Source organism: Nostoc piscinale CENA21 (assembly GCF_001298445.1).
In the GTDB taxonomy this organism is placed as follows: Bacteria; Cyanobacteriota; Cyanobacteriia; order Cyanobacteriales; family Nostocaceae; genus Nostoc_B; species Nostoc_B piscinale_A.
In genome coordinates this window covers 4,896,215-4,953,885 of record NZ_CP012036.1, presented here as the reverse complement: position 1 = coordinate 4,953,885, position 57,671 = coordinate 4,896,215, and the positions used below count along the sequence as shown (strand labels likewise).

Genomic DNA, 57,671 nt, shown 5'->3' with positions numbered 1-57,671 from the left:
TTAGTTCTGCCCAAATTTGTTGAAGTTCAGCAGAGTTTTGAATAACATGAATGCGTTCTGCTTGCCAATGTTTTAAATCTGTAAAAACTAAGATTTTGCCTTGATGAGCTTGTAATTCTAATAAAACAGAATTAAGACTACGAATTAACTGAATTTCTTGCCATTTTTCTTGTTTTTGGATGATTGCTTGTTGTTGATAGTAATCCCCCAGCATAAATCCTGCTACTGTTCCAATAACAGCCGCCCCTAGAGCAACAGTATAACCCCAAGCAATTTTTTGACTGATACTCAGATTGTTAATTAAGCCAACAATCCAACTGGGATGATTTGACGATTGAGTTACAGACTCTGTTGTAGAGAAAGTTCTAGTCTGATTATCTTTCACAGAAGTATTTTGAACATTGGCAGAGCGCATATATATTTGTTATCCCCACACAAATGGCTTTAGCCTAACTTAAATCTTTAGTGTCAGCCATACTCAGCTAATTAACGTCAGCCGGAAAAATGCAGGAGATGTAACAAAAATATTGATTGCTACATTTTCTGTGATAAATCTCAATTTGTAATTCGTTAAAATACGTAATTTTTATCTCCAAATTCCCTCTGATGGGGAGAAATTATTTGTTACTTGAGGAAACAGAAAACAGTCAAAAATCTGGTAATTTGTACCTAAGAGCTTTAGGTAGGTTTGGTATTTATCTGGGGTAGGTGAAGAAGAATAGCGATCTTTAATCACTCTCACCAAAGGGAAAACATATAATCCTTGCTAAACAAGAGTTTCAGATCAATGACTGATACTTTATTTTATTGCAAGTCTCTAATAACATATTTCTACTTTATTCTCTCACTTTTTTGGCTGTGTTGCTTCTATACATGAAGTGTTGATAAGGACTAAATTATCTGCTGCAAAAACTGTACAAGAATTGATGAATGTTGCTAAGATAGGCTGAGTCTTATTTAACTTAGATATCGCCTGTTCTGCTGCTGGCTGATATTGTTGTAACCAAGAGTTTTTAGCTATATATTCTGGTACAAATGCTGAACGCTCTAATAGCCAAAAACTTATGTGGTATTTTTGAATAAAGCTGTTAATTTGGTTAATATCTTCACTATATTGGGCATCAATTAAATCAAGCATCCGTCTGTGAAATTGAGCGTAATATTTGGTATGTATCGGTAACGCATATTCTTTCCCTACTAAAACTTTTCTTTGAGCAAAGATAGGTATATTATCTGCTTCTTCAGCCGTAGATGCTATGACAATATTTTGTGGTTGCTTTTGCAAGAAACTATATAATTCTGGAACTTTACCTTCTACATAAGGGGTTTTAGGAAAAACTTTCAAGCTACTAGGGTAAGAAACGAGTCCTATAAACAAGATTGCTATGGTACTCAAAATTACCTTTTTTCCGCCTCTTTGTCTCAACCACTGCCACACAGCATCTAAAATTAAGGTGATAAAAATTGCGGCTGCTAGAGCAAGTACCATCTTAAAAGTATGATGGGTATAGCGGCTAGGCCAATGCAGTTTAAAAGCCAATAAATGAGCAGTTAAAAACATAATTAAACTAGCTATTACTACCCTTGGTAAGATTTTGATTCCTGTTTGGATTTGCTGAGTTAGGGGAAAGTAAGACTTAAATTTTAGGATGATTGGTAATAATAAGCCAAGTAATAATTGCGGAGGTGCAATTAAAGCAAAAAAACCGCTATCTCGACCATCAAACCAGTAACTAATAATATTATTACTAAAAAAGCTGACTCTGCCTCCATACCAGTAGTCTGACATAGTTCTGGCAACAGCAGCAGTAATTACTGGGGCAAATTTTGATGATTGAATAGTATAAGGTAAAATTGTGATGCCGACAACTATAGTAGCTGCTAAAAACAATATAAAAGATTGCTGGTTACGAGAAAATTTTATCTGATTATTTTGCCAGTCAAATAATGTCAAGAATACAATTAATAAATCGATAAAGCCTATTATGGGATATATTAAAGCCTGAAGGGCGATCGCAATTAATATACCCGACTTAGAAAACTTGATTAAATAATATAAAAAAGCTAAAAACAAAGGATAAATAAAATCTCTGGGAGTTCCAGAAAATAGGTCATCATGTAAGCAAAGACTTTGATTTAACAATAAAGATGCAATAAATCCCGTCATTGGTATGGGAAATATTTGCATACAAAGCAGAAAACAATAAGTAGTTGTAATTATTCCTAAGAATATGGGGAAAATTTTGCTAAAAAAAACTGGATCGATATTTAAAGCTACAACTATTTTATAAAGCAAACCATATCCAATTGGGGTGATTGATTGAAAATAATCAGCAATTAAATCCCCAGAAAATAAATCTGAGTTAAAGTAACGATATATCCAGGGAATATATTCTCTTGCATCGTCGCTGACTATATATTGACTGCTGAAAGCTTGTCGCACTCCCAGCAGAATATAAATAATAGCAAAAGCTAGGCTTAGGCAATACCAAAATGTGAAAATCAATCTAGATTGATTTTGATTATTGTTTTGGGCAATGGGTGTTGTGAAAATATTTTGTAATTGTGTAATTAGCACGGAGAAAAATTAGTTAACTATGGGTGTGACCATCGGGCATAATCGCTCCTGCTAAATTAGCACCAATCAATTTCACTAACAAGCGATCGCCAGAACGAATTTTTGCACCAGTCAAGTCAGCCCCCCGCAAATCAGCACCACTCAGGTCTGCACCAATTAAGTTAGCGTTACGTAAATTGGCTTCTCTGAGGTCTGCTAACAGAAGGTTAGCTCTAAATAAATTGGCTTCTGATAAATTTGCACCCCGCAAAATTACTTTGTGCATAAAAGTATCGCTGAGGTCTGCGCCAGTTAAATTGGCATAACTTAAGTTTCTTCCAGATAAATCTTTGTTACTTAAATTAGCTCGACTGAAATCTTTACCACTCAAATCTGTATTTTGCTTTGGTGCTTGATGGGAAGGTTGTGGCGATTTTTTTTGGTTGGGGTGACTGATAGTATGATGCAGTATCATGCTTACCATTCGGTTGAGGCGACTGATAGTATGATGCAGTATCATACTTACCATTCGGTTGAGGTGATTGATAGTGCGACCCAGTATCATGCTTACCATTCGGTTGAGGTGATGGGTGGCGTGCAGCATGATGATGCTTCCCATTGGCGGAATTACCGTTAAAAGAGCGCAATTTATCCCGCGCTTCATTAATTGCTTTGAGCTTTTCTTGAGCTTTTTGTTGCAAGCGGATATTATCTTTGGGAAGGCGGTCAGGATGCCAGACAAAGACTAAATCTTTATAAGCCTGGTTAACTTCGTCAAGTGTTGCACCAGGCTCTAATTCTAATATTCGATAATACCGCTCCAACTCGTTCATAGGATGTTGTTGATAGTCGATTGTCAGACAATTTTAGATTTGAGAATTTGGATTAGCGATTAACCCCACGGATACATTTAGAAAGGATGATGTTGGATTTGCGAATGATTCTATAGATAAATCTGGGGCTTGTACCATCCAGTAATTAAGTTATTGTCCCTTTTTATCTGTATCATCGTCATCTTCCTATTTCTCCATTTCGCCATCGATTTATAGCTCTGAAATATGCCGCAACAGGAATTTGATAAACCTCAACAATAATCCACAAAATGATTGATAAATGTGACAAAAAAGTTAATATAGTCCAGATGTATGGTATCCAAGTGAGAGGAGAATCCAGTGATGGGGGAAAATAAAAAGCAACAATACCAATTAAAGTGGTAGGGAAAAAGACAAAAGCGATCGCAGCTAATCCGTAACCCCAACCTAACTCCACACCTTCTAACTGCGCTTCTGTCCAACTCAAACCATTCCATCGCCAAACCAAAGGCGGTTGCCGCGAAGGCATTTTGATTTGTTGTTGCTCTACATTCACAGTAAAAATCTCTTGACAAAAATCACAAGCCATAGTCTCCATTAACGGCATTTGTGATATTTTACCGACTCGACAAACTGGGCAAGGGTAAACTTCATGGGTGTCAAAAGATTTGCTGAAGATTTTGGAACTGGGCATAATCAAACTGAGTTTTCCGCAAAAGTATATATGTTTGTGCAAGTTGAATAACCAAGCTGTTTAGGGTTGGCGAGAGCTGCTTCGCCTCATCTTAATTTCCTAACAGCCCATGTTTCAGTTACCAACTAGCCACAAGCCTCCATTCCCAGAGTTGTAATGAGTCTATCGCTTTTTGATGTCTTGTGGTGCTTGACGCGAGCGATCGCTTTTGTTATCTTGAAGCTCAAGGAAGCTTTATATTCAATTTTGTATCTCAGGCCAGCGTATATGTTCAGCAGCAATTACTACTTTTATTTTTGGCATAAGGCGGTTCACCGGGAGTGAGTCACGTTTCCGACTGGAAACCGCCCGATGAACCGCAGAACTGACTTCTGCGGTTTTTTTGTTTTTAGGAGTATTGAGCATGACGACTAATTTCAGCAACTGGTTTTACAGCTTTTACTTTTGGCCTAGAGCAAACTCCGGGTAAATAGCGTCATGCCAATTAGCCAGAACGCGCCCGGAACTCTCAGTTTCCGGGCTTTTTTAATTTCAGACTTCATACTTTCGGAGAAACAAACCATGATTAATGCTAAACTTGCCGCCCAATCTCATCCCAACCACCAAACAATTGTGAAACTTTCCGAGACAGTTGCCTTCGGTGGTGAGGAATTAGTGATTATTGGCGGCCCTTGTACAGTGGAAAGCTTAGAACAAATGGAAACCGTTGCTCAAAAGCTATCATCTGCACCAGTACAAGCCTTACGCGGTGGTGTTTACAAACCCCGCACCTCGCCTTATGCTTTCCAGGGAATGGCAGAAGCTGGGTTAGAAGTTTTAGCGAGAGTGCGATCGCTCTACAATATGCCAGTAGTTACAGAAGTGATGGCAATTTCGCAAATTGAAACTGTCGCCGCCTATGCTGATATGCTGCAAATTGGTAGCCGCAACATGCAAAACTTCGACTTACTCAAAGCCTTGGGACAAGTTGATAAACCAATCTTGCTCAAGCGTGGTTTAGCTGCCACCATAGAAGAATTCGTTATGGCTGCTGAATATATCCTCAGTCATGGAAACCCAAATGTCGTGCTGTGCGAACGTGGTATTCGCAGTTTCGACAATTACACCCGCAACGTCTTAGATTTGGGCGCAGTCGCCGCACTCAAGCAAATCACTCACTTACCTGTGATTGTAGATCCTTCCCACGCCGTCGGTAAACGCGAACTAGTGGCACCTGTCGCCAAAGCTGCTGTAGCTTGTGGTGCAGATGGCTTAATTATTGAGTGTCACCCAGAACCAGAAAAATCCGTTTCCGATGCCCGTCAAGCATTGTCTTTAGAAGATATGCTGAACTTAGTTGATGTTTTAAAGCCCGTAGCAGCAGCCGTTGGACGCAGAATATCAGAAAACAAAGGGGTGGGTTTAAAACCTGCCCCTATTTGTTACGCGGCTTAAGATTTTCAACGAACCACTCCAGACACAGAGAAAAGTTGCGTGCGCGGGTTCCCCGCGTTGAGCAAACTTCGGGAGGACATGGAGAAATAAGGTACTCATCCTCTCTGCGTCTCTGCGCCTCTGCGTGAGATAAATTATTCGTAATTATGCGAGGAAGTCTCAATGGTAAAAACTCCTACTCAACCCATAACGTTAGAGGAATTTCTCAAACTACCAGAAACTAAACCGAGCTTAGAATATATTGATGGTCAAATTATCCAAAAACCAATGCCACAGGGTAAACATAGCGCAATTCAAGGAGAATTTGTCCCTGCCATCAATAATATAGTCAAGCCAAAACGCATTGCTCGCGCCTTTCCTGAATTGCGTTGTACATTTGGCCGACGTTCAATTGTACCTGATATTGTAGTTTTTACTTGGGATAGAATTCCTCGTGATGAAAATGGAGAAATAGCTAATACTTTTGCTCTGGCTCCAAACTGGACAATTGAAATTTTATCTCCTGATCAGAATCAAACAAAAGTCACAAAAAATATTCTTCATTGCTTAAAATATGGAACTCAAATGGGTTGGTTGATTGATCCAGATGAGCAAACAGTATTTGTTTATCAACCCAAGCAAGAAACAACCGTATTTGATGAGCCAGATGCACCTATTTCTGTCCCATCTTTTATCAATGAACTTCAGCTTAATGTGAGAGACTTATTTGCTTGGTTATTGTAGGGGGAACGCAATCTTTTGTAGGTTGCATGAAACGAAGTGAAACCCAACAAATGTAGCAAGTTTTTCAACTACATTCCAATACAACACCGCGATAAATTTCCGCTATTGGTAAATCAACCCCGACTGACTCTAAAGAAATCGAACTCTCTAAACCTTGAAAATCACTCAACAACCAACCTTGAGTTTGCTTGGTATATTTTTCAACAAAAGGCTCATCTTGTTCAACTAATAAATATTCACTAAAACTAGGAATAGAGCGATACATCCGAAATTTATGTTGTCGGTCATAATCTGCGGTGCTAGGCGATAAGACTTCAACAATGACTGTAGGATTCAATACTTCATCTAAGCGTCCTTCATTTAGTTGTGGTTCGCCATCAAAAATCATCACATCTGGATACACACCCCACCGATATTCAGGAATCCACAGGCGTAAATCGCTGTTAATTGGCTCAAATTGAGTATCGCGCAGCAAAAAGCTAAGATAGGTCAAAATGTTTCGACCGATGCGGCTATGTTTGAGCGTTCCTCCTGGCATTGGGACAATTTCTCCATCTCGATATTCGCTGCGTCCTTCGGCTTTTTCTTCAATGGCGCGATATTCATCCAAAGTGTAGCGGTGCTTAATTGTGGAAACCATAGTGCATCGTCTCCAGGACAATAAAACTATTTTGTCACAGAAAAGTTTTGAATTTTTAAAAGAAATCAGCCATCCACGGCGCAGAACTAGTAAAAATTTCTGTCGCGGCTAATAGTGCTGTGTCTGGAGCGTCTAATTTTCCTGCTAATTTTAATGTATGAGGGGTAAATAAACCCGTATACAAAGAAGATAATCCTTGAATATCTATCTGTAATTCTCCTTTACCTCCTTGCCTAACTTCACCTTTTCCATTAGCAACAGAAAGAATAAATTTATTATTATTAGCCGTTAATAAATCATCTTTAACTGCTAAATGTAACTCGGTTTCTACTCCTAATTTATAACCCCGTAATTGTAATGCTTTGCATACATCTACAATCCGCAACATCCAACGTTTTTGATGTTTAATTTTAGCGTTTTGTTCTGGTAATAACAATGTCAGGGAGTCAATAATCGAACTTTGCCAAGTGACTTTTTTGATTGTAGAACGATGGTTAGCCAAAAAAGACCAGAAAGTTTGTGATGCACCATGACTCAAAACTACCCAATCTCGAATTTGAATCACTGTCTCATTTGCCTGAGAATGCTGACTCAAGATAATATAGCCTTCGGGTTGGTCTTGCTTGCCAATTAAATAACCATAAACAGTTTCTTTTTCTTCTGATTGAGTTAATCTTTGCCAAATACTGGAATGTCGGTCTAAATAACCATGAATGAGTTGTGCCTGTTGTTGATATAGTTGATGCAAGATTTCACAATTAAGGTCTGCGATTGGTTGTAAAGATAAAGGTGGCTTGTTTAAGCGGATATCTTGAGTGGAAATTTCCCAAGTGCAATAGTTACCAGCTTGTTCATATCCGGCTTTGCGGTAAAGTTGTTGCGTAGCGGGATAGAGAACGGAAATGGGGGTTTCTTTTGCATAGAGTTCTTGCAGCATATTTTGGATAAGTGCGATCGCAACTCCACCTCCACGATATTCTGGCGCAATTCCCACACCAGCAATCCCCACCATTGGTACAGATTGACCCTCTAACCACATTCCCATAGGTAAAGTCGCTAATCCGCCAGCCACTTTCCCATCTCGACAAATCACTCGTAAGTTCTCAAAACCAACCGATTTCAAGAAACTTTCACTCTCACTAGCAGACGCAATAAAGGCTTGTCCAACAATAACACCCAAATGTTTTACGTCTTCAACATCCACAAGCGTCTTGTATTCCAATAAAGGTGTCATCACTTCCACCACAATTAGCAACAAGTTCTTAATATACTACAAAATTAAGACAACATAATACAAAAGTGGAGATAGCGTAGCTGATACCAATTCACAATTCGCAATTCGCAATTGATAAATCCTGATTTGACAAGGGTTTCTGGGTTTGGATCTGTATCAGTAGTGAATTGATATGACACCAAAGCAGATTAAAAATTTTAGTTTGAGGAACGTGACATTTTCAAGCTGATGCTGGAATTTCAATCACAAACTCCGTACCTTGACCAACAACAGAATAACAACTTAGCTTACCACCATGAATTTCTTCGACAATTTGCTGCGCGATCGCTAAACCTAAACCTGTACCTTTACCCACAGCTTTCGTAGTAAATAAATGGTCAAAGATTTTTTGTTTAACTTCTTCATTCATGCCATTCGCGTTATCAGCGATTGAGATGTGGACATGATTATCTGCAATAAATGTTTTAATGGTAATCATGTTAGGATTGGCAGTAATTTCCTCAAAGCTGCGCCCGTTGTTAGATTCTTCTAAAGCATCAATAGCATTGGAGAGAATATTCATAAATACTTGATTTAATTGTCCAGGGAAACATTGAACTTGAGGTAAATTACCGTAATTAGTAACAACTTCAATTGCTGGATGTTGTTCATTCGCTTTGAGGCGATGTTTGAGAATTAAAATAGTGCTATCAATGCCTTCATGGATATTAAATGGCACTTTATAGTCTTTATCGGCGCGAGAAAAAGTCCGCAGGGAAGTGCTGATATTTTTTAATCTATCGCAGGCCATGATCATTGCATTCATCATCTTCGGCAAATCTTCCAAACTATAATCCAAGTCAATTTCTTCAGCGTGTGATTGAATTTCATCGCCGGGATATGGCAGGGCTGCTTGATACAGTGTAATGTGTTTGCTCAAATCAGAAATTGTTGGTTGAGCTTGTAAGAGAGTTGCTGAAATAAAACCCAAAGGATTATTCATTTCGTGCGCTACACCAGCAACTAAATTACCCAATGCAGACATTTTTTCACTTTGGACAATTTGTAATTGCGCTTGTTGCAAATCTCTTAACGCTTTTTCTAATTCTTGAGATTTTTGCTTAACAGCAGCTTCGGCTTGTTTACGTTCGGTAATATCTAATACCAAGCCATCCCAAATAATTGTCCCATCATCTTGTTTGATAGGACGAGAAACAGCTTGAATCCATTTTAATTTACCAGAAGGTGTAATAATTCTGCCTTGATATTGCCAAGGCTGTAAGGTTTGTGCGGAAATGGCTACAGACTCAGAAAAATAATTGATTTCCTCTGGATGTATCAAAGAAATTAAGTTATTAGCATCAGCCACTGCTGCTTCTGGTAAAATTTCATAAATTCCATAGCATCCAGAACTTACATAGTTAAATGAAGCGATACCATCTACAGAAAGTTGGAATTGATAAATCATCCCTGGTGCATTTTCCGCCAGTCGTAAAAACCGATCTTCACTTGCTTGTAAATTAGTGTAGAGTTGGGCATTTTCTAGAGATATTGCCGCTTGAGTACAAAGTAAATTAATAATTTGTAAACGTTTGGCAGTAAATACCCCGCTTGTCAATTTATTTTCTAGATAAATAATCCCCACTAAATGTCCTTGATGAATAATCGGACTACATAATACACTTTGGGGTTGGTATGACAACATATATTTTCCGATTAAACCAGGAATATCTGTTTGACAATTGTCAATCACAACTGTTTGTTGCGTATTTTTGACATAATGAATAATTTTGACGGGAATATCTGGACAATTTTCTAGTGATTTTGGTTCCAGAATAGTTTTTATTTCTTGATTTTCAATCAAAGTAGTGGCTCGAACTTGCCAATTATCTTCTTCAGTAAGCAGCAGTACAGCTTTTTTCGCGCCAGAGTTTTCGACAATAATCCGAGTGAGGCTAGTGATGAGTGTATTTAAATTCAGAGAGCTAGAAATAGATTGAGCAGCTTTGAGTGCAGAGGTTAAATCTAGGACATCTGAAACACTGGTGCTGTCACTGCTGGAAGTAGCAGTTGATCGAGAAGCAGAATTACGAGAGATTGTGGCGATAGTTTCTAAAGGATTGAGGTTAATTTTTCGCTGTTGCAAAATTAATTGGAGTAATTGGGGATAGCGTTTTTCTAAGTCATCAGTTTTGGCCTTTGCTCCCCAACGAGCGTAACAGTAGTATGCTTCTTGCATATATGTTTGGGCAATTTTCTCTTTACCCCATTCCAGGTAAAATTTAGCAGCGAGTTCGTTTGCTAAGGCTTCATCTTGGATATATTCGTTGGTTTTCGCTCCTGCAATGGCGCGATCATAATGTTCGATCGCATCAGCCTGTTGTCTCAAAATTCGATGGCGCTCGGCTGCGATCAAGTCCCAGCGGTGTTGATGGTTAAACGGAGCCAGAGTTGCCCATCGTTGCAGTTTATCCTGCTGCTGCTGCACACGGGTCAGAATTTGCGATTGTTCTGCTGTCGTAGCCTGCTGATATTGCGCCAGTTGCAACAACGCATCATAAAAGGAATAGAGGGCTAACGAGAAGGTTGCTAACCCACCTCCCATATACTCTTCTACTAAGACAGATGTTTGCGTCGCCTGCTCGTATTGCTCAAACAGATAGAAGAGAAAGGTTTGATTGAAATAAAAGTGGAAGCATTCAACTTGGTCAGGATTGGTTGTTTGGAAAGATAGAGATTGTTCACTATAAGCAGAACCAGATAACTGCCAGGGAACCTCTGTGTCTCCGAGGAGGTTGAGTACCACCTGTTGAGCCATTTCCAAATACTTGATAATCACCACCTGTTTGAGCGGATCAACAACTTGATGGTAGGCTGCCATCTCGTTTGCCAGACCCATTAATTCCTTCCCAGCAAAATAGGAGTAGTAACAGTAGGCATGGGCATTGAAGGCGATACATTCCAGATCACCCGTTTCCAAACCGCTCTGATATGCCTCTCGCAAGGGCTGGAGGAGGTTGTGCAGTGGTTCCTGCCAATGGCTAATGAAAAAGTTAACTATATAGACAGCTCGGCTTTTGCAGGCTTTTGCCTGAAAGCTTTCCATGACACCCAATGCCAGTTGACCAAAGGCATAACCCGACTCTAGATCACCCATGACACTACAGAGCATCAATCCATAGTCACCGTAGGAGCAAGGCGAAGTAGGACAATTGCCCGATTGAATCGACAATTCCACTTGCTTGCAAATTAATAGTGGCAACAGAGGAGGCATCGCCCGAAACGAAGATGGCACTAAAACGGGCATAATTTCCATTGCAGCTAAGTGATTGGGATTGCTCATGGCTGGCAAATCTAGTAAATTCAGGGGCGATCGCCCTTGCCATAATTGACCAGTAGTAGCAAATGCCTGTCCAATATCTGCGGGGGTCGGTTGCTCAGGAAATTCCACGCCGAGGGACTTTAAGACCTGCAAACCAATCTGGAGTGACTCAAGCAGCTGCCCCTGGGCTTTAGCCCCCAGCACACGGGTTTGCTGGACTGGAACAGTATCAAGTAAAGTACGGGCGTGCTGTAAGACGAGGTTTGCCCAATCCTCCATTTGCTCAAAATCAGTGTTGAGATAAGCGGCTTCTGCCAGTGCAGTATGGATCGCTAAGGCGAGATTGTAGCAATTCTCCCAGGCATCGTTGGGCAACAGGGAAATGCTAGTTGCGAGATAGTTTACTGCTGCACTATATGCTGTCGAGGTTTTGGCTTTCCGCCCCGCCAGCAAGTTTAATTCTGCTAATTCTTCCCGTTCTTGTGGTGTTGCCAGGAGAGAACGTCCAATATTTAAATGATTCACAATTTCAAACAGTTGTTCTTCCCGCTCACGGGCAGTTGTCTTGCTTAACAAAAGCTGACCGATGTGCAGATGGGTCGCCTGTCGACGTTCTTCGGCAATGAGCGAGTATGCCGCTTGCTGAATGCGATCATGCAGAAACCGATAGGTGGGATTGATATTATTCTGTGTGTGAATCTGCTCTGATTCCCCTAACTGAAAGAACTTATAAATTTGGCTGGTTGGTAAAATTAAGCCTTCCTGCAAAGCTTTCCACAGGACTGTGGCGATATCTGTAGACGACTGCTCAGAGACGATCGCCAACGTCCCCAAGTCAAACGAGTTACCAATACAAGCCGCCAACTTTAGCGTCTGTTGCGTTTCGATGGGTAATTTCTGCAATTGCAGTGCCATAAACTCCACCACATCATCTGCGATCGTCAGTGCCTCAACTTGGGCAATATCGCATTCCCAATAACGGCGATCGCAGTTAAACGTGATGTAGCCTTCTTCGTGTAACGCTTTGAGAAACTGGGTGGTGAAGAAGGGATTCCCCTTGGTCTTGCGATCGATGAATTTGGTCAGGGGTTGCGCCAGTTGGGGCGCACAATTTAGCGTATCGGCAATGAGGCGATTGGTGCTGTCAAATGTCAGGGGAGCCAGGGTCATTGTCTGGACAAGCGCCTGAGATTTCTTGAGGTCTTCTACCGTCAAAATAAACGGGTGAGCAGGCGATACTTCATTATCCCGGTAAGCTCCCAACACCAGCAGATGGCCATTGTCCTGCATTAATAGTTTCAGCAATTGCAGCGAAGCTAAATCCGCCCACTGTAAGTCATCTAAAAAGATTGTTAATGGGTGATCGACCTTTGTAAAGACGGCAACGAACTTTTGGAACAGCAGATTAAATCGATTTTGAGCTGCATTGCCTTCGAGTTCCAGCACCGGAGGTTGTTTTCCAATCACTTGCTCTAGTTCGGGAATCACCTCAATTAAGACTTGCCCATTCTCCCCCACAGCATTTAGAATCTTGGCTTGCCATTGGGCGAGTTGGTGAGCGGATTCACAGAGCAATTGTCCCATCAAATTACGGAACGCTTGCACAAATGCAGAGAAGGGAATATTGCGATTAAACTGGTCAAACTTACCTTTGATGAAATAGCCGCGCTGTTTAACTATTGGTTTATGTACTTCATTAACTACGGCTGTTTTACCAATTCCTGAAAAACCTGCCACCAGCATTATTTCTGATGCACCCTGACTGACGCGCTCAAACGCTTGCATTAGGGTTTCTACCTGGGCTTCTCTACCATAAAGCTTATCGGGAATAATGAAGCGATCGCACACATCCCTACTACGCAATTTTAAAGTTCTTAGAATTTCACCAACTTCTTTTAGTTGATGTAAACAATTTTCTAAATCAAATCTCAATCCTAATGCACTTTGATAGCGGTCTTCAGCATTTTTCGCCATCAATTTAGCAACTATTTGTGATAGCACATCTGGAATTTGTGGATGAATTTCATGTACTAATCTTGGTGTTTTCGCAATGTGAAAATGTACCAATTCCATTGGATCATTTGATGAAAATGGTAACTCGCCTGTGAGTAATTCATAAAAAGTTACACCCAAAGAATAAAAATCTGTGCGATAGTCAATTGGGCGATTCATTCTCCCGGTTTGTTCGGGAGATATATAAGCCAGTGTCCCTTCTAAAACATTGGGATTAACGAGAGTTGGGTTTCTCTAGGCAGTAAAGATGCTATGCTGAAGTCGATTAATTTAACTTGCTTGGTTTCAGGATTAATTAATATGTTGCTAGGTTTAATATCTTTATGAATAATCCGCTCGTGGTAGAGTATATCTAAGGTGTTACAGAGTGCGATCGCCACTTGTAAAAACTCACTTAGCGAAGCTACACAATTTTTAACAAAATAATCTTTGAGGGAAACTCCCCCAAAGTCTTCCATCACTAAAATATAGCCATTTTGGAATGATTTCAGGCTATAGGTTTGGATGATTCCGGGATTGTTGAGATTTTTAGCAATAGTATACTGATTGCGGAATTGTACAAGTTCTCCAAAGCTCGGATAAGGATTTTTCAGCAGTTTGATTACTACAGGTAAATTGTCAGTTTCTCGAACTGCTCGGTAAACTACAGTTCTCGAACCATCATAGAGTTGTTCGCCGACTACATACCCAGGAATACTGACTTGAGTGCTAATCATACTGCGTTCAAGTTGAAGAATTTCTTCTTAGTATTCCCAGATTTTCCAAGAAATTTGGGTGTTAATTTGTCCTTTTTGTCGGTTACGCTAATCTACCCCCAATACGGTTCGGATAAGAAATTTACTTGTGAATACAAGTAGGGGTGGAGGGGTATTGCAGCATATTTTGGATAAGTGCGATCGCAATTTATATGATATTAAAGCTTGCTAGGGCGGACAAAATGCCCACCCTACAAGAATCATCTCTTGATTAGCAATGCCAAAAAATTAACTGGTATTAAACCCAATCCAAAGTCTTAATCTAAGAAATTTGGACGGGGAGTAGTAATACCGTTACTACCAACAGCAGGTATTTCCACTAGTTGATCTGTAGCAGTAGGAGTTCCATTAGTATTACCACTGGGAGTCACTGAAAATTGATTACCTGGGTGTCCATTGGGGATGAACAATTGTGGATGGTCAAAGGGTGCTTTCTCCAGAAGGACTCGCTGATCAGTAAGTCCGGTTCTCATGAAAGCGACCAAATCAGCTTTTTGCTGGGTGTTTAAGTTCAATGGCGCTACACCAGCCCCACCGTCGTCACCTCGACCACGATTGTAAAAGTCAACAACTTGCTCTAGAGTTGCCATACCACCGTTGTGCATATATGGTGCTGACAAGGCAATGTTACGGAGGCCTGGGATTTTAAATCTTGATGTAGTAAAGTTTCCTGCGCCTGGGTCTTCGGAACCTGGTCTGACACCGTAGTTAGGAATGAAGCCATTAGCAAAATTATTAATCAACGGATTGCCGGAATCAGTTGAAGCTATTCCTGCGGTTCTTCTTACAGAACCCATAGTGAATTCGGGAATCGAATGGCAAACGTTACAATTTGCACCACCAGTAGCCGTACTATTAACAAACAAAGTTAGACCGTTTTTTTCTTGAGTGGTGAGAGCATTAACATCTCCCGCCTGAAATTTATCAAAAGGTGTCTGGTTAGATACAAGAGTAGACATATACTTTTGCATTGCTAATCCAGCAAATAAAGAGAAGTTCCAGTCCCTCAGCGTAAACTGATTTGCCGCTAAAACCACTTTTTCTTCACTATCAGAAGTAGTAGCCAAAGCATTAATACTCGCAGCTGCATCGGTCGTGATAGCCGCATCAGTTGTGATAGCTGCATCAGTAGCAAGAGATTCATCAGTGGTGAGAGACCCGCCAGTATTACTAGCTAACGCTCCGGGGAGGATCGTTATTGTACCATCACTCTCAACTTGAATGATAGACTTTGATCTCCACCATTGCGGCTTAAAGGCTTTCATAATCAGTCTGTCATAAGCTCCGATTGACAGACCTTTATTGGGGAATCGACTAAAAGCTCCTAAAACACTGTCTTGCAGATGTACAATTTGTTTACCCAATGGTCTGAGACGTTTGAGTTTCTGACCTCTTCTTCGCAAAAACTTAGCACCGATTTCCGGTAAAGTCCGGCCATCCGCAGACATCTCAAATGGACTCAATGGTGGCCCAGTTACTAAGGAAGCTATAGATGAATTATTGAGCGAAATGGAAACTTGAGTTAGTTGGGTTAGTCCTGAAGCTATGAAAACTTTAGCATTCAGGTCTGCTGCTCCATTTCCATTTACCCCATTGAAGGTTTCTTTAGCACGACCATCCCAAAACTGGAGTTTGTTGAAGATGGCATTAACTACTGTTGGGGCGTTGCGTGGCTCAACTCGGCGTACATTGATGCCATTGATTTGAAAACCATCTGGATCGGGCGTAGATATAACATTATCAACTGCTTGACCCGGAATAGTTGCTACAAGAACACTATTAAATACGCCTTGGGAAGAAGCAACATCGTTAACATCAGAAAGAACTGTACTAGTTCGATCATTAGGATCTGCAAGTTTGTGGAATGGAAAATCTGCTGCTGTGAGTTGATAGTTTGGGCTACCACCAACCTGGAAAGTTATATCTTTCAGTGATGCCAAAAGGCCAGGACTGATTTGATTCTTTGATCTATTATCTGCTCCGGCATGAAAGTGACAACTAGCACAGGACTGAATGCCATCACTACCAAGCTGCATATCCCAGAATAAGGCTTTTCCTAGCTGGAGTAGGGCTGTGTTGTCTCGAACAAAGTCTCCAAGATTACTTGGTTCAGCTACTGCTGTCAGGAGTGGTGGGTTTGCTGGGGTAGGATCTCCAACTGTAGCTGGTGGAAGACTAGTTATGGCATTTAAGGGAGCCGGGTTTTGGGTTAATTGTGCTGATACGACACCTCCACTAGCGATCGCTAGTGAAACTATGAGGAAAATTGTCAGAGGGCGTGAATATCTTGATAATTTTCTGGATTTAAACGCTAAAAAAATCCAAAAAAGCATCACAAACATCATCAGCAAGATTGCTAATGTGCCACTTGAATGCACCATAAGACCTCATTGTACCTGTAGATACTGTGGGATTGATGTTAACTAAGAGGGCGTTTGAAAAGTAGTTGGCTATAACTTTAGGTACTCACTGATCTTCCTAAGTCTCTTTTTTTAAGGTCGACTTAGGGAGACATGAAAGTGTTTGATACACACTAAGAACTTTTCAAACAACCTCTAAGGAAGACTGCGTAATAAAGTATTCAATTACTAGGTTTTTAATGCCGACATTCCCCGCGTAAAAAAGGATATGATATGAATGGTATTTTGAGTGAAAGATACCATCACTGTCAAAAATAAGGGTACAAGATATTGACCACTAAAGGATAGTGATAAATATTACATTATTTAGCAAATTATGTTTTGTGGGATTTAGATATTATCATTTGATAAATATTGTTGATAATACTTAACATTAATTTGAAAAATGATTGCGACAAATGGATTACTGAAAAGCTCACCAGTAAGCAATTCCCCAATCCAAAATCTAAAATCCAAAATGGTATAACCTATCTTTTTTATTTAAAAATCGTCACACTTATACCATTTCACGAAAAATTTGATACAGATGTAAACCCTAAAAGCTTTGCTGTATCTAAGTTTTTTAATTGCGTTAGCGTAGCGGTAGCGAGCCTGCGAGCGTCATTGCGAATTGCGAATTGTGAATTGGTATTACCTACTGACTTTGCTTCAGTAGCTTTGTCACCCCACCAGACAAATTATTTACCATCTGGATTCAACTCGCCAAACTTCGGACTCCACCAACCTTTGGCGGTACTAAAAAAAGCCACATCTTTATGCTTTTTATCTTGACGAGATGCCGCAGAACAACGCAGCATAGTTTTGTTCTGTCCGTCTTTGGTGTAGTTATACTCTTCTAGTGGTTTCTTGCAAACTGGACAAGGATATGAGCTTAATTTAGCAGGAGTTGGGGAGTGATTTTCTGACTTGGTTTCTTGGGTGCGTGGTGGTTGCCAAGACTTGCTGAAGTCACTCCAAAATAGGACTATGTTTGCACAACCGCTTGTGCATTTGAGGAAATATTTTTTCTTGACTTTGCTACTGGGAATTTTAGCGAGAAAATTATTACATTCAGGACAGCGAGTTTTAGAAGTATCATATTTGCGTTCAGCTACGGAAGATTTTGTAGTTGAAGGACTAATAAAAACAGTTTTGGCTTTGGCTAAAGCTGGAACAAAGTAATTTTTATTCCACGTTGTTAAGTATTGCTGCCAGCCTTGTTTACCTTCTGCGATCGCATCGAGGGCGCTTTCCATTTTGGCGGTGAACTCTGCTTCTAGTAAATCTGGCAAAGCTTTCTGTAAAAAATCATCCACTTCTAACCCCAGCGTTGTCGGTTGCAGATTACCCTTAGTTAACTGCACATAACCCCGCTTCTTTAAGGTCGCAACCGTGGGAGCATAAGTACTAGGACGACCAATGCCTTTACGCTCCATCAGTTGTACTAATTTCGGTTCGCTGTAACGTGGTGGCGGCTGAGTTTGTTTTTTCTCGAAATTGGCATTTTCTAGGGTTAATCCTTGTCCCTGCTGGACAACAGGTAACACAGAATCTTTGCTGAGGTTATTCCAATAGCGAGCGTAACCGTAAAATTCGACTACTTGCCCTCTAGCTTGCCATAACAGTGAATTAGACTGCGTGATAATCTGAGTTTTGCCCAGTTGAGCCGCCCGACATTGAGAGGCGATAGCTCTTTTCCAAATCATCACATACAAGTCAAATTCTTCAGGCGGTAATTCTTGACGTAGCTGGACTGATGGACGAAAAACGTCAGTTGGGCGAATCGCTTCATGGGCTTCCTGGGCTGTTTTGGCGCTACGATGCTTGGCAACTTGCTGTGGTACATTCTGCGGATCATGTTCTTCCAACCACTTACGAGCCGCAGCACAGAACTCAGGACTTAAGATGACTGAATCTGTCCGCATATATGTAATTAACCCAGCCTCATACAGCTTTTGGGCTAAAACCATCGTTTTGTCGGGAGCTAATTTCAGCTTAGAACCAGCTGCTTGTTGCAGAGTGGAAGTAGTAAAGGGTGGCGGTGGTTGACGATAAACAGTTTTACCTTCAACATGAACAACTTGATGCGGATGCTGACGAGCTTCTTCAACTAAGCGTATAGCTTCGGCTTCCGAAAGCACCCGCTTAGACTCTGGTGCTTGGGTGTTATTACTTGCTGCATCGTCGTGGGTTTCCGTTTCTGGTTCCGGTGCATCTGTGGGAGAATTAGCTGTACCTTTATAAAAAGCTCGGAACCCTTCAGCGTAGTCTACCCACACACTCCAATAGTCTTGGGGTACAAAGGTGACAATCTCCCGTTCTCGCTGACATATTAAGTGCAAAGTCGCACTTTGAACTCGGCCGACACTCTTCGCACCATTGTTTAACGCCCAAACCAAGGGGCTACCTTTATAACCAACCAGCTTATCGAGACAGTCACGGCAAAGTCCAGCACCGACCAAGTTAGAATCTAGTTTGCGAGGATTTGCGATCGCACTTCGCACCGCCGATGCAGTAATTTCACTATAAATAACTCGTTTCGGTTCTCGCAGTCCCAACACTTCTTTTAAATGCCAAGCAATTGTTTCACCTTCCCTATCTGGATCTGTGGCGAGAACAACTTCATCAACCTGCTTGCTAACTGCCTTTAGCTGCTGGATAGTTTCTTTAGACCGTTGGTCACGGGGTACATAGTTGCACTTAACGCTACCATCATCAATGACGAAACCTAAAGAATCTTCCCCCGTATTACTCAGTTCGCGGATGTGTCCACAACTAGCTCGCACAATCCAATCAGAACCCAGAATTTGACTGAGCTTTTTGACTTTCCCAGGAGATTCAACAACTAGAAGGCGTTTCGGCATAGATTCTCGTTAAAGTTTAGAGCTACATCAATGGAATAGGAGTTAAAAACTCTGTATGTTGATTTTTGATCCAGTATAACCTGTTGACATTCCATTTTACATCGTTTAGTGTAAACAGTATTCAATGTAAATTAAATATATGGAATTTGAAAGCGTGCGTCAATGGCAGGGAACTGCGGAGGCACTAACAAAAGAACTGAAACGCCAGATTGAATACCTGAAACTATCAGTAGAGCCACCAGCCTTGCGAACTGTTCGTGCGTGGAGAGCAAAGCAACTTTTATCACAACCTAAAGGGCAAGAATTTGGATTTCGTCAAATTTTGGAGGGATTGACAACAATTTTACTATTAAAGAAGGGTTGGACACTAGCGGCGATCGCTCAAGTATTGCCTTCTTTCTCTGAAGATACTTTAGAGCTGCAAATTCTGGCGGAAGCTCAAGGACAAGACCCTACATGGCTACCCACCATCACAACAACTTCTTTGCCGTTACCGACTGGACACAGACCAGCAATGGATCTGGCAGAAGATGCCGTAGTTCTGTTAGCACAAGGAATTATCCGCCAATATGACCGAGTGCTACCGGGACAACAAATTGTCCGGCAAGAAGATAGTACATTGCCGCCAGAACTCTATCAAGCAATGTGCAAATTAGGTCGTTTATATATTGAAGAAGGACAATGCGATCGCGCGGCTTGTGTACACACTGTTTTGGATAACGCACGCTACCCGCTTGGTTCTGAGCGTTGGGGGTTAGGAATTTTTTAACCAATCAGACTTTCGCTTTGCTAACGCAACCATCATCGATCCAGATTTGCGAGTTCCCACCTCAGATTGTGCAGAGATTGCCAACCTCAGTGGCGGTTTTGGCGAAAATAATGTCATTGAACATCGACTTTATACTGAGTTATGCGACGCAACCCAAAGGTTGGGTGGTCGCCGTCAGCATAAGGCTTACACTGCACTACGAGAGTTGTTTGGTAGGTATTCTCTGATTGGACAACGCCAACTATTTGATTACTTAGTTGACAATGACTTAACTCCTTTACAGGGCACGATCATTGATAGATTTTTCGACTTAGTACCGGATATTTGGCTAATTGATGGTTTAGCAAACCGTTGCGCCCACTGTGGCACACTTATGCGACCTCACCCTAACAATAGACTTTTGGCACAAGGGCGGTGTCCCATTCGCCAGTGTATTGGCCATGAATTGCCAAAAGTATCCGAAAAACTAGATCCCAACGAAGACATTTTACGAATTGCCAAGCCACAAATTCTTACTTACTGGACAGGCCCAGCAATTGACGAATTAAAGATATTTGATACAGCTAGACAAAACGGACTAGATGCGGAACTTTATCCAGAGTCGGATTTATGCGATATAGCGATTAATGAAAAAGCAATTGGAATTGATGCTAAGTCCTACACAAGTCCGGTGACTTTAGCTTTGCGTCTCAATCGTAGTATTGGCGGGTTGATTTATTATCGTCGTCGGATTTTAGCTGTGAGCGATCGCTTAATTGAGGATAACCCAAGCTACATTTCTGCACTCAAATCAACACTCGATAAAAAAGGTGATGCAGCCAGTTTAGAGATTATGTCAGTTTCCTCGGTAATTGAGTTTTTAAAGAAGATACCCTATGCGAACCAAACCTGATTTTTGGAAAGGTGCAGAGCGAATTTGTTGGCTTTGCGTCTTTATGGAAGAATTTATCGGCACTAATTCACTGGAGTATGCACCAGTAGTTATGTCAGGTATGGCCAGCATTTTAAATGCACCTGCCTTTGCACAAGCTCGTCAAGCTATTTTCAATATGCGTCAGATGTCACTGGCTTATGTAACACACCAGTCAGTGAAGCACGCGATCGCTCTTTACAACAATTATCATTACTCCAACAATACTCAAGGGACGTATGAAATTGATATTGAAACACTTCAGTTTAAAAGGACTGACGCTTTAGAAGATTCGTTAATTACAAAGGCGCGGCAAATTCTCAGTACCTCTTTACCCTACGATACCTATGGTTTTACAGTTGCCGATCCTCGTCAGCCAATGGCTGTGGCGTTAGGTGAAGACTCAACCTCCGTAAAGTTAGACATTCCTCGTATCTCTGCGCCGATTGCTGCACGTCGTACACATTCCCTCAACCGCCAACCACGAGGAAAGATTTGCATTCCCCTAAAAGAATTGCGTGATTTGGCTCGTGAAATGGACAAGCGTGAACAGCAAGACCCTGAGCGACGATTAGGTAATTGGGCTGATCGCTTTGAACGCTTTGACTTGATGGTGTCGGAGGCTGGAAAAGGACTGCGGAAAGAAGATGATGTGTTGGAATTGGAGGATATCAAACACTTAATTGGTTTGCCAGGGTCGGGTAAAACAACATTGCTGGTGTTGATAGCTGTCTGGTTGGGGCTACATGACTATAAAGCCATGTTTGTTTTTCCCTCGATTGAAGTTGCTAGACAGTACATGGCCGATTTGGCATTTCATCAAGTTAAGGTGGGAATGCTTGTCGGTCAAGGTGATGAAACTCGTCGTCGCCACGCAGATAATATTGCAGAAGCGATCGCCACTACAGGAAACAATGGTGGTTTTGCTTACAGCTTAGAACAGGCAGAAGTTTTTGGACTTAACTGCGTTCTACCAGCATTTTCTACTGCGGATATGTCTTTGTGGGGCTTTGGTTACGCACCTTGTAATGAGATATTGCAAGGAGGAGGGAAACAGGGAAAGATGAAAAAATGCCTGTGTCCCCTCTGGACAATGTGCGGTCGTAATAAAGCACAGCGAGATTTATTAGATGCAAATATTTGGGTTGGTCATGTGCGATCGCTCGATACTCAAATATCACCCCATGCGACTTATGAACAATTACGATATTTTGAATTAATTGCCCGAACCTTTGACCTAGTTGTTTTCGATGAAGGCGACATGGTGCAGAAAGTCTTAGATGATTATGGCGCGGCAACTTTAAGTATTTCTGGCTCAGAACACTCAATTCATAGAGTCATTCTCGAACAAATTCATAATCGCTTTGCTCGTGGTGAAAACTATCGACTATTTGATCGGGATATAGAACTTTACAGTCGTGACTTAGCGGAATTTGGTAATCATAATACCTCTTTGATTACCACCATCCATAATATGTCAGCGTCGCGGGTAAAAGAACGCTACGAAAATCAATTGTTGACTGTATTACGAATTGTTAGCGAACTCTTGAATATTTTTAAAAAATCTACTAAGCCAGATGAAATTGATGAACAAGAGGTAAAAACAGAAGTTACCAGAAGTAGAGCGTTAGCTGAATTTTGGGAAAAAGCAGCGTATAACGCCTTTTATGACCGCACAGGAGTTAATAATCCGCAAGATTTTAAAGCAGATTTTTGGCCTCATTATATAGGGATAAATAGAGAAACCTTAGAGCAGGAATGGAATACTCTTATTCAGCATTTTCGCCGCTACTTAGCTGAAAATCTGATTAAACATCGTGATGCGATCGTCCAAGAAATTATCGCATTATTTTTCAAACTCTGTTTTCCCAAGCATCAATTAACTATCGAAGCTGAGGATTTAATTAAATTATTGATAACTGTTACATTCGTAATTTTAGGTTATCAGCGAATTGTACCAGGGACAAGAACAATGGTTGCAGAAGGCTTCATTCGTGAACCCATTGTAGAATCCACTGCATCACCAGAACTAAGAAAATTTATTCCAGAAAGCATTTTAGGTTCATTTTCTGGTGTGCAATACAGTTTTTTCAAAGCACAAACAACGCGCACTGCTGCGAGAAATATGGAATTATCATACATTACATTTGTAGGTGCGCCTCGGATGTTAATGCACCGCTTTCATCGATTGTTAGAAGCGGATAATGGACAAGCAAGCCCAGCTATTTTAATTACCTCAGCTACATCATTTTTACAAGCCAGTCCAGCCTATCATATTAACGCCGGGCCACATTATTTACTCAAAGCACGTCAGCCAAAAAATCATACATCAGCAAAAAGCATTTATCGTTTCAAATGGTTTCCAGATAGCCAACAGGGCGATCAACCTCTACTATACAGTGGCGCAGGCGATCCCAACCTGCAAAAACGTAATCTTCAGCTAATGGTAGATGCTCTTGTTAAAGGAGGAACTACTAAATCTGAAATTTATAAAGCTATGAATAAATTTGATGTCAAGTCTGATATTCGTCGCAAAGCCGCTTTAGTTGTTAACAGTTATGACCAAGCTCGTGATATTAAGAAATACATCAATAACTATTATCCTGATATTGGTAGGTATACAAAAGCAGTTGTTAACTCTTTGAAAGAAGGAGAACAACCAAAGGATTTTGTCACTTCTGCGCAATGTGAAGCATTAGGAGATGATGAGAACTGTGATATTTTAATCTTTCCCCTGCTGGCAATTGGTAGAGGTGTCAATATTGTATTTACCAAAGGGGAAAGAAAACTAGATGCAGCAATTGGCTCAATTTATTTCCTCACTCGTCCTCACCCTACTAAAGATGATATGCAGCTTTTGTATAGCTTGACAGGACGAGCAACACAAGAATTTGATAGTCGAGTTTTTAGTGAAACAGAAGATTTGAATGCCATAGCAACAGCTTGGCGACAATCAAGAAAAGACCTGTGGTTAACTGCCAATAGATTGTTGCGTGAACCCTTAATGGCAAGCCGTTTGGGGACTGAACTATTCAAATCATTTACGGCTAATCAAATGGTAGCTATTCTGCAAACAATTGGTCGAGGAATGCGGAATGGATGCCCAGTTTCAGTTTATTTTGTTGATGCAGCTTGGGCTAAAAAATCAACAGAAGGTAAACCCGATTCTGGACGAGATAGTATGCTGGTTCAGATGCGAATCATTTTAGAAGAATGTGTAAACCATAAAGACCCCGTAATTCGAGAAATTTATCAAGAACTGTATGGCGCATTCCTAAAACCTTTACAGCACATTCAAGGAGTAACTTATCCTGATGAATTACATTCCTTAGAAGAATCTGCGGATGAAGAAGCAGGTTTTGACGATTTTTCAACAATACTGGAGATGTAAAAATGATGAATAACTTTGATAATGAAATTGAATTTGAAGAAGATTTCTTGGCAGAAGAGGAAGATGAAGAAATTGAAGGTGATTTTGTCTCAGATACATTGTATATCCAGCCAGGGGCAAGCAAATCAATTGCAAAATTTCCTTTAGCTTTCACAGTACCAGATAAACTAACCCCAATTATAGTAGAGGGTTGTACTATTACTTGGACAAAACCAGCGTTGCAATGTTTTGGCGAGATTCAACAAGGAGCTAAGGTCAAAAATATTCCTTATGGCTCATTGCGAAATTTTCTACAAGTAGTCTTAAAAGATGCAGCAAGAATTGAGCCAGAAATAGGTCTTAGCAAATATGCTTTTAATTCTGCTAAAGGCGATAAGTTACCAGAACCTTTTGTTTACTTTAATGGTGGCAATGAAGAAGAAATCAATAGAATGCTTCGCCCAATTATTAATGATTGGTTGACAACCTATCTTAAATCATTTGCTGAGAAGGAGAATATATCAATAAAGATTATTGAACGCTTGGAAGATTTGCAAGAAAAAGGAGAGTTGATCAAAGTTTCTCCATTCAAATCTCAAGTATTACCTTGGGATTGGAATAAAGAGACGAATACAACTAAACCTAAAGATAAATATGCGTATCGAATGCTTGCAGATTATGTAGCTCGTGAAATTTCTGGGAAATTTATTTTTCCTGGTTTAAGGCCGATGAAACGTGTTATTTTTAGCAATGGTACATTTACTTCTGGTATTGCAGAACTGATTACAGATCCGATTTCGTTAGATGGCACAAAAGGAAAATTCAGTTTTGTAGTGAGATTGGAAGTCATTACTTATCCATCTTTACATCAACCTTTATTAAAAGTTGATGTTTCTAAACGTCGCTGGTTAACACAGTTAAAAGCTCCTGAATATGACCGTAGAAATATTAGCGGCTTTATATTTTCTCAAGAGCATAGTGATCGCGCCTTTAGCTATCAAGTCAAAGCCGAACGAGACAAAAACAGTAAGAATGCTAAAACTAACAAAGAAGAGAAGGTAAAATGGGTTTGGAGAACAGATAAGGATTTTGAAATCCTGCGGAGAAAATTAAATCTAGGGTCATCTAGTGATGGACAAGAAATCGCTTTTGGTTTAGCTTCTACTGATAATTGTGAGGTACTTCTAACTTACCGTAATGGACTTCAAGATAATTCAGAAGACGACGAAGAAACTTCAGTAAGATACGGTATTGAAACAGGTGTACCGGAGATTGATAAATTAGATGCGTTTGAAGCGATAGCTAAAATTCTTCAACCATTAGGAATCGAAATATTGAAGGATTACAAAAAAGTACCATCTACCCACAAACTAGATGATACAGCATCACGCATGATTAATCTTCCTACACTGCTGGGCGGTGTTTTGGAAGCTCTGGAAACAAATACAAACTTGGAATTTACTCCGAAATATCTCGATCAACTCAATGATAAACAAATTGATGATTTGCTAAGTAAACACTTTGGCATTCGTTTAGAAGGTATTCATTGGGGAATAAAAGCTCTTCAATTCAAAGGACGCACAAAGAATCAGACGGATGAACTTCAAGGAATTATTCAGGCAAACCAAGCAGCAATGCAGCGATTGTATCCCAATGAACGACCTTTATTATTTATCTTTTATGAAGCTCATTTACAACCAGAAGCGAAACTGTTGCAAAAAATTACTAAACTTTTATGGGGAGATACACTTGACATAAAAAATTAGTCGCTTGCCAGAAAATACCCACGGGTCACGAGAATCTTTACCAGGAAAAGATTTGAAAGCTAAAGAGCGATCGCGTGAGCGAATTAAAGCATGGGAATCCACTGCACAGCAAATTAAAAAGTTCAATCAGCCAACTTTCTGCTTAATCATGGCGCGGCAGTTTTATCCAAATCCTAATGGACAAAACAATGTCAAACCTGACGATAAAGTTAATAAACCCTCAACCCGCAAAGCATTAGCAATGGCTGGTGCTGCTGTGCAGTTTCTATTACCCATTGAAAAGATACGGAAAACAAATAGTCTTAAACTTGCAGACTTTTTTCATCGGATGCAGTCAGCATTAAAAGACTTAATTTTTGCTCATTCTGGTCGCATTGATGGTATCAAAGAAAAAGTTGATAAGTATTTGCAAAATATTTCACCGGAAGCTAAACCAAAAGAAATTATTGTAATTACAATCGTCCGTAAACAAAAAGGTCGCGTTCGTGGCAAAATAGAAAGTACATTTTTACCAATAGCAATCCGCATCAATGTGGATACAGGTAAATGTGAATTTTGCTGTGCTTATGATAAAGGAAATTTAGTAATCAGTTCGTGGATTAGTTTTTCTGATGCACGAGCTTTTGTTGCTGAACTTACTCCTATTAAACTGGCTGATAAAGAGGAGGTACGCCAGACTAGATTCATGGACTTTGTAGAAAAAGTTATTTCTGATTCTGTGGAAGCAGGGAAGCAACCATTGGTGATAATTGATTCTTCCAACTGCGTTCAACTATGGCCTTGGTTAGCTGATATTAGAATAAATGCTAATGAAATTAACCTTGGTTCGTATCAAGATATGCAAGTTAACTGGCAAGGCGCACGTATAATTCGCATACGCCAAGAACTTGCCCCTGGCATTATTGAGAAAAAATCTAGACATATAATAGAAACTTCTGTAGAAGATCCAAGAACTAAAGAAGAACTAAAAAAAACTGCCGCCTGACATGGAAATTCCTTCAGCATCTAGTGCAACTGGCTTATTTCGACTAAGTGCTACTAACAAAACTGGATGCGTAGCTTATCTATCTGTGGCGCGTGAACTACCACATCAACATACTCGTGGTCAAAGTTGCTATCGCTCAACCTACAGTCTAGATAAAAAAACTGGGTTACTCACTAAACAAGCTCCGTTTGCAGGTCGCTGGCCTACTCCAAATCCCCTTGAGATTGTCGTTACCTTGCGCCAACCAGAAGATAACCCTGATGACTTAGCGGCTCTTGTTGAGTCACTACGCTACGGCTTTGGTCACTACAGCGATTGGACTGCTTTACCTGCTCCCTTATTTTTTGAGCGTGTTGTGCGTGACTACATCAGCGATTTTACTATTGAGGATGATGAAACCGAGAATGACACAGATTCAGATTAAATTGGTGCTAATTATCAAAGTCGCACATCACTTTTATTGAATTAAAATAATCGCCTCTTGAACTTTCGTTGCCAGTGCTTTTTGTAGACCTTGTTCAACTTTTTGGGTGAGTTGTTCAAAAGCAGTTTGATTATTTGTTAATTGTTCTCGAAAGACATTTTCTAATTCTGGTTTGATTTGAATGCACATATCTGCAATTTTCTGATCGTTCATTAAATTAGAACGAATCCAACTGGGAATATCGAAATTTTTCTTGATTGTTTCTTGGACAGTTTTCCGGTTTAGTTCCATACCTGCTGCCATGACAGAAGCACCATAAACTAATGCGATCGGCCAGGTTAAGTGTCCTGTGAGAATGAGGGTAATGAGACTAGCAACAGTACCGCCACCAATGACGACATTGACGATAAACGCCACGGTGTCAGCTAGAATCGCATCGCCAATTCGTAGTTCTGGATTAACAAAAGCTGGTTCGATGCTATCTTCAAACCTTAAACTACTTCTGGGTATGTGAAATCTCCGACAGATGGGATCTGTAACTGCGGCTAAATCTGGTTGAATTTTGTTGTTAAACCAACGAATACATTGATTGTTAATTATTTGCTGGGCGGCGTTGCTTTTTAACCACTGTTCTGCACGATTTTTCATGGATATTTCTAAATCTGCCAGAGTGCGGATTTTGTTTGTTTGCCATTCTTTTACCCCTGGTTTGACGGCTTGTTCAATCAAGTTGTCGGCTAATGGTTGAGTTAACAATTCAATTAACTCTGGGATATGTCTAGCAATCAATTCTTTGAGTTTTTGGGAATATAATAGTTGATTCACTTCTTGTTGAAAAGCTGTCGCCCGTAAATCCCATCTTCCGACTCGCGCTAAACCCAGTGCAATGCAGCGTTCCGGTTCAGGATCAGGGCGGAGTTGGGTTGCTGGTTCGGGGAATATTTGCTGACAAATTTGGTGGGTAAATTTCATTCGGGATGCACCACCAGTCATCAGCACTAGTTTTGGGACTGTATCAAGTTGTTCTAGTTTGGCTTTGGCTTCGCTGACAGCATCATGAAAAGCCTGAACCCAACTTTTATTTCCCAGTTCGGCTAAAGGTTGATGCAGAATTTCTTCCATCATCACTTTGTTGACTTGGGGAATAAAATAAATCTGTTCGTTGATGGACTCAAAACCACGGGCAAAAGATTGCGGGTCGTTATATAACTGTTCATTAGAAAAATAATCTTCTTTAGCTTTGCGACAAGCTAATTCACAACGGGCTTGATGATGGGGATATTCTTGAAATACTTTTTCTAGTAATGTTTTTTGTTCGTGTTTGGCAAGAGTTCTGGCAAAAATCGCTTTATCAATTAAGGATGCACCTAAAGCGTTACTTCCGAAATCTAACGGAATTTCATGTAAGCTTTTTACCAAGGTAAAATCTGTGGTGGAAGAGCCAATATCGACAATTAGCACCGATGCAAGGAGTTTTTCATATTCCAACTTTCCGCCTTCTTTGGCTTGCATGAAAGCTGCGCGAGATTCTGGTATAACGTTGAGGTGGGGAATACCAGCTTCTTGAAGTAGTTTTTGGTATGCTTGGCGATCGCTTATTGACCATCCCGAAGGGCAACCAATGTAAAAATAACTACTCTCATCGCCTTCTATTTGTTTACTTTCTTGCAGTTTGTGATAGTAAGTAGCGAGAAAAGTTGATATTGTTTTTCTGTAATTAGGATCGTGGTTGGGTTTTTGCTTGAATGAGATTGTCAGTTGAGTAACACCAGCTTGAATTAAGGCTTGTTCTCCTACCAAATAACCAAGTTTGGGATGCCAACCTAAAGCGGTAATTTGATTTTTCTTATTATTAATTTCCAACATTTGGGGCGGTTCGATGCTTTCAACTATCGCTTTAGCTACGGCTGTCTCACCATGTCCTAAATCAAAACCAATTGTTTCTGAAATTTTCATACTTTTATTGTCTGCTATTCTCTCGCCTCGGAGTACGCTGGTTCAATCACTCTACCGCGCCGGAGTAAGCGATCGCCTTTTAACAAGGCAGGTGTGATGGTAACGTAATCTTTGGTATTTGGGTCGATACTGGGTTCAAAATCAAAATATTCTCGCTCATTTTGTGGTGCTTGCTGTTGGTAAATTTGAGCGCGGATTCCTTGAGACATGAGAATTTGCGGGAGGAGTTTTGTTAAAGCGATCGCCATTTGCGGTTGTTCAAGAAATGACGCACCCATCAGCCTTTGGAGAAAATTCAATAACTCTGGTAATTCTTCTAAGGTGCGATCGTCTTCTAATTTGTTTCCTTCAGCAAACCTAGCCACTGCGATATCAATAGTATTCAGCGCATCGGCTAAGTTATCTAAAAGCAGTTTACTATCCACTCGCAGCACAGGTTGGGGTATCTCTAACAATTCCGTGGAGGTAACATTACTTTTATCCAGTTGCAACACAACTTCTAAACCGAGAAGCAATGAAGTTAGTAAGATACCCATCCAAGCACTGAGGCTAATTTTAGTTAAGGAAAATAAAGCACCTAAAATGCCTACATAAATCAGCGCCTTGAGCAGTTTTAGGATTAATCTTTTGGGGGGAAATTTTGTAGTTAAATTACTAATTTGTTTTTGTTCTTGTGACTCAACTGGAGATTGATTAACTACAGTCAAATTACCGATTGACTGTTGCAGCATCTCCAAAAAAAAAATGATGCTAAACGGACTTGAGTTAAATTTAACTCACTAATATAAATTCTTTCTAAATTATCGAGTCGATTTTGAACTAGTTTAACTACTTGTTCAATACTAGTTATCTTATCAATCTCTATCTGTAGTTGGTTACGTTCTGCGTTAAAAAAGTGTGCTGATAGTTTTCATTGGTTAACTTGATTAGTTGCACCTCAACCTTTATAAATCTAGCTTATAGTGCTTTCTATATAGGTGAGTATAGCAGTCCTATTTGAGATATGAACAAACGATAACAGCTAGACAAGGTAGAGACGGGAGACAAGGGAGAAATGTTTGTAAATCATTTAGGATTGCTATATAGCAAGAAAAAGCTAACCGCAGATGAACGCAAATGGACGCAGATAAATCTGAAATTTAGATAATTTTGATAAAGTAAATCTTAAGTATGATGCGTGAGGCTAAAATCGTCAACCCACCGTACTTAAGACTTACTAAAAGTGGGGAGTTGTTGTCACTGCTCACTTCTAGTTTTCACCAGTTGTAGATAATAGGTAGTTGCTGTAAAGACAAGATGTAAAACTTTTATTTAATTAACCGAACCATTGAGAAGGTTCACAACCAGGCTCAACTGTACTACATAGATGATTGTTAATCCAAGCGGATTTATCTTGCATGATGGCAAAAATGCCTTGATGAATCAAGTTTTGTAAATGTAATTTCTGCTCTAATGGACTACGAGGAAATTTCTGCTCTATTGGAACATCTTTGATGATGTTTTGTAGGGGAAATTCTCTGTCAAACTCTTCGTTATAAAAACAGGGAATGCGGCTAATGACAAAATCAATTAATTCTTGACGTAATTCAGGAATCGCAAAGGTTTCTTGATAAGGATAGTAGGCATAAGTATCTAAAACACTTTTGATTTCGCTGACTAACGATTCTCTGGTTAAATTGACTACTGTTCTCATAAGGTTTTATCTCCATTGAAATACGGTTGAGTTTTGTTTTAAAGACTCACTGAGTTCTACTAATTCGCCGAAACCGCTTCACGGAACTGGTTTTTATACTCTGAATTTAACTTTGACTTACGTACAAAATCAGACTTTTGCAACGGTATTTTAAGTTAAATTTTATACTAGCAAACTCTAAATTTTGTCTATAAACTTCAACCAAATCTGACAGTAATGAAGCTGTAGATACACAATGCTAATTATTTCAAATTTCTATCTTTTTGGGGAAAATCTACACAAAACGCAGCATAAGCCTAGGGGATCAATTTTAATTTTTTATTAACAACATTCTGGAGCATGAAATATTGAGGTAAGTAAAACTTCTTAAGTAATGTAAATTACTCATTGATTTATTACCTATTATTTCTAAATTATTCTTTAGATTGCTCTATGTATTCTAGATAACAAATTTTTGATGTAAAAATGTAGCAAATCTTGAGAAAAAAGATGTGGTTACACAAAGGAACCAGTCTAACGATAGATGTTATAAAAAGGTAAAATTTTTGAAAAAGTTCACATTGGCGAGAGTGACTTGGTTTAGATGATGATTAATTGCAAAGGCAGCAGCTAATCCAGAAAGCATTGCACCTTCAACGAGATTACCGCCGCACCAATCACCACAGCACACTAAAGGTAAGGAAGCACTGGCAGATAAAATACTTTCTGTCCAAGAATGGCTAGGAAAGGCATAACGCCAACGGTGTACTTGTAGCCATTCGGGTGTCTCTAGCCAAGGTAGTGCGAGAGTTTGGGCGGCGTGGTGCAACATTTTCTGCCCGACAGGTTGTAAATCGGAGGACTCTAGATGCAGTTGGGCGAAATTAGCACTGCTTTGCACGACAAATACAGGTTGTTTTGGTTGGGGGCGCTTGCTACTATCTAAACCAATCCAGCCCAACACAGGATCATCTGTAAAACTTTGGGCTTGCCAATCTGGTAGGGGTGTGGAATTGGGATAGCCTGCGATCGCACTAAGACAAGGTGCAAATTCCACCGCCTTTAAGTTAGTTAAAAAGTCCGTTCCTAATAAATTTTCCCCCAAGGGTTCTAATAACATCACAGCTTGGGGTGCAGGAATCGCCACTACAACTGCCTTGGCTATAATTTCTTCATTGCTAGATTCTAGAGTCAATTGCCAAGTATTTTCGGGTGTTGAGTGAATCGCAATCACCCGTTGATTGAGTAGTATATCCAAACCTTGCGCCAGAAATTTAGCGATCGCACTCATCCCCGCAGGCGCAATATAACGTGGTGGGAGTTGGTCATGATTCCAAACTGTGATAATTTGGCGATCGCACAATAAATCAATAAACTCTTGGAAAAACTCACCTTTTGGTTTGAGATAACAAGTGCCATGATCTGCCCAAGTATCATGCAAGCGACGTGTTGCCATTCTTCCCCCCAAGCCACGGGATTTCTCCACAACTAATACTGAATATCCCGCTTGCTTTAATTGCTGGGCGCAAACTAACCCCGCCATACCAGCACCAATTACAGCAACGTCTATCATTAGTTAATAGTCCTTTGTTTTAAGTCTTTGGTTATTATCAAACAGAATTCAGGAGTCAGGAGTCAGAATTTAGAGGGGTTCTAGGAACCTTACCGTAGAGTATTCTGACTTATTCTCATTTTTGTGCTGAATTCTGAATTCTGGCTTCTAAATTCTTGATCCAATGACAAAATACAGATGGCGAAGGATAAAAACACTACTAAAGACCGCCAAAAGCTAATAGTAGAATAAAGTACAGACAAGCTGCACGGAAGGGAGGAAAGGAACATTGGATGAACTCAGGGCGGCCTTAGAACTAGCAACAGATGATGAATTGCAAGATTTAACAGCAATTTTGTTTAGTCGAAAGTTCAATCCCCTAGATTATGTTCAGACACCTGAACCTATCGAAGTTCAAAGTCAGAGCCGCCAAGCTTGGTTAGACTCATTAGAAGAGCGTTTCCGGTTTTTGGCAGCTGATGGGGTAACAGTGTTGCGGGGACGCACAAACCAAGTAACTTACCGCCAAGCACTAATTCAAGTTTGTAAATATTTAAAAATTCCTTATTCCAATCATTTAACAACTGTTGATTTAGAAGCAGAAGTATTTTTACATTTGCTGGGGCAAGTGTGGAAAAAACTGCCAGAAAAAGAAAAACAAAAGTTGACTGTCAAAGTCCAGCGTCATTTGGTGAAAACAGAACTTAAAGAACCATTACCATTAATGTTGCAGCATGACCCCTTGGGATTGCTGTTTAAGGGTGGTAGTGCGTTAGCTGTTACCTCTGTCATTCAACCATTTGTCCTCAAACAAATTGCGCGACAATTTGCTTTGCACTTTGCTACCTATCAAGTAGCTAAACAAGCGGCTGTTACAGGTTCAACAGTAGCCAAAACCCAGTTTGAAACTTATGTGGCGATGCAAATGGCGCGGCGAGGTATGACACTGAGTGCAGCACGTTATGGGGCAGTTCGTACTGTATTTGCTTTTGTCGGCCCGGCTATGTGGACTTGGTTTTTAGCTGATTTAGGTTGGCGAGCGATCGCTACTAATTATGGTCGCATTATCCCGACTATTTTTGCTTTAGCCCAAATTCGTCTTACTCGCACAGAATGTTGGGAGCCAGCTTGAAACTAGCTTTTGATCATCCCAACCCAAAAAGCCAATTTGCTTGGAATATTTTCCAAATCGGGCTATTGATTTTTCCCCTCAGTCCATTTGTTGGGGTGGTGGCGATAATTTTGGCATCTTTGCTGACTTGGCTGCAACAATACCGCAAAATTATTCGCCGCCCAATCAATCGGGGATTTGCGATTTGGACATTATTATTGGTAATTACGTCAGGATTTGCCACTTATAAAGCCGATGCTTTTTTAGGTTTGTTTAATTTAGTACCTTACGTTTTAGTGTCTGTTGGTTGGGGTAACTTGATTCAGACAATTGCCCAATTGCGCCAGATAGCCTGGATTTTGGTAATTGGTGCTGTACCAGTGATTGTAATTGGCTTTGGACAGTTGTTTTTAGCTTGGGCGTTAAAATTACAGTTTTTGTGGATTGTTTTAGATTGGGCGGTTGAGCCGGGAGGTGAACCACCAGGGCGAATGGCGGCTTTATTCATGCACGCTAATTTGTTGGCTGCTTATCTGGCGATTATTTTTACTGTCGGGATAGCTTTATTACTCGAACAATGGCAATCCAGAACGAGAAAAAAATCCATTATTGGTCTTTTGACGCTAATACTGATTGCCAGTTTTGCCGCCTTGATTTTAACTAATTCGCGCAACGGATGGGCGATCGCCATGATTGCCTGTTTAGCTTACGCACTGTATCAAGGTTGGCACATCTTGGTTGGTAGCGTGGTTGGAGTCATCACTACGATTCTGTTGGCTGCTTTTGCACCTTCTCCCATCGCCCAAATTTTCCGTCGCGTAGTTCCGGCTTTCTTTTGGGCGAGGTTAAATGATGAAATGTATCCCGATAGACCAGTAGCTTTAATGAGAAAAACTCAATGGGAATTTGCTTGGTCTTTGGCACAACAGCATCCTTGGAATGGTTGGGGTTTACGTAGTTTCTCTGCACTTTACAAAGCCAAAATGAATATTGATTTAGGTCATCCCCATAACTTGTTTTTAATGTTATCTGCGGAAACCGGATTTCCTGCTACTCTGTTATTTTGTGGTTTACTAGCTGGAATATTAATTGCAGGTATGCAATTTTTGCGACAATCTAATTCTTTGGTTAAAACAGATAGGTTAGTGTTCTTCAGTTATCTTTTGGTATTTGGCGAGTTGATATTATTCAATACTGTGGATGTAACCTTATTTGATTTTCGCGTCAATACCCTGTTTTGGTTATTTTTAGCAGCAATTTGCGGAATTGTATTTTACCCTCAGCAAAATCACAAGCCCTTGGCAAATGAGAATTAGATATTTCAAAAAATGCGATCGCCTACTCTCTAGCCACAATTTGTACAGATAATTTCGGTTCATATATCTGTATCAGCATTTCTGCTCATAAATAGCATTTTGTTTCTTGCTGCTTTTTCCGTGGTTACACTGTCGGCATTCGTATTTATTAGTTCTTAAAATTACACTATTCACATTTGTGATTTAGATAATTTCTAGTTATCTAATTAGAAATTATCTAATGTTGCTGATAGTTGGGAAGGTGTAAGGACAACCCTTTTGGGGGTTTCCTACATGACGGGCATCTAATCTTTAGATGCCCTTTTATATGTGTAATTTTTCAGAAGTTAAGCACTATTTTTTATTTCATTCATCAGGGAAATCTACTATATGAAATCACCTAATCAAACAGGTGTATTATTTGCATTGGCATCAAGTTTGTTAACTATTAATTTTTCTATTTCATCACCTGCTAAGGCGGCAATTTCATGTGAAACAGGTACTGTTGTTTATCATCCAAATAATTCGTTGGCAACTTGTTCACTTGCTCAGAATGTTAATGTGCAAGTTTCTAGCCCCACCACTGGAACATCTAATTTTCCCTGTAAAGCCAAAAGTTATATTGTGTTTGATGAAAAAGTGCAATTTAATAGCTGTGAACTTTCAGAAGAAATTAAAATTAGAACTGGTAATGTAGTTGAGACTTGTCCGGCAGAATATAAGGTAAGAGTCGCATTTTCAGATAAGGGTGTTCTTTCTATTAATTGTTCTGTCTACTAGTACAAAAAGTCTGAATTAAAACCCAAAACCATGTAGAGATGTTACATATATAGCGTTTCTCATTCTAGTGAGATACAAGCAAGAATAATTAACCGCCGATGTAGACGCGCAAGCGGCTTCCCGAAGGGTACGCGGATGAACGCAGATGGGAATAGATAAGTTCGTACCTCAGCAGACTAGGAAACGCTATAACGTCTCTACAGTATTTCACTATCTCTCTTGTCCCCCTTGTCTCCCTTGTCCTCCTTTTCCCCCTTGTCTACTCATCAAATAAAACTGCCACACTCAAGTTAAATTCTTCAACCCGATCGCAATCTTACTGTGTTTCTCAATTTGTCCCATAACTTGTTTTGCCCGTTGAATAACCACCGCAGGTAAACCAGCTAACCTTCCGGCTTCGATACCGTAAGATTTATCAGCCCCACCGGGTTGGACTTGATGCAAAAAGATAATTTGATCTGGTAATTCTTTGACGGTGACTTGATAGTTAGCCACATTGGGTAACATCCCCGCCAACTCATTTAATTCATGATAGTGAGTGGCAAAAATTGTCCGGGAACGAATCTCGGTAGCGATATATTCTGCAACCGCCCAAGCAATAGAAAGACCGTCAAAAGTGGCTGTCCCGCGTCCAATTTCATCTAATAATACTAAAGATTTCGATGTGGCATGGTTGAGAATATTGGCGGTTTCATTCATTTCTACCATAAAGGTAGATTGACCAGTTGCCAAATCATCTACAGCACCAACACGGGTAAAAATGCGATCGCATACTCCCAGTTTGGCAGATTTAGCCGGGACAAAACTCCCAATTTGCGCCATCAATTGAATTAACCCTACCTGACGCAAGTAACAACTTTTACCACTGGCATTTGGGCCTGTCAGAATGATTAAGTCAGGGAGTGGGGAGTGGGGAGTGGGGAGTGGGGCTTTTTCACTACTCTCTACTCCCGATTCCCTACTACCTAAATACGTGGAATTGGGGACGAAGAAACCCGCAGGTAAGGACTGTTCTACCACTGGGTGACGACCATCTACAATTTCTAGTCCTCGCCCTGATATCATTTCAGGACGACAGTAACCTTGCTGCACAGCCAACTCGGCTAAACCACACAACACATCCGCCGCCGCTACGGCGCGAGAAAGTTGGCGGATAGCCTCGGCTTGTTCACCGACTTCTTCCCTTAAGGCGACAAAAATCTCATATTCCAATTTATATAAATCATCCCTCGCACTGAGAATCCGCGCTTCTCTTTCTTTGAGTTCTGGGGTGATGTAGCGTTCTTCATTCTTGAGGGTTTGCTTGCGGATATAGTTGGCGGGTACTTGGTCGGCTTTGGTGCGAGAAATACTAATGTAGTAACCAAAGGTTTCGTTAAATCCTACCTTCAGCGTCGGGATACCTGTTCTCGCCCTTTCATCAACTTCTAAATTGGCAATCCATTGATGATCTGCTTCTACAGTCGCCTTTCTTTCATCTAATAATACATTGATGCCTGGACGAATTAAGCCTCCTTCTTTTAAATGAATGGGTGGTGCTTCGACAAGGTGGGCTTGAATTTTTTGTGCTAATTCTTCCAAGACTGGCGGGACTTTTTGCAAAGCCTTCAAGAAGGGAGAACCAGCATCAGCAACTAAACGGGCTAATTCTGGCAAACGCGAAAGAGAATCAGCTAAAGCGATTAAATCTCGCGCATTCGCAGTTCCCGAACTCGCCCTACCTGTCAGCCGTTCTAAATCGTAGATTTGCCGTAATAAATAACGCAAATCTTGACGCAGAGGTGTATTTTCTTTTAATTCTTGAATTGTTTCTTGCCGCGCCCAAATACCTTTAATATCCAGTAGGGGTTGCAATAACCAACGCCGTAAAGCCCGACTTCCCATTGCGGTGCTAGTTCTATCTAACGCCCAGAGTAGAGAACCGTGAAAAGTACCATCGCGGACTGTTTGGGTAATTTCTAAGTTCCGGCGGGTTTGATGGTCAATAATTAAGTAGTCTGTGAGTGTATAGGTGCGGAGTCTTTGCAGAGAAATTGTATTTTCTTTTTGGGTATCTTCCACATATTCTAAAAGACCGCCAGCTGCCCGCACAGCCAGGGGAAGATGATCACAACCTAAACCTTCGAGCGATCGCACCTTGAATTTCTGCAATAATTTACTTCTGGCTTCACCTTGAGAAAAAGGTACTTGCGATCGCAAACTATAACAAAATGATGGCGGTAAACATTGGGGAAGATGAGGCGAAGTTTCCCCAGGACGCAACAAAGCCCCCAAATCAGGTGCATTGATGGGAACCAACACCTCGGAAGGTTGCAAGCGCATTAATTCTTGGGTAAGGTGTTCTAAATCGCTACCTTGGGTTGTCAGAAATTCCCCTGTGGAGATATCTGCGTAAGCTAAACCCCAATGATTCCCCGCAATTACCGCCGCCGCTAAATAATTATTGCGGCTAGATTTTAACATCCCCTCTTCTAACAACGTGCCAGGGGTGAGGATGCGTGTCACTTCCCGTCGTACCAAACCCACGGCTTCGGAAGCATCTTCTACTTGGTCACAAATGACAACTGCATAGCCTTTCTCTACCAATTGGGTGCTGTAGCGTTCCCAAGCGTGGTGGGGTACACCAGTCATCGCCACCCGTCCCACTTCACCGCCATGTTTGCTGGTGAGAACTAATTCCAGTTCCCGCGACACAGTCACAGCATCTTGGAAAAAAGTTTCAAAGAAATCACCTACCCGATACAACAACAACGCATGGGGATGTTTATCTTTGATTTCCACATAATGCTGATACATTTTACTCAGCTTACTGCGGTCTACAAGTCGCGTGTCCGCGTGAGGCGCAGGGGGTTGAAGAGATTCCGTTGGCTGGTTATCAGAGTCAGAAGCGGTCATAGATAGATGCCAGGATTCACACACGCAAAAGCCACAATACTCGATGATAGCGTGATCTGGTGTTGAGTTGCGATCACTCAAGATTTTTTTATGCTTCTTGATGGCGTTGACAAAATTTTCAATCTACGGTATTTACTTAAATAGTAGAAAAACTGTATCTCAAAAGCAAAACTCTATCGCAGCTATTTTCGCCAACTGCGACAGAGCAAAAGAAATTGAAACACCAAGGTAAAGCACAGGCGAAAATGTCATGCTTCAACGCTGAAAATGAAGCAAAATATAAGGAAATAACCTACTGTTTTTGCCTATTCTCTCCCTTGGTGCTTCCTACTGTGCTAGACATGTTCAATATATAGTTTTTAATTTTTGGGAACAGTATTCTATCGATCAATTTTTCGGTATTGCAATCAACGACCATTTCCCAAGCTCAAATCATCGGAGATTGCTGATTAATTTCACTACAACAGGCGTAGAAAAAAAATTCTGATTACCGACAAAATTTGTGGGTGGGAATTGGCTTTAAACAAGGGACTGCGCCGCAGTTGATTGTGATAGCCATTGAACAAGTATTTCAAAAATATTTACTCGATGAAAGTGCGATCGCTGGGATTGCTACCATTGATACAAAAGCATTAGATACAGCATTAATAAAAATTTGCCATCAACGCCATTGGCTTTTGCAAACATTTTCCGCCGCAAAGTTATCTACCGTCCTAGTCCCCAATCCATCTGCAATCATTACCAAAGCCACGGGAACACCTAGTGTTGCAGAAGCGGCGGCGATTTTGGCGGCTGACAATGGTGAACTTGGTGCTAAATTATTAGTTCCAAAAAATATTTTCCGCTTATCAGGACTACCTGGGGTGGTAACTGTAGCGGTGGCGCAAGAAATTCAAGCGTGATTAAGGGAGTTGTCATTCCATCATCTATGGACTGCGAATTGCGTTAGCGTAGCGGTAGCGAGCCTGCGAGCGTCATTGCGAATTGCAAATTGGTATTATTTATTCAACCGCTCTAAGGAAATAATTAATCACACTCGAAACAATTGATAATACAATTGACCCCAGCAACGCGGGTAAAAAGCCTTTAATCTCAAAACCAGTACCAGGAGTAATAGCACTGGCTAACCACAGAGATAACGCATTAATGACAAATGTAAATAAACCAAAAGTTAGTAAAGTAATGGGAAAAGCTAACAGGCGCAAAACTGGTCTAATAAAAGCATTGACCAACCCTATAACAAATACTGCTACCAAAGCAGCAACAAAATTATTGACAATAAAACCATCGACAATTCTAGAGGTAATCAATAGCGCCACCGCAGTAGCCAGCCAAGTTAACAAAAAGTGTTTCATATCAAACAGGTACTACTTCCATCACATAAATTGAGTAGAGATGCCATACACCATCCCTACTGAGAACTGACCTAACTACGTATTATTAGCCTATCGTTGCCCAGGCGATCGCCGCAAGAGAATGTCCCAGGTAGCACCACCAGCCACACCATCCTCTTCTAAACCATAGCGCCTTTGCAACGCTTTCACTGCGGTTTCGGTAGTGCGACCAAAATCACCATCGACATTACCACTATTCAAAAAACCAAACCTTTGTAATTGTTTTTGCAAAGTGATGACATCTTGACCACTCATCCCTACACGTAAAATGGGATATCCTTCCGCAGTGTATTGAATTCCCGGAACTTGGCGAAAAGTAATAGTTGATGCTGCTGGCTTTGTCGGAGTTCTGCGTTGAGTTGTGGGAGGTCTGCGGTTAACTGGTTTAGGTTCTGGTGCGAGTGTTGGTACTTGGGTGGTTCTATTTCTGGGAGTTGCAGGTTTAGGTTCTGGTTTCGCTACAGCAGTGTTGGTAGTGCTTGGTCGAGTCGTCGATAAAGATGCAGCCGTATTAGTAGATGCTGGTTCTTTAGGAAACAGTTTTTGCCAAGTAGCCGCATCAACAACCCCATCAGGATTTAAACCAACGGCTTGCTTAAAGCGAGAAACTGCATTTGCCGTATTTTCGTTATAAACTCCATCAACATTCCCTGGGTAAAAGCCTAAAAGCTTGAGTGCTGCTTGCAACTCCGAAACACGTTCCCCTTGGGAGCCAATTTTGAGTGTCGGACGAGAAATAGCAGCATTTGGCACAGCTTGAGCGATTTCCAAAGGTGCAGCCAATGAAACTATAGACGAAGAAGCAACAAGTAAAGGCGGAGAAAATAACAGCAGTAACCAATAAAACTGATTAGCACTCAAGCAGCGCAACTCTGACCGTAACTCTAAGTACTTCAAGAAACATGCTGTTAGGCTGCCTTTCATGGAATTTACCCCCAGAATCTTCTGTTGCTAATATTACCAGCCACTGGAGTCCAGAAAAAAGCGAGTACAGCACAATATGGTGGGTTGTAAGTGCGATCGCTCCAACTCAAGCGATAATTACAATGCCCTCAAAGTAAACAAATTAGCAATGATGAGTGCGATCGCCCCAAGTCAAGCGATAATGACAATGCACTAAACGTAAGCAAATTCCATCCTGAATTTCTTACTAATACTGGTCACACCCAAATAAATCAATGGTTTTGAGAGCCATTGTTGTGCATCTCTATTATGCGATATCTGCTTTAGATTTTTGAACAAAAGCTATTGGAGAACTATTCAAGAAATCTCTGGTCATAGCAAAGAGAGGATGTTTCAGCGTGAGGAGGTCACTATCAAGCGCAGAAGCGACTGTTATTGGGTTTTAAATAGTAGGGCTTAAACTGGTACATAAAAATGCACCAAATGCTCAAAAAGTTATGGCTATTAGTAGAAGTATCAATGTTGAGGAGTTGTTGCAGCGTTACGCGGTTGGGGATAGAGATTTCTCCTTCATTAACATTGAGGGGTCTGATGAATTGTATCGAGCTAATTTGAGCGGAATTAATTTGAGTAACTCGTCCGTTGGTGAGATTTTTATGGAGGGGAGCAATTTGAGTGGAGCTAATTTCAAAGGCACTCAATTAGGGCAAACCTGTCTATGAGCCTGTTTATAAAATGAAAAAAGACAACACAACTGAAATTTCATGGGTACAGATTTATAGAGAATACGTCGGTTGTGTTGATTGGTTTATTCAAGAATTACTAAAGTTAGGTCATCCCGCAGAAATTAGAATTCTTTTCTGGCTGCATTAGTTATTTGTAACCTGACAAATTGCTATAATATGTGATGAATATTTGTTAGTAGTGTAATGAACAAGTTCTAGCCCTGCATTTTCTAGTTCTTGGGTAAGTTTAGGCATTTCATACTTATGATGTCTCCAAATTGTAATTTCTTTACCCTTGGGGATTTCAATAGATTTATTTATTCCTTGAAAGCTGAAATCGATAGTGTAATTATGCTGGAATTTGATATTAGCTACAACACTATCTGTTGCTAAATCGTACTTTCTAATCAGTTGACAATCTTGAGATTTCAGCCCAATTGTATTTTTGATTGTGCGATATATTTCTTCGGCGTGATACTTACAGCCACCTCTAGCTACTCCATCCCATTGAGAGTTAGAACCAATTTCATTAGTAAAGATGAGCAAATCATTTTCATCCATACTATTTCTAAAGTTCTTCAGCACCTGATTTCTATTATGATGGTTGCCCATTGTCACACCCAAGTGCAGAATGATTTTGGGGTTTCCTGAGAAATTTGCAGGTATACAGCTATTTTCAATGTCAATTTGTTGGTTGATATAATCCAGTTTGGGAAACCAAGTTGTAAAATTTCTTTTGGATACAGTCAGCAGTCCTTCACTAATATCTAAGGCAACATATTTATTGATTTTATTCAGTTGATTGAGTCGGGAAACAAATTCTTTTGCTGGGTATGAAGTTCCTGCACCAACATCGATAACATTGACTTGGCTAAATTTTGAGATACTTTCATAAATATATGCAAAATTGTTCCTCAAAAGGTCAATTTCTACACTTGATTTGCGATACCATTTAGGGCTAACAAATTTTTGATAAAAATCATGCCAAATTTTCGCCCCTTGACCTTTATAGGAATATTTTAGAGGGATTTCACATCTGGTTTCTAATGTGTGAATAATTTCTAAAACTTCTGCTGGGGAAAAAACAGTGTAGAACTCAGAACTTGGTTTTGCTATACGAGGGTGAGAAATGAAATTATCTGCATAAAATTGCGAGTTATGATGAAAGTTTTTTGCCATTATTCCTAGTTCTGAGATGAATTTAGTAGAGAAAGTACATAATTGACTACTTGGCCAGTCTTGTATTTTCTCATACCTTGCTCTCAAATAAGGTCAGGACTTACACACAGACTAATTGATTCTGACTCCTAAATTCTTCTTCAAGCTTGATGGCGCGATCGCTAGGCATAGTTAGCATATCCTTGTAAATTGATAGTGGTGCGTTTCTAAACAGCAAACAGCATGGCAGATATTCCCAATTCCATCGCATCATACCGAGCCTTAGCATTGCAAGTTACTTGTCATGCTGTCAATCAAGCAAGCGATCGCCACGCAGCCCAAGAAATCATTCATAATACTATCAACCGCTTGGCACAACAAATTGCCGCCAGCATCGCTTTTATTGGGTTTGACTGTCGCTTAGTTGTTCTCCCAGAATATTTCCTCACAGGTTTCCCGATGGGGGAGTCTCTGGCTGTGTGGCGAGAAAAAGCTTGTATAGAAATGCACGGTGCAGAGTATGAAGCTCTCGGTAAAATTGCCCAAAAACATCAAATATTTTTAGCTGGAAACGCCTACGAACTCGACCCCAACTTTCCCCATTTATACTTTCAAACTTGCTTTGTCATTGACCCTTCTGGCACGATTGTTTTGCGGTATCGGCGGCTAAATTCTTTGTTTGCACCAACCCCCCATGATGTTTGGGATCAATATCTTGATTGCTATGGTTTAGAAGGGGTGTTTCCCGTGGCGAAAACTGCAATTGGTAATTTAGCCGCTTTAGCTTCCGAAGAAATTTTGTATCCAGAAGTGGCGCGTTGTTTCGCCATGCGTGGTGCCGAAATTTTTCTGCATTCCACCTCAGAAATTTACAACAAAAACCTCACACCCAAAGACGCAGCGAAAATTTCTCGCGCTGTGGAAAATATGGCTTACATTGTTTCTGCTAATACCGCAGGTCTAGCTAATAGTACTATCCCCATTGCTTCCGTTGATGGCGGCTCAAAAATAGTAGATTATCGCGGGATTGTATTAGCAGAGACAGGTGCAGGAGAAAGTATGGCTGCCTTTGCCGAGATAGATTTAGGCGCTTTAAGACGCGATCGCCATCGTCCAGGGTTAAATAATTTACTTTCTCGCCAGCGATTTGAAATCTACGCTCAAAGCTACAGCGAGGCACAATTTTACCCAGCAAACACTATGCTAAATCAAGAAGTAGACCGCAAACACTTCATCCAAACACAGCAACAAACAATAGAACGACTGTCTCAGCTAGGAGTGATTTGAAGAAGGCAGGAGTTGAAAGGCAGGAGGCAGGAGAGTTAGGCCGATTAGAAGGAGATTCAAACCCGCCTTTAATCGAAAACTACCAAATTTTAGATTGTGGCTGGGGACTTAAACCCAAATGGGTGAATAAAAGGCTTTACCTTTGATGAATCCTTCGGCTACGCTCAGGATTAACATCGAGCATAGCCTAGATTTTAAATTAAAAATCTTCCCTCCTGCCTCCTGCCATCTGCCTCCTGCCTCACCCGAAGGACAGTTATAAGTGTGAAATTTGAAAAATGACCAATGACAAATGAAAAAACCAATCGAAGTCCGTAACCCGCGCACCGGCAAATATGATTATGTAATTATCCCACCGCCGCCAAAACTGCTGGCACAGCAATGCAACCGGGCGCGGAGGGCGCAAGTGCGCTGGCAACAACTGGGGGTAGAAGGGAGAGTTGCAGCTTTAACAGAATGGAAGCAAGCTATATTAACTAGACGCGACAAACTCACAGATGCTTTGGTCAATGATACGGGGAGATTGTCTATCTCGGTGATGGAAATCGACTCTTTTCTGTCTAGCATTGATCGTTGGTGCGGGTTAGCGCCAGACTTATTACAAGATTCAGCGAAAAATACATCTATCCCGTTTATCGCCCTACAACAAACATCAACCCCTTACCCTGTAGTTGGGGTGATTAGTCCGTGGAATTTCCCGCTTTTACTCTCCACCATCGATACTATTCCGGCACTGCTAGCGGGTTGTGCAGTAGTTGTTAAACCCAGTGAAATTGCCCCGCGTTTCATCGCCCCACTCACAGCTGCAATTAATGAAGTACCGACGCTGCGTGATGTTTTAAGCTTTGTCGAAGGTGCAGGAGAAACCGGCGCGGCTTTAATTGAAAATGTAGATTTAATCTGCTTTACAGGTAGTGTCGCCACTGGACGCAAAGTTGCAGCCGCCGCAGCTGAAAAATTTATCCCCGCTTTTTTAGAATTGGGTGGGAAAGATCCGGCAATCGTTTTAGAATCTGCCAATTTAGAATTAGCTACATCAGCGATTTTATGGGGTTCTGTCGTCAATACTGGACAGTCATGTTTATCGATTGAGCGAATTTATGTTGCCGAATCTATCTTTGACAAGTTTTATCATCATTTAGTAGCGAAAGCCCATCGCCTACAACTAGCTTATCCCACCATTGAAAGTGGTGAAATTGGGCCGATTATTGCAGAAAGACAAGCTGGCATAATTAACGAACATATCTCCGATGCAGTAGAAAAAGGTGCAGTTATTCATTGCGGCGGCAAAGTTGAGGAGTTAGGCGGCGGTTGGTGGTGTCGTCCCACGGTGTTAACCCAAGTTAACCATACAATGAAAATCATGACGGAAGAGACTTTTGGCCCGATCATGCCCGTCATGGCTTTTGCCACAGTAGAAGAAGCAGTTAATTTAGCTAATGATTCAATTTATGGACTAAGTGCGGCGGTGTTTGCAGAAACGGAAACTGAAGCTTTAGCCGTTGCTCAACAAATAGATGCAGGTGCTATCAGTATTAATGATGCCGCCCTCACCGCTATTATGCACGAAGGTGAGAAAAACGCCTGCAAATTCTCCGGTTTAGGAGGTTCACGCATGGGTGCAGCCGCCCTTAAACGGTTTTTGCGGAAAAAAGCTTTTTTGATTAAAACTAATTCTAATCAAGATCCTTGGTGGTTTGATATGGCAGGAGGCAGAAGACAGGAAGCAGAAGGCAGCAGGTAAGTCTTACTATAGCTGGCATTCGTGCTTTTTAAATGTCCTCAACTATACTTCGCTGCTATGACCAGTAATCTGAATTAATACGACGGTTTGTAATAGTGACAGTTATACAACTGTCACTTGTAGCATATTTAATTTTGCCATATCAGATGTATCCTTACCTCTTGCAAGGAGTGATACCACTTCACGAAACATTAGTTACAATTAGTTGGCACAATACCTCTTTAGATAAATGTGTTGTGTTTAATAATATTGTGGTAATCAAGTGAATTGGTGTAGAGTTATACGAAAAAGCACTTAGGTGAGCCAAATCCTAAAGTGCTTTTTTGTGATATTAATTATCTCAAAAAATTAAATCTGATTGGCGGTGTGGACTAATTGCCCTTGTTTATATGCTTGTCGGAGTGCGATCGCTTCTGCCACAATATGTTGGGCGCTCAATCCTTCTTCATCCATCATTTTTTGCAAAGTCACCCCAGTCTGTTCTGACGGTTCATGAATTGGCGGAATTTGGCAGTATCTCCCACCGTTTTTTGTTCGTCGCCAAATACTAGGTTTTTCATTTTTATACTCAGCAGTTTTGGGTGTACGCTGCTTTTTAATTAAAGAACGCACACTTTCTTGATTAATAATGCTTAAATCTAGTAGCTGATTGATAACTTGCTGGTATTTTTTATTATTTTCTGCCAACTGATAAATAGTTCGAGGCTCAACTTGCGCGACATCTTGCGGCGAAAACTTCGCAAACGCTGCGGCTATTTTAAGATACCGCTTTTCTTCGCCTTGCCAACCATGTTCTAAAAGTAGCTGTTTGTAATCTCGCAAAGAAAGCTGTTTTTTTTTGTTCCGCCAACCAAAAAGCATGATGCAAAATTACCTGAGTGACATCAGTGAGCCTTTGAAAAGCAATATTTTCGCGGTTAAAGCTCTTTGGACGATTAGCTTTTTGTTCATGATATTGCTCAAACTTCGATTGGGTTTGGCCTGCAACTATACCCTGTAATGGTGTCATCATAGTATTGATATCGTTTAAACTTCGCGTCGGCAAAGTATTGCTCAGAGGTCTTCACTAGAACAATTGTACTACTAAAATCTCAATAAAAAACCCCAAACATACTTAAATTTGGAGTCAAATTGTGAAACCTTGATTGGGTAAGGTTTTTGAGCCAAAAGTTTTTTATCACCTTTGATGGAATGTTAACTTTTTTAACCATTCATCTGCTTCTGTGTAGAACTTAAACTTCCGTTCATCAGAGCGAAATTGGCTGGTGTGAACCATTCGTTTACCATTTACCCACTTTGTGCCGTGGTATTTATGCAGTAATTCGTGGTATAAAACAAACTCAGCCACAAACTTAGGGATATGAAGGTTATCCAGAGTTGTGCTAATAACTACTCTATCTCTCGCTGGCTCATAATGCCCAAATTTACGATAAGTTTTGATTTGGCTCCATACAAGCCTGGGTTTCACAATATTTGCCGCAAAGTATTCAAAATTAAGCTGATCAAACAATTCATTTAAATTATAAAAATTACCTTGAGGATTTTCGGCAATTACTTCTGCAACTAAATCTAACTCTAAAATCACAGAGCTATATTCTTCAGAACTAGCAAATCCTCTAATTAATCGGGTACTTTCTGGATTTTTACCAAAGAGAGTGCATTTTACTAATGCTTTTAAAACTTCTTCCTCAGCATTAATAAAACCTTCATTAATCTTAAGTTCAACAACTTTACTAGACCTTTTACCTTGATATAGTCCCGCTAAATTAGTAAACTCAACCATAACCTCAACAGCACTTTGGTTTTCTGTAGAGAGGGTTTTTTCAATTATTTGTCGTACACGATAAGTACTATTAAGGTGAAGCTGTAGGTTTTGTTCGTCAGAAAGAAACTTAAACCAAGAATAGATTTTGCGAGATGAATTAGTCAGGTTGGCGGGTGTGATTTGTTGAGTAGCGCAGATATTTTCAATTGTGGAGACTGCATGATTGAGAGTGTGGTTTAATTGTTGAATTTGATTTGTATAGGTATAAAGCTGAGATGCTAAATTAAAAATATTTTTGAGAATATAATCTTGTTGTATTTTGATATTTTTGATGCTAATATTATCACGTTTTAGCGTCTGCTGAAATCCGAATTTATCTGCGTTCATCTGCGTTTATCCTCTTCAATCGGCGGTTAATTATTTTTCTGTATACCTCACCAACTTGATAAAAATATTTAACTTTTAACCGAAGATTGTTTATCACTAGCGATAATATGAATATCAATATTTTTCAACAAGCGAACTAACTTTTGAGTTAATGAACCTTTAAACAGAATTTGCCAGCGCGATCGCTGACTTTCTCCAATGACAATTTGAGTAATACGGTACTTCTCTGCAACTTCGGCGATCGCTTGGGCTATATTACTATTGGTGACGCGAATAAAAGTACCTGTAAATTCTTCACACAGCTTTTCGCAGTTGTGAATGTGTAAACTTTCTTCCTTGTTTAAAAAAACGTTCAGGATCAGCGACAAACACAACATACAGTGGAGCATTCATATAATTAGCCAGTCTTGCACCACGACGCAATAGTTGTAATGAATTTGGATAAGTAGATACACAGACTAAAACTCTCTCGTGGATGTTGCAAAATTGTCCATTAGGAGTAGAAGCGATCGCATCTTCTTCGATGTTGTCGGCTACCTCACGCAAAGCCAATTCTCGTAAAGCAATCAAATTCCGGCGTTGAAAAAAGTTATCTAAAGCTTGTTGGATTTTTGACTGCTCGTAAATTTTCCCTTCCAATAATCGCTCTTGCAGAGTTTCTGGTGTCACATCTACTACCACCACCTCGTCTGCTTCTTCTAAAATTCTATCTGGGACTCGTTCTCGTACTACCACACCAGTAATTCTTGCTACCAAGTCATTGAGACTTTCTAAATGCTGCACATTCATCGTAGAGTAAACATCAATACCCGCAGCTAAAATCACTTCAACATCTTGGTAGCGTTTTTCCCTTGAAGAACCAGGGACATTTGTATGAGCCAGTTCATCAACTAAAACCAATTGGGACTTAGACGCATAAGAGCTAGTTCCTAAACATCGCTGTAAAATCGCCTCGGTATCCATTTCTGTCAGCGTCAAACCACCTCTAGCAATTTCCTGACGCGGAATAATTTCTAACCCTGCGGCTTTTTCTGCTGTCTCTTTGCGTCCGTGGGTTTCTAACAATCCAATAACTACATCAATTCCTTCTTGTTTGAGTGCATTTCCTTCTTCTAACATTCGATAGGTTTTACCCACACCGGGAGCCATCCCAATAAAGATTTTATGTTTACCTCGACGCGCTGGGTAAAAAGAATTGATAGCCGCACCTGAATTATTTTGATCTAACATAAGAATGCTATGTGAGGATGCGATCGCTCTGCTCACGCCCTTTATAAAGAAATACCATTTTTCATTGATTTAGCTTACGATTAATATCTTGCAAATCAAGTGCATAATTCAAGCGGAGAATATTAATTCCTGGTTCGCCGAAAATCCATAAAAATCTGCCATCAGTAAACTTATTTAGTAAAGGTATAATGTCATCTTCTTTAATCCCACGGGCATTAGCTACTCTTGGTAATTGTTCTCTAGCGGCTTTGAGCGAAATATGTGGATCTATACCTGAACCAGAGGTATAGATTAAATCTTCACTTGGTTGAATACTTTGCTCTTGATATTGAGTAGCTTGTTCTGTTACACGGTTGAGTAACTCTGGGTTACTGGGAGCGAGGTTACTACCACCAGATATACCATTTGGTTTCGCCTTTCTGCCTTGACTATATCTTATGGCGCTGGGACGACCTTGAAAATAGCGATCATCTGTAAATATTTGACCAATTAAAGTTGAGCCAATGGGCTGGTCATCTATATTTAACACAATGCTGCCATTCGCTTGAAATGGAAATAAACCTTGACCAATAATTAAGATTGCTAAAGGATAAATCAGTGCTGTTAGCAACCATAATATCAGTGTCATACGAATTGCTCTGAAAGCTTCTCGAATAATTACCATAATAATTGTTGAGTGTTGAAGATTAAATTTTTAAAAGCGTTCTGGCTGAAACACCACGACAAATAAGTAAATAATTAGCCCTAAAATAATGGCAGATAAAACGCCATACGCCCAAGTAAATTGAATTTGTAATGTGTTATGACTAGCTGCATAAACTACATGAGAAAGTCCTAAATTGATTCCAATGACAATCAGAATTCCAATTACAAATTTTTGTTTACGCCATTGTTGCATGAAATCCATAAACTCTTTATTCATACTTATCTGCTAATTTCCTTCCCTAACAGGGTAAAAATTTAAAATTGGTCAATAGCTAAGTGCTAAGTGCTGAGTCACCGAAGTTTGATCCACGGGGGAATCCTCCGAACTTTGCTCAACGCGGGGAACCCGCGCACGCAAGTTCTCTCCGCACACAACTTCTCGCTGAGTGCTGAGTAGTAAATATAAATTAAGCTTTTTGGTAATTTTTGTGTAAGTTATTAGCAATTTCATACTTCACATTTCATACTTTCTTCTATGCCAAGCCGACTGCGGTAATCAATAAGTCTATGATTTTAATGGCAATAAATGGTGCAATTAACCCTCCTAAGCCATAAATTAAAATATTACGTTTTAATAGTTGATTTGCTGTCAACGGGCGGAATTTTACACCTTTTAAAGCTAAGGGAATTAACGCCGGAATAATCAGCGCATTGTAAATTAGCGCCGATAGCACCGCCGAATTTGTGCTAGTTAAATTCATAATATTGAGACTTTGCAGATTAGCGGCTGCAAAAATTACTGGGATAATTGCAAAATACTTAGCAATATCATTAGCAATTGAGAATGTGGTTAATGCCCCACGAGTAATCAGCAATTGTTTACCAATACTGACAATATCGATGAGTTTGGTAGGGTCAGAGTCTAAATCTACCATGTTGGCGGCTTCTTTAGCTGCTTGTGTACCAGTATTCATAGCGACACCAACATTTGCCTGTGCTAATGCGGGAGCGTCGTTAGTTCCGTCGCCTGTCATGGCTACTAGTTTGCCTTCGGCTTGTTCTTTTTGAATGACGCTGATTTTATCTTCTGGTGTGGCTTCAGCAATAAAATCATCGACACCAGCTTCTTGGGCAATTACAGATGCAGTAATGTGGTTGTCTCCAGTGAGCATTACAGTACGTACACCCATCCGGCGTAACTGGGCAAAACGTTCACGAATACCGGGTTTAACAATATCTTTGAGATAGATGACACCGTAAATTTCTTGATCTAAGCAAACCGCTAGGGGTGTACCTCCTTGTTGAGAGACTCGCTGGTATGCAGTATCTAGTTCTGGAGTTTCTCGGCCGTTGCGCGATCGCACAAATCCTTGAATTGCTCCGACTGCACCTTTGCGGACTTCTCGTCCATTAGCTAGATTTGTGCCACTCATCCGGGTTTTGGCAGAAAACTCCACGGCGCTGGCGCGACTGGGATCAAAATCTAGCCTCGCGCCTAATCTCTCTGCCAGCCTGACAATCGATTTACCTTCGGGTGTATCATCAAAGATGCTGGCAATCAAGGCAATATAAGCCACTTCCTGCATAGAATGGCCGTTAATCGGAATAAATTCTTCCGCTAAACGATTACCGAGGGTAATTGTGCCGGTTTTATCTAAAACTAACGTATTAACATCACCACAAGCTTCCACCGCTCGTCCAGAGGTAGCAATCACGTTATATTGGGCGACTCGATCCATCCCTGCAATCCCAATGGCGCTGAGTAAGCCACCAATCGTTGTGGGGATCAAGGCGACTAATAAAGCAATTAAAACGGGGATGCTAATCGGACTTTGAACATAGTAGGCAAAGGCTGGCAAGGTAGCCACAACAAACAGGAATATTAAGCTTAATACGGCTAGTAATACTGTTAAGGCAACTTCGTTGGGTGTTTTGCTGCGTTCTGCACCTTCGACTAAGGTAATCATCCGATCAATAAAACCTTTACCGGGATCAGCTGTGACGCGGATGATTAATTCGTCAGAGATGATGCGTGTTCCACCTGTCACAGAACTCGCTACGTCTGAACCTGATTCTTTGAGGACTGGTGCAGACTCGCCGGTAATGGCTGATTCATCCACCGAGGCGACACCCATAATTACTTCCCCATCGGCGGGGATGATATCGCCAGCCACAATATATACGTTGTCACCTTGTCTGAGGCTAGTGGAAGGAACTTCGGAGATTGAACCTTCAGAGGCGAGTTTTTTGGCGATGGTTTCTGCTTGCGTCGATCGCAAGGCATCAGCTTGGGCTTTACCACGTCCTTCGGCGACGGCTTCGGCAAAGTTAGCAAACCAAACTGTAAAAAACAAAATCCCGGTGAGGATACCGTTAAACAGTTGGGGATTTCGCTGTTGGGTGGGGCCGAATAAGTCGGGATCAATTGTCACAGCCAAGGTAATCAAAGTACCAATCCACACCACAAACATCACCGGATTTTTGATGGCGGCGATGGGATTGAGCTTGATAAAAGCATCCTTGATGGCTCTCAAATAAATTCCTTTGTTATTGATTTTGGCCTTTTTCCGCGCCTGACGGCGATCGCTCGGACGCAGTTTTGTGTTTTTTGATTTTTGGGTAGGTGCCACTTGGTTCATATCTTTTAGTGGTGCAAGGGGGAAGGGGGCAGGGGTGCAGGGGTGCAGGGTGCGGGGGGACAAGGGAGTATTTCTATTTCTACCTTGTCTCCCCCCACTCCCCACCCTCTACTCCCTACCCTTAACTGCCAGATGCTAGTTTAAATCCTTCGGCGATTGGGCCTAGGGCTAAAACAGGGAAAAATGTCAAGACTCCTAAAATCAGTACTATACCAGCAGTAACTGTTGTGAAGAGTAGGGAATCGGTTTTGAGTGTTCCTGGTGTTTCTGGTGTGGTTGGTTTGCGCGACATATTATCAGCTAACAGCAAGATGGCAATCATCGGGATGTAGCGTCCTGCCAACATACTCAAACCTGTGCTGAAATTCCACCACAGAGTATTATCGGCGAGTTTTTCTAAACCTGAACCGTTATTAGCGGCGGCTGAAGCATATTCATAAACAACTTGAGAAATTCCATGAAAGCCTGGGTTAGTAATGCCAGAGAGGGAAAAGGGATAGGCCAAGGCGATCGCACTGGGAATTAAAATCACGATGGGGTGAATCAACAGCACGACGCTGGCGAGAACGATTTCACGCTTTTCGATTTTGCGTCCTAAAAATTCTGGTGTGCGTCCCACCATTAACCCCGTTAAGAACACTGTGAGAATTAAGTAAATCAGCAAGTAAGCGATACCTGTACCTTGTCCTCCCCAAATAATCTGCACAAATAAATTAAATAATGTCGCAAATAATCCTTGGGGCATTAAAGAATCCAGCATTCCATTGACTGCGCCTGTCATAGTGGCGGTGGTAGTGACAGCCCACAATGCTGTCTGTACAACTCCAAATCTGACTTCTTTACCTTCTAAATTCGGCAAATCTGCTACTAAGTTGGCATTCACGAGGGGATTTCCTTGCAGTTCCCCACTGGCTGTCACCCACACTAAAATTACGAAGGCGGTAAATACCATCCAAAACAACAGCCAAGCTTGTTTGAAGTTTTTCGCAAAGATCCCGTAGGTAAATATCAACGCTGCGGGAATGGAAATCATGGCGATGAGTTCAATTAAGTTAGATGCGCCATTGGGGTTTTCAAAGGGATGGGCAGAGTTCGCCGCAAAGAAACCACCGCCATTCTCACCCAGCATCTTAATCATCTCAAAGGAAGCAACAGGGCCTCTAGATATATATTGTGTGCTGCCCTCTAGAGTTTCCACAATTAATGGTTTATCTAGGGTTTGTGGTACACCCAAGAAAACAAGCGCGATCGCTCCAACTAGGGAAATCGGTAGTAATAACCTGGTAATGCTACGGGTCAAATCAACATAAAAGTTACCCAATTTTTTGCTAGTCAACCCGCGAATCAAGGCTATCCCCACTGCCAACCCTGTACCAGCCGAAGTGAACATCAAAAAGCCTAACGCCGCTACTTGGCTGAAGTAACTAAGAGTGGTTTCGGGGATGTAGTGCTGCTGATCGGTGTTGGTAACAAAAGAAATCACCGTGTGTAGTAATGTATGCCAACGGGGCGCGTAAAATCCATTGGGATTCCAAGGCAAAAATCTTTGAGAATGTATCAACCCAAAAACTAAAATCCCCATCACTAGATTGCTAGACAGAATCGCCCGGATATACTGCCAGCCCGTCATATCATCTTTTCTATTAACACCTGCAACCAGATAAATGCTGTGTTCTATCGGGTTCATCAGGGGATCAAGAATTGTTCTTTGTCCCAGGAACACACGCGCTATGTATCTTCCCAAAATAGGTGCGATCGCTATGACAAGACACAGCGTCAAGCCGATTTGTAAAAAACCTTGTCCCATTTATTTTGCGCTCAGTTTAACTTAAATACTCGAAAGCTAATTATTTTAGATATATGGTGGATTTTCACTTGAAGTATATAATCTATGTCTCCAGGTAGAGAAATAGACTGCATTACTTCTAGATTCTGAATTCTGCTATAAGAGTGAACTATTTGACGATGAGATTGTGAGCAAGTTGGCAATATTTTATTGAGTCTCAATATATCTATCTAGATTTACTTTGTTCATTCACTACAATTTTTTTAGTTACTTTTTAAAGTTTCTGTCAAGAGTATTTAAAATCTAATCTGAGTGACTGATTGAGGTGGTACATCAGCCCAATTTATGTAATTGCACTAATTTAACAGTAGTTTAGGATACTATTTCCAATTCAAGAGAGAATGTATGGTTGTTTGGTAATGACGTGTTTGTGGTGAAGAAGAATTACGAAAATTGAAGATTGAGAAGCAGTCTTTCTGCCTCCTAGCTTGAAAGTGTTGAGTGCTGAGTGTTGAGTACTGAATGCTGAGTCATCAGTGATGCTTCTGCTTCCTCATTGTTGCAGGGAAGGGTGACGGTTACAGTCGTATACTCTTGGGGCTTACTGTCAATTTTCAGAGTACCACCGTGCAGTTCTGCTAATTTTTTGGCAATGATTAAGCCTAACCCAGAGCCTTGTTGTTCATGAAGTTTACGCTCAAATTGCCGATAAGCACCTAATTCAGCAATTTGTTCTCGGCTCATTCCCCGGCCGCGATCGCTAAAAGATACACTAAAAGTATGATTAACAGTCTTGGCTGTAATTTTAATCGGCGTACCGCTGACAGAAAACTTTAAAGCATTATCCAGTAACTCTTCAATAATTCTGGTAATCTTGCTCAAAGAAATCTTGACAACAGACCGCGATAAGTCAATTTGGATATCATCTTCTCTACCGGCATTCTTGACTCTTTCACTTATCAAATTAGTCAGTCCTGGTGTGGGAAATTCCGTTGACTGCTTTTGAATTTCGCTGACACGCTGCGGGTCTGTCGCAATAATTTCTAGTTCTGCGTACAGTAAAAATTTTTGAATTAAATGAAATAAACGTTGACTTGACTGATGAATGAATTCTGCCATTTCTTTGATCGATGGTGCATCCAGCAGTTCGCTTTCTTCCATCAGAATTTGCGAGAAACCTAAAATCCCATTAAGTGGAGTGCGTAATTCGTGAGGCAGTGACAAAGTAATACTAGTACGTAATTTATCGAGCTTATCTTGAGTTTGTTGATAAATTGCTGTTTGTTTTTCTAACCGACAAGTAATAGCCGCTAATAATTCTGTTCGAGAAAATGGTTTAACAATGTAGTCATCAGCGCCTAAATCCATACCTTTGCGAAAGTCTGGTTTTTCTGATTTGGCCGTTAAAAAAATGAAGGGAATAATAGCTGTTTTCGGATTTTGGCGTAATTCTTTCAGGACTTCATAACCATCGATTTCTGGCATCATTACATCACAGATCACCAAATCAGGAACTTCGGTTTGTACTAACTGTAAACCAAAGTAACCATTCTCGGCAGTGATTACGTTAAAATTCTCTGCATAAAGTAAATCTACCAGATTTTGACGCACATTTATGTCATCTTCAATCACTAATATTTTATTCATATATTTAATTAAATGTGAAAAAATATAAAATTTTAAAAATATATTTTAAATAGTTTCTATAAATAAGATATGACATAAATTTTTTCGCTGTATGCACCCATTTTGCTTCTAAATTACCAATTGAATTATATATTTATCTCTATTTCAGAAATACAAAAATTTCATGTATTCAAAACAAGGATTATAAATTTTACATAAACTTAGATGTATAAATGTCTATTACTCCATAAAAAATTCTCAAACTCTGGTGCTGGTAATGGACGACTAAATAAAAAACCCTGCATATAATCACAGTGAGCATCGCGTAAAAATTGCAATTCTTCTTCTGTTTCTACACCTTCAGCCACTACTTGCATATTCAGGTTATGTGCCATTTCAATTAAAGCTTTAGTAATGGCTGATTTTTGCCGATCAACAGCTACATTATGAATAAAATAACGGTCAATTTTTAAGGTATTAATCGGTAAATTTTTGAGATATATAAGTGAAGAATAGCCAGTACCAAAATCATCAATAGCTATTTTCAAACCTAAAGTTTGTAGTTTATTCATAGTAGCGATCGCACTATTGATATCTTGCATAATCATGCTTTCAGTCAGTTCGATTTCTAAATATTGGGGTTCCAGATGATTTATTTGTAAAAAATCAGTAATTTTTTTGAGTAAATCTGGATGATTAAATTCCATCACCGATAAGTTAACACTAATTTTCAAATAAGCAATCCCGACATCATGCCAAACCTTAATTTGTTTACAAACATTTTGTAACACCCATTGATCAATCGGAACAATTAAACCTGTAGATTCAGCAATTGGGATAAATTCCGTGGGGGTGACTAAACCTAACTCTGGACTTTGCCAACGTAATAAACTTTCAGCCGCGATGATTTGCCCAGAAGCGATATCAACGATTGGTTGATAATAAACTTCAAATTCTTGAAATTTTTGTTTCTGCACCACCTGTTGCAAGTTCATTTCCAACAACTGAATTTTGGGTGAGACAGTCTTAGTGATATTCTTGGGATGAGATAGATATTTTTTTAAAGTAGCCTGTCTTTCGAGGCGGTTCATAATTGCACTTAATAATTCTGCCCGTGTAAACGGCTTAGTTAGATAATCATCTGCACCCATATCCATACCCTGGCGAAAATCAGATTTTGCCGATTTGGCTGTCAGAAAAATAAAGGGAATTGTGGCTGTTAACGGGTCTTGTCGTAGTGCTGTTAATACTCCATAGCCGTCAACCTCTGGCATCATCATGTCACATAAAATTAAATCTGGAGCCTCAGCTAATGCCAAATCTACACCTGTTTTTCCATTAGCAGCAGCAATTGTTTGAAAATCCTCTGCTTCTAATAAATCTAAAAGATTTTCCCGGACAGATTCTTCATCTTCAATCACCAAAATTTTAATCATCTTTTTCCTCAATTTGTATTGTGTGATTTAATGGC

Annotated in this window: 40 protein-coding genes and 4 pseudogenes (2 of these 44 running past the window's edge); 15 read left to right on the top strand and 29 right to left on the bottom strand. The window is 40.5% G+C overall.

Translation table 11 applies throughout. The annotated features are described in order from the left end of the window. From ACX27_RS31905 to ACX27_RS21160, 4 genes and pseudogenes are all read right to left on the bottom strand, one after another. Window positions 1-415: the 5' portion of a hypothetical protein gene (locus tag ACX27_RS31905; RefSeq protein ID WP_062295308.1), read on the bottom strand. Its footprint begins 80 nt before the window's first position; 415 of the gene's 495 nt are visible here — the first part of the coding sequence; the start codon lies at window positions 413-415; its stop codon lies beyond the left edge, outside the window. Window positions 416-844: 429 nt separating this feature from the next. Then, a complete protein-coding gene (locus tag ACX27_RS21175) occupies window positions 845-2,578 on the bottom strand; it encodes a hypothetical protein (protein WP_083468793.1) in 1,734 nt (577 codons plus the stop codon). Window positions 2,579-2,591: 13 nt separating this feature from the next. Beyond that, window positions 2,592-3,390, bottom strand: a pseudogene (locus tag ACX27_RS31115) (pentapeptide repeat-containing protein). 178 nt (window positions 3,391-3,568) lie between these two features. Then, window positions 3,569-4,063: a hypothetical protein gene (locus ACX27_RS21160; protein WP_062295307.1), complete on the bottom strand. Its 495-nt coding sequence runs from the start codon at window positions 4,061-4,063 to the stop codon at window positions 3,569-3,571. 477 nt (window positions 4,064-4,540) lie between these two features. On the opposite strand from ACX27_RS21160, the gene aroF reads away from it, so the two are divergent. Together aroF and ACX27_RS21150 are read left to right on the top strand one after the other, a co-directional pair. Beyond that, window positions 4,541-5,497, top strand: a complete 957-nt coding sequence (gene aroF / locus ACX27_RS21155; protein WP_256364350.1) for a 3-deoxy-7-phosphoheptulonate synthase — start codon at window positions 4,541-4,543, stop codon at window positions 5,495-5,497. A 162-nt stretch (window positions 5,498-5,659) separates the two neighbouring features. Beyond that, a complete protein-coding gene (locus ACX27_RS21150; RefSeq protein ID WP_062295305.1) occupies window positions 5,660-6,220 on the top strand; it encodes a Uma2 family endonuclease in 561 nt (186 codons plus the stop codon). Window positions 6,221-6,284: 64 nt separating this feature from the next. Here the strand turns inward: ACX27_RS21150 and ACX27_RS21145 are convergent, their stop codons facing one another. From ACX27_RS21145 to topA, 6 genes are all read right to left on the bottom strand, one after another. Next, complete coding sequence (locus ACX27_RS21145) at window positions 6,285-6,860, bottom strand: Uma2 family endonuclease (RefSeq protein ID WP_062295304.1); 576 nt, start codon at window positions 6,858-6,860, stop codon at window positions 6,285-6,287. Between the two features lie 55 nt (window positions 6,861-6,915). Continuing rightward, window positions 6,916-8,094 (bottom strand): GNAT family N-acetyltransferase, encoded by a 1,179-nt coding sequence (locus ACX27_RS21140; RefSeq protein ID WP_062295303.1) that lies wholly within the window; start codon window positions 8,092-8,094, stop codon window positions 6,916-6,918. A 220-nt stretch (window positions 8,095-8,314) separates the two neighbouring features. After that, window positions 8,315-13,567, bottom strand: coding sequence for an ATP-binding sensor histidine kinase (locus ACX27_RS21135; RefSeq protein ID WP_144427499.1), 5,253 nt, complete (start codon window positions 13,565-13,567; stop codon window positions 8,315-8,317). Between the two features lie 41 nt (window positions 13,568-13,608). Further along, window positions 13,609-14,124 carry a serine/threonine protein kinase gene (locus ACX27_RS34685; protein WP_144427498.1) on the bottom strand — a complete coding sequence of 172 codons (516 nt, stop codon included), beginning with the start codon at window positions 14,122-14,124 and terminating at the stop codon, window positions 13,609-13,611. A gap of 296 nt (window positions 14,125-14,420) precedes the next feature. After that, a complete protein-coding gene (locus ACX27_RS21130; RefSeq protein ID WP_062295302.1) occupies window positions 14,421-16,544 on the bottom strand; it encodes a cytochrome-c peroxidase in 2,124 nt (707 codons plus the stop codon). A gap of 716 nt (window positions 16,545-17,260) precedes the next feature. Then, window positions 17,261-19,426, bottom strand: coding sequence for a type I DNA topoisomerase (topA, locus tag ACX27_RS21125; RefSeq protein ID WP_062295301.1), 2,166 nt, complete (start codon window positions 19,424-19,426; stop codon window positions 17,261-17,263). 139 nt (window positions 19,427-19,565) lie between these two features. Between topA and ACX27_RS32975 the strand changes: the two genes are divergently transcribed. From ACX27_RS32975 to ACX27_RS34680, 6 genes are read left to right on the top strand one after another with little or no spacing between them, the layout of a single operon-like run. Further along, window positions 19,566-20,195, top strand: a complete 630-nt coding sequence (locus ACX27_RS32975) for a hypothetical protein (RefSeq protein WP_200929833.1) — start codon at window positions 19,566-19,568, stop codon at window positions 20,193-20,195. A gap of 46 nt (window positions 20,196-20,241) precedes the next feature. Continuing rightward, window positions 20,242-21,087, top strand: coding sequence for a restriction endonuclease-related protein (locus ACX27_RS32970; protein WP_200929832.1), 846 nt, complete (start codon window positions 20,242-20,244; stop codon window positions 21,085-21,087). Then, on the top strand, window positions 21,071-24,496 hold the full coding sequence (locus tag ACX27_RS21115) for a pPIWI_RE_Z domain-containing protein (protein ID WP_062295300.1): 3,426 nt from the start codon (window positions 21,071-21,073) through the stop codon (window positions 24,494-24,496). The genes ACX27_RS32970 and ACX27_RS21115 overlap by 17 nt, the downstream gene beginning before the upstream one ends. Window positions 24,497-24,498: 2 nt before the next feature. Further along, window positions 24,499-26,241 (top strand): pPIWI_RE module domain-containing protein, encoded by a 1,743-nt coding sequence (locus ACX27_RS21110; protein WP_062295299.1) that lies wholly within the window; start codon window positions 24,499-24,501, stop codon window positions 26,239-26,241. A gap of 4 nt (window positions 26,242-26,245) precedes the next feature. Beyond that, complete coding sequence (locus tag ACX27_RS21105) at window positions 26,246-27,226, top strand: RNaseH domain-containing protein (protein WP_062295298.1); 981 nt, start codon at window positions 26,246-26,248, stop codon at window positions 27,224-27,226. 1 nt (window position 27,227) lies between these two features. Next, window positions 27,228-27,650 (top strand): RNaseH domain-containing protein, encoded by a 423-nt coding sequence (locus tag ACX27_RS34680; RefSeq protein ID WP_062295297.1) that lies wholly within the window; start codon window positions 27,228-27,230, stop codon window positions 27,648-27,650. A 33-nt stretch (window positions 27,651-27,683) separates the two neighbouring features. Here the strand turns inward: ACX27_RS34680 and ACX27_RS21095 are convergent, their stop codons facing one another. The 4 genes and pseudogenes from ACX27_RS21095 to ACX27_RS21080 form a co-directional block, all read right to left on the bottom strand. Continuing rightward, window positions 27,684-29,606 carry an Hsp70 family protein gene (locus ACX27_RS21095; RefSeq protein ID WP_062295296.1) on the bottom strand — a complete coding sequence of 641 codons (1,923 nt, stop codon included), beginning with the start codon at window positions 29,604-29,606 and terminating at the stop codon, window positions 27,684-27,686. A gap of 14 nt (window positions 29,607-29,620) precedes the next feature. Next, window positions 29,621-30,520, bottom strand: a pseudogene (locus tag ACX27_RS21090) (hypothetical protein). Between the two features lie 401 nt (window positions 30,521-30,921). Next, window positions 30,922-31,299, bottom strand: a complete 378-nt coding sequence (locus tag ACX27_RS21085; RefSeq protein ID WP_062295295.1) for a hypothetical protein — start codon at window positions 31,297-31,299, stop codon at window positions 30,922-30,924. A gap of 526 nt (window positions 31,300-31,825) precedes the next feature. Next, entirely contained in the window at window positions 31,826-32,851 is a 1,026-nt protein-coding gene (locus ACX27_RS21080) for an NAD(P)/FAD-dependent oxidoreductase (RefSeq protein WP_062295294.1), read from the bottom strand. Window positions 32,852-33,119: 268 nt separating this feature from the next. Here ACX27_RS21080 and ACX27_RS21075 point away from each other — a divergent pair, with 268 nt between their 5' ends. From ACX27_RS21075 to ACX27_RS21065, 3 genes are all read left to right on the top strand, one after another. Continuing rightward, window positions 33,120-33,962 carry a YaaW family protein gene (locus ACX27_RS21075; RefSeq protein ID WP_062295293.1) on the top strand — a complete coding sequence of 281 codons (843 nt, stop codon included), beginning with the start codon at window positions 33,120-33,122 and terminating at the stop codon, window positions 33,960-33,962. Continuing rightward, entirely contained in the window at window positions 33,944-35,257 is a 1,314-nt protein-coding gene (locus ACX27_RS21070; protein WP_062295292.1) for an O-antigen ligase family protein, read from the top strand. Before ACX27_RS21075 ends, ACX27_RS21070 begins: the two co-directional genes overlap by 19 nt. Before the next feature lie 369 nt (window positions 35,258-35,626). Continuing rightward, window positions 35,627-36,016, top strand: coding sequence for a hypothetical protein (locus tag ACX27_RS21065; RefSeq protein WP_062295291.1), 390 nt, complete (start codon window positions 35,627-35,629; stop codon window positions 36,014-36,016). Between the two features lie 285 nt (window positions 36,017-36,301). Here the strand turns inward: ACX27_RS21065 and mutS are convergent, their stop codons facing one another. Then, the gene (gene mutS / locus ACX27_RS21060; RefSeq protein ID WP_062295290.1) at window positions 36,302-38,911 is read right to left on the bottom strand and encodes a DNA mismatch repair protein MutS; all 2,610 of its coding nucleotides are present in this window, start codon (window positions 38,909-38,911) and stop codon (window positions 36,302-36,304) included. 506 nt (window positions 38,912-39,417) lie between these two features. Here mutS and ACX27_RS21055 point away from each other — a divergent pair. Next, entirely contained in the window at window positions 39,418-39,813 is a 396-nt protein-coding gene (locus tag ACX27_RS21055) for a cobalamin biosynthesis protein (RefSeq protein ID WP_235526299.1), read from the top strand. Between the two features lie 99 nt (window positions 39,814-39,912). On the opposite strand, the gene ACX27_RS21050 is transcribed toward ACX27_RS21055, so the two are convergent. Both ACX27_RS21050 and ACX27_RS21045 read right to left on the bottom strand, forming a co-directional pair. Continuing rightward, window positions 39,913-40,266, bottom strand: a complete 354-nt coding sequence (locus ACX27_RS21050) for a phage holin family protein (protein ID WP_062295288.1) — start codon at window positions 40,264-40,266, stop codon at window positions 39,913-39,915. A gap of 90 nt (window positions 40,267-40,356) precedes the next feature. Next, complete coding sequence (locus ACX27_RS21045; protein ID WP_062295287.1) at window positions 40,357-41,229, bottom strand: peptidoglycan-binding domain-containing protein; 873 nt, start codon at window positions 41,227-41,229, stop codon at window positions 40,357-40,359. A gap of 476 nt (window positions 41,230-41,705) precedes the next feature. On the opposite strand from ACX27_RS21045, the gene ACX27_RS34950 reads away from it, so the two are divergent. Then, window positions 41,706-41,930: a pentapeptide repeat-containing protein gene (locus ACX27_RS34950; RefSeq protein ID WP_062295286.1), complete on the top strand. Its 225-nt coding sequence runs from the start codon at window positions 41,706-41,708 to the stop codon at window positions 41,928-41,930. Window positions 41,931-42,077: 147 nt separating this feature from the next. Here the strand turns inward: ACX27_RS34950 and ACX27_RS21035 are convergent, their stop codons facing one another. Continuing rightward, a complete protein-coding gene (locus tag ACX27_RS21035) occupies window positions 42,078-43,112 on the bottom strand; it encodes an L-histidine N(alpha)-methyltransferase (protein ID WP_200929831.1) in 1,035 nt (344 codons plus the stop codon). A gap of 222 nt (window positions 43,113-43,334) precedes the next feature. Between ACX27_RS21035 and ACX27_RS21030 the strand changes: the two genes are divergently transcribed. Both ACX27_RS21030 and ACX27_RS21025 read left to right on the top strand, forming a co-directional pair. Then, entirely contained in the window at window positions 43,335-44,378 is a 1,044-nt protein-coding gene (locus tag ACX27_RS21030; RefSeq protein WP_062295285.1) for a nitrilase-related carbon-nitrogen hydrolase, read from the top strand. A gap of 292 nt (window positions 44,379-44,670) precedes the next feature. Then, window positions 44,671-46,122 (top strand): aldehyde dehydrogenase family protein, encoded by a 1,452-nt coding sequence (locus tag ACX27_RS21025; protein ID WP_062295284.1) that lies wholly within the window; start codon window positions 44,671-44,673, stop codon window positions 46,120-46,122. A gap of 348 nt (window positions 46,123-46,470) precedes the next feature. On the opposite strand, the pseudogene ACX27_RS21020 reads toward ACX27_RS21025, so the two are convergent. The 11 genes and pseudogenes from ACX27_RS21020 to ACX27_RS20975 form a co-directional block, all read right to left on the bottom strand. Beyond that, a pseudogene (locus tag ACX27_RS21020) lies at window positions 46,471-47,134 on the bottom strand (hypothetical protein). A gap of 165 nt (window positions 47,135-47,299) precedes the next feature. Next, on the bottom strand, window positions 47,300-48,274 hold the full coding sequence (locus ACX27_RS21015; protein WP_062295283.1) for a hypothetical protein: 975 nt from the start codon (window positions 48,272-48,274) through the stop codon (window positions 47,300-47,302). A gap of 68 nt (window positions 48,275-48,342) precedes the next feature. Continuing rightward, window positions 48,343-49,504: pseudogene (locus ACX27_RS21010) on the bottom strand (universal stress protein). A gap of 61 nt (window positions 49,505-49,565) precedes the next feature. Next, on the bottom strand, window positions 49,566-50,168 hold the full coding sequence (gene kdpC, locus ACX27_RS21005) for a K(+)-transporting ATPase subunit C (protein WP_062295282.1): 603 nt from the start codon (window positions 50,166-50,168) through the stop codon (window positions 49,566-49,568). A 30-nt stretch (window positions 50,169-50,198) separates the two neighbouring features. Beyond that, window positions 50,199-50,426: a K(+)-transporting ATPase subunit F gene (gene kdpF, locus ACX27_RS21000; RefSeq protein WP_062295281.1), complete on the bottom strand. Its 228-nt coding sequence runs from the start codon at window positions 50,424-50,426 to the stop codon at window positions 50,199-50,201. Window positions 50,427-50,474: 48 nt separating this feature from the next. Further along, a complete protein-coding gene (locus ACX27_RS31895; RefSeq protein ID WP_144427497.1) occupies window positions 50,475-50,660 on the bottom strand; it encodes a hypothetical protein in 186 nt (61 codons plus the stop codon). Between the two features lie 22 nt (window positions 50,661-50,682). Then, window positions 50,683-52,788 carry a potassium-transporting ATPase subunit KdpB gene (kdpB, locus tag ACX27_RS20995; protein WP_062295280.1) on the bottom strand — a complete coding sequence of 702 codons (2,106 nt, stop codon included), beginning with the start codon at window positions 52,786-52,788 and terminating at the stop codon, window positions 50,683-50,685. A 121-nt stretch (window positions 52,789-52,909) separates the two neighbouring features. Beyond that, a complete protein-coding gene (gene kdpA / locus ACX27_RS20990; protein WP_062295279.1) occupies window positions 52,910-54,595 on the bottom strand; it encodes a potassium-transporting ATPase subunit KdpA in 1,686 nt (561 codons plus the stop codon). Between the two features lie 462 nt (window positions 54,596-55,057). Then, the gene (locus ACX27_RS20985) at window positions 55,058-56,221 is read right to left on the bottom strand and encodes a hybrid sensor histidine kinase/response regulator (protein ID WP_062295278.1); all 1,164 of its coding nucleotides are present in this window, start codon (window positions 56,219-56,221) and stop codon (window positions 55,058-55,060) included. Between the two features lie 200 nt (window positions 56,222-56,421). Then, entirely contained in the window at window positions 56,422-57,636 is a 1,215-nt protein-coding gene (locus ACX27_RS20980; protein WP_062295277.1) for an EAL domain-containing response regulator, read from the bottom strand. Further along, window positions 57,629-57,671, bottom strand: the final stretch of a protein-coding gene (locus ACX27_RS20975; RefSeq protein ID WP_062295276.1) for a PAS domain S-box protein. 4,670 nt of this gene lie beyond the right edge of the window; only the last 43 of its 4,713 coding nucleotides appear in the window; the start codon falls outside the window, past its right edge; its stop codon occupies window positions 57,629-57,631. Before ACX27_RS20975 ends, ACX27_RS20980 begins: the two co-directional genes overlap by 8 nt.

Bases quoted from the DNA above. Each gene is read 5' to 3' on its own strand.
- topA (WP_062295301.1), bottom strand. From the start codon at position 19,426: ATGCCGAAACGCCTTCTAGTTGTTGAATCTCCTGGGAAAGTCAAAAAG.
- ACX27_RS34680 (WP_062295297.1), top strand. From the start codon at position 27,228: ATGGAAATTCCTTCAGCATCTAGTGCAACTGGCTTATTTCGACTAAGT.
- ACX27_RS21135 (WP_144427499.1), bottom strand. From the start codon at position 13,567: ATGAATCGCCCAATTGACTATCGCACAGATTTTTATTCTTTGGGTGTA.
- ACX27_RS34950 (WP_062295286.1), top strand. From the start codon at position 41,706: ATGGCTATTAGTAGAAGTATCAATGTTGAGGAGTTGTTGCAGCGTTAC.
- ACX27_RS21050 (WP_062295288.1), bottom strand. From the start codon at position 40,266: ATGAAACACTTTTTGTTAACTTGGCTGGCTACTGCGGTGGCGCTATTG.
- ACX27_RS21150 (WP_062295305.1), top strand. From the start codon at position 5,660: ATGGTAAAAACTCCTACTCAACCCATAACGTTAGAGGAATTTCTCAAA.
- ACX27_RS21015 (WP_062295283.1), bottom strand. From the start codon at position 48,274: ATGAACGCAGATAAATTCGGATTTCAGCAGACGCTAAAACGTGATAAT.
- ACX27_RS21065 (WP_062295291.1), top strand. From the start codon at position 35,627: ATGAAATCACCTAATCAAACAGGTGTATTATTTGCATTGGCATCAAGT.
- ACX27_RS21080 (WP_062295294.1), bottom strand. From the start codon at position 32,851: ATGATAGACGTTGCTGTAATTGGTGCTGGTATGGCGGGGTTAGTTTGC.
- ACX27_RS21130 (WP_062295302.1), bottom strand. From the start codon at position 16,544: ATGGTGCATTCAAGTGGCACATTAGCAATCTTGCTGATGATGTTTGTG.
- ACX27_RS21110 (WP_062295299.1), top strand. From the start codon at position 24,499: ATGATGAATAACTTTGATAATGAAATTGAATTTGAAGAAGATTTCTTG.
- ACX27_RS20980 (WP_062295277.1), bottom strand. From the start codon at position 57,636: ATGATTAAAATTTTGGTGATTGAAGATGAAGAATCTGTCCGGGAAAAT.
- kdpC (WP_062295282.1), bottom strand. From the start codon at position 50,168: ATGGTAATTATTCGAGAAGCTTTCAGAGCAATTCGTATGACACTGATA.
- ACX27_RS21145 (WP_062295304.1), bottom strand. From the start codon at position 6,860: ATGGTTTCCACAATTAAGCACCGCTACACTTTGGATGAATATCGCGCC.
- mutS (WP_062295290.1), bottom strand. From the start codon at position 38,911: ATGACCGCTTCTGACTCTGATAACCAGCCAACGGAATCTCTTCAACCC.
- ACX27_RS21160 (WP_062295307.1), bottom strand. From the start codon at position 4,063: ATGCCCAGTTCCAAAATCTTCAGCAAATCTTTTGACACCCATGAAGTT.
- ACX27_RS21070 (WP_062295292.1), top strand. From the start codon at position 33,944: ATGTTGGGAGCCAGCTTGAAACTAGCTTTTGATCATCCCAACCCAAAA.
- kdpF (WP_062295281.1), bottom strand. From the start codon at position 50,426: ATGAATAAAGAGTTTATGGATTTCATGCAACAATGGCGTAAACAAAAA.
- aroF (WP_256364350.1), top strand. From the start codon at position 4,541: ATGCCAATTAGCCAGAACGCGCCCGGAACTCTCAGTTTCCGGGCTTTT.
- ACX27_RS21085 (WP_062295295.1), bottom strand. From the start codon at position 31,299: ATGAGAACAGTAGTCAATTTAACCAGAGAATCGTTAGTCAGCGAAATC.
- ACX27_RS21035 (WP_200929831.1), bottom strand. From the start codon at position 43,112: ATGGCAAAAAACTTTCATCATAACTCGCAATTTTATGCAGATAATTTC.
- ACX27_RS31895 (WP_144427497.1), bottom strand. From the start codon at position 50,660: ATGAAATTGCTAATAACTTACACAAAAATTACCAAAAAGCTTAATTTA.
- ACX27_RS21025 (WP_062295284.1), top strand. From the start codon at position 44,671: ATGAAAAAACCAATCGAAGTCCGTAACCCGCGCACCGGCAAATATGAT.
- ACX27_RS34685 (WP_144427498.1), bottom strand. From the start codon at position 14,124: ATGATTAGCACTCAAGTCAGTATTCCTGGGTATGTAGTCGGCGAACAA.
- ACX27_RS20985 (WP_062295278.1), bottom strand. From the start codon at position 56,221: ATGAATAAAATATTAGTGATTGAAGATGACATAAATGTGCGTCAAAAT.
- ACX27_RS21045 (WP_062295287.1), bottom strand. From the start codon at position 41,229: ATGAAAGGCAGCCTAACAGCATGTTTCTTGAAGTACTTAGAGTTACGG.
- kdpA (WP_062295279.1), bottom strand. From the start codon at position 54,595: ATGGGACAAGGTTTTTTACAAATCGGCTTGACGCTGTGTCTTGTCATA.
- ACX27_RS21115 (WP_062295300.1), top strand. From the start codon at position 21,071: ATGCGAACCAAACCTGATTTTTGGAAAGGTGCAGAGCGAATTTGTTGG.
- ACX27_RS21140 (WP_062295303.1), bottom strand. From the start codon at position 8,094: ATGACACCTTTATTGGAATACAAGACGCTTGTGGATGTTGAAGACGTA.
- kdpB (WP_062295280.1), bottom strand. From the start codon at position 52,788: ATGAACCAAGTGGCACCTACCCAAAAATCAAAAAACACAAAACTGCGT.
- ACX27_RS32975 (WP_200929833.1), top strand. From the start codon at position 19,566: ATGGAATTTGAAAGCGTGCGTCAATGGCAGGGAACTGCGGAGGCACTA.
- ACX27_RS21030 (WP_062295285.1), top strand. From the start codon at position 43,335: ATGGCAGATATTCCCAATTCCATCGCATCATACCGAGCCTTAGCATTG.
- ACX27_RS21095 (WP_062295296.1), bottom strand. From the start codon at position 29,606: ATGAAAATTTCAGAAACAATTGGTTTTGATTTAGGACATGGTGAGACA.